Here is a 57,671-nt window from a genome sequence, read left to right on the forward strand (position 1 = left end):
GATCGGCTCTAAGTAATGGAGGTCAATATAGGTAAGTATTTTATGAATGATATTCATATCTTTCGTATAATCTGCTTTTTGCAGAGACAGCAGCGGCATCGCATGTCCTAGAATTACGGATAGGTATGCCTTAATCAAGCGTCTGTCTACTTGTTCATCATATAATTTGCACAGCATAGTGAGGGCGTTCTTTATGACCTCGTTCTTTGAGAGGATCGGACTGTCTGGTATATAGTTAAGTAAATCTCCTGTATAGTCCCCTGGAAAGGCAGCATCGAAAAAGATCAGCAAAATCTGATTGTTTTTCTTCGTCGTATAGCTATGTGGCTGGTTAGGAAAAACGATCGCGATCTCTCCTTCAGACAAACTATAATCTTGCTGATTAATAGTTATATTAATTTCCCCTGATAACACCAAGGTGATTTCGACATTCTTATGCAAATGAAGAGGATACGTATTATTCGTAGAAATAAATAGATGAAAATCGTGATCGCGATGCTGGTATTTGATTTTCACACCTTACTCCTCCCCTATTCGCGTTAGAATTTCCTAACGAACTCTACTTCACTACTAAGAACATAATATATGTATCCTCATTAGTACAAGAACAAACTACAATATTTGGCACAAAATAATAAACTTATGGCATGTAAATACAAAGAGAAAGATTTAAAGTAATAACGTAAGCAACCTATTAATGAGGGGAGGGAGTATAACAGGATTGCAGATCGTCCTAAATGCATTCATGTTATACAAACAATCAGATGAAATGGAAGTTAAGAGGAAGAGGTTCAAGAAAGATGATGACCGTCTTTTTGAGTTTTTCGGTAGCGCTTTCATTCACAGGATTGCAGCCTTTTGGTCTTGATTCTGTACAGGCAGCGGAAGGAAGTCAGTTCAAAGGAGCGCTGATCCCCGCTTTTCCTGGTGCAGAAGGCGGCGGAGCTTACACCAGCGGCGGTCGTGGCGGCGATGTATACATTGTTACGAACCTTGAGGATTATGGTGAAAAAGAAAAGCCCATTGAAGGATCGCTTCGATATGGGATTCAATCTACTCCGAAAGAAGGACGTACGATTGTTTTCAACGTCTCCGGTACCATTGAACTAAAAGGCACCCTTCGTTTTAAAAACATTAAAAACCTGACCATTGCGGGTCAAACAGCACCTGGCAATGGAATTACCATTGCGGGCTGGGATACGAATATCAGCGATTCCGAAAACATTATCATCAGGTATCTCTCCTTCCGACCAGGTGCAACCAATGTCTATAATGGCAGTGATTCAATGGATGCCCTATGGGGAAGAGACAACAACTATTTTATCATTGATCACTCCTCCTTCAGTTGGAACACAGATGAGACCCTGTCTACTTACAGAGGTGAGAACGGAACCATTCAGTGGTCAATTATTTCAGAGAGTCTGACGCTGTCTGGGCACTCGAAAGGTCGGCATGGCTACGGCGGTATTGCCGGCGGAGATAAAACAACCTTCCATCATAATCTGTACGCAAATCACACTTCGCGGAATCCAAGACTCGGCGGAGGTTATGCTGGTGCGGCCAACGCAGATCATGTTGCTGTCGTTCAATTCTCTAACAACGTCATCTATAACTGGGGATTTAATACGACATATGGCGGCGGCTTTACCTATACTAATTTTATGAACAACGTTGAGATTGCAGGCCCAGGCACCAGAGATAATGTAAAAGACCGCGTCCTCGATGCTGGCGAATCTAAAAAAATAGGCGGTTTCTACATCGCAGGCAATCAGATTAATAATAAACCAACGGGAATACTTGACCCTTCTTCAAAACATATCCGAAACTCAGGTGATGTCGAAGGTGATACAAAGACGACATATGCCGTTACACCTTATCTATCCGCAGATAGTACGGGCGTAAATCACGGAATTACGAATCAAGCTTTTGATGATTATGTACAAAATGGTGTGAAAATAGCGAATGGTAAATTACTTGATGCAATCTTACAGCAAGCAGGAGCCACCTATCCTCGGCGTGACGCAATTGATGCAAGAATTGTAGCTGAAGTAGAAAAAGGGTTAGGTAGATATATCAACACAGAACATGAGGTTGGAGGCTATGTCTCTCCTTTTGGCGTGATTGAAGAACAGCATCCTGCAACTTATGACACAAATCAAAACGGGATTGAGGATGATTGGGAAAAGAAAAACAAGATTTGGGATACCGTAGATGCATACAAGACGGTGACAGACCAAGGTTATACCTGGCTTGAACTCTACATCAATAGTCTAGTCGATATGAACCATGTAGCAGAGAATCCTGAAGCCAAACTGACAAAACCAGATAATAATACACAATTGAAAGTAGGAGAAGACCTCTCCGTAAAAATCAAAGCGGACTCCAAATTCGGACATACCATTAGTAAGGTTGCTGTATACAATGGTTCAGAGTATCTTGGCGATGCGGTGAAGAAAGGGAATAACTACGAGTATACAATTAAAGATCTTGCGGATGCTTCGTATTATATCTCGGCAAGAGTTACGGATTCGAAAGGAAATACAGCGCAAACTACCGCTGCTAATATTCATGTAAATGCGCCTTCTCACTCTCTTGCTAGTGAAGGTTTTAAATCTGATGATGTTGGATCTCCTGATCTTAAGGGTACTGCAAGTATGACAGATGGAGTATTCACCGTGAAAGGTAACGGGAAGCTCGGGATGAGTGAAGGCAGCACGAAGCAATCACGTGAGAATGATGCAGATAAAGACGACTTCCATTTCGTATATAAGGAATTATCAGGTGATATGGAGATTACCGCAAAGCTTGCGGAGATTGGTTCTGTAGACAATCATGCTTTTACCGGATTGATGATTCGAGATGATTTGAAAAAGGATAGCGCTACTGCTGCTCTAGGACTGTCTGCTGTAAAATTATCGAAAGATTATAGCTGGTCTGCCTATCTAGCAGGAAGAAACAGTAAGGGTGCGGACTTCGACCGATTAACCGAAACGCTCGACAGCCCATCTGCAGCACAAGAAGCAGGAATTCAGCTCCTTCCTGACATTGCATTTAAACTGAATGGTGTGGAACAAGGATACTGGCTGAAACTTGGACGTAGCGGCGATACCTTCTATGCTTATGGTTCTCCAGACGGCAGCAACTGGACAAAAATCGGCGAGAAAACGATCGCGATGCGAGATTCTGTATTTGTTGGCATGGCTGTAGACAGCAATGATGTAGCGAATGATATTGAACAGTTGAACTATGCGAAGTTCTCCCATGTGAGCGTTAAGGATAGCTTTGATCCATTAGGTGAGTAAACTGCAGTCACATGTGGTGAGTAGAGTTTGAATAGTAAGATTACTATATGGGGGATGGTCAAAATCCCCCATATTTTTGTGTATGGGGGATCAAAATATGCTTGATTACCTGAACATATTTATTCATCCAGCAGGCTATGCTTCTTTTAAAAGTAAGGTTTACCCTTCAACCACATCAGCACGAAGATCTGATGAAATTTCTAGCATTTTAGGAATGACTGCTTCGTTTGCAACGGCTACGTAGATGTCTCCCATGTAAAGTCGGAACGGAATTTCAAGATTCTCATATTTCCACATGAAGAAATCACCTTTAATTGACATGGTGCTCTCTGTGCCTTTTACGGTAAAAACTTCCGTGTAGGTAAAATCGGGTTTGGTTGCAAAGTATTCTTTGCACTCTTCCAACGTAATAGCTTGTTCTGTGATGTTTTCTTGCATCGATCGTGTTATACGAAAACGCTGGTTCATTGATATGCCCCCTATATCGACTCACTAAAAAATCTCTATATTTTTTACATCGAAACCTATTTTCTCATTCCCCAAACTTTCTGTCAAAGAAAGTCCAGCTTATCTTGTCTCATTACATAAGAAAAGCCCTATCCTACTGGATAGAAGCTTTGAATTAATTAATTTAAGATTCCAGGACGTGGTACAACTCCAAATTCCTCTGCAAGCTCGATTAACTCTTTGTTTGTTATTCTTTGCTTAATTTCGTGGTGTGCAATTAACATATAGATCTGAGCTGCTTTTTCAATCGTTTCGATCAGCCCTAACGCATCGTCAATAGAATTGCCAGTACCAAAGATACCATGATGCGGCCATAACACAGCACGGTGTTCTGCCATTTTGAGTGCGGTCTCTCGTCCAATCTCACTAGAACCCGGTACCATCCAAGGGATAATTCCGATCCCGTCAGGAAAAACAACAATACATTCGGTGCACATTTCCCATAGAGTTCTCGTAAACTTATCCTCATCTAATTCATGAATAAAAGTCATCGCTATCACATTTGTCGCATGATTATGTATGACTACACGATGATTAGGATCAATTTTTATCCTTTCGATATGACTCATGAAGTGGGCAGCCAGCTCGCTTGTTGGCTTCGCATCATCTGGTAATCCCCAAAGAAGCTCCAGGGTCTCCCCATCCTCAGATATACGAATCACACCGAGATTAGCTTCTGGATCATCAATAATGTTTTTAAAATATTTCCCGGAACCCGTTACGATAAAGTACTTTCCTGCTAGTTCGTTAACTGGAAAAGCAGGCTTAAATGTACGGATTACTCGTTCAATATCCATATAGGCAGCCACTTCTGATTCATCAAGAAGATAGCTGACATTGCCTCCATTTCGTTCGTCCCAGCCAAATCTCCACATATGCTGTGTTGCTTCCGCCATCACTCTAACAAAGGGTATATCAAGTGCTGGAACATTCCCCTTCATCCATCCATGAGTCGTACTCATCTTCGTCACCACAATCCTTTCTAATATAAGTAAACATTACAATAGATCTTGTGAGACATTAAAAACAATTCGTTGGGTTTGACTCTTAGATTACTGAAATCCATCTTTTTACCATTTATCATATCTGTTATTTTCTTTGAAGTCCACATAAACAAAGATACACCATATGAGATCCATAAGGTGTATCTTTGTTTACAATGGGTGCGCTAAAATGAAAGATATTATTTTATAGTTAAGGTTAGCCGCGATATTGCCTCTGTTTAGTTAAAAGCTGCTAGCTAGAAATCTCCAGTGGTACGAATAAAAATGATGAACCGCTTATATAAGCTTTTAATATGGCTTCCGCATAAGGTTGTTCTTCAATTAACCCATCCCACTCGGCAGAATTCTTCGCGTGAAAACTATATGCTTCAATGAGTGCCATAATGAAGAAAGCTTCCAGCTTCGGTATGTATTCATTTTCCAATTGTCTAATTCTCTCATACCCTTTCATAAAAAGAACTCGTTGCGGAGGGAATAGTCCAAGAATGGACTGAGCTATATCGTATAAGTGATAACCGAACCCGCACCTGCCAAAATCAATTGGATAAGGTTCACCTTCTAAGAACACGATGTTACCATTATGTAAGTCAGCATGAATCATCCCATAGTCATGTTCGTTACTTGTAAGTGTTTTAAGTCGTTCTTTCACTTTCTGAGCAGCCAGTGAATACAACTCTATTGCTTCATCTGATATAAAATGCCTGTGATTGAGTTCTAGATGAGCCCAATCTCTCTCAAAAGTATGGATACCCCAAGAAGGACGTGAAAAGTCAGTGGATGGGCTAAAATCAGTGCTTGCTTCGTGAAGATGTGCCATCAATTCCCCCATCTTTTGTATCGTCTCTTCTGTATGCTCCCCCTTCTCTACACGCTCACCTTCGACCCAAGTTAATAAAGTGGCATAGTACTGCTTTCCGTCATCTGTGTATGCAGTGGTAACTAAAGAGCCCTCCCTATTCCGCATGGCAACAGGCAGAGTTATGCCCTTACTTTTCATCGCTGTAGTCCATTCTAGTTCAGAGCTGATCTCTTTCGGATTTTTGCCTGCCGAATGAATACGGAGTAAAAACGATTCCCCCTGGTCAGCAGCAATTCGAAAAGTGACATGCTCCGATATTTGGATGAAGTGAATTGAATTCCAGTTAATCTCGTATTTTTGTAGTGCATAGAGAGCAGCTTGCTTGGTTTGTTTTAGCGTATCTTTCCGATTGATCTCGGTATCCATCTGAAATCCCTTAGCCATCATCGTGCTCCTTTATCTGAAGATATCTTTAGGTTATTATAATTGGCCCGTACAAAGCTTAGAGAGATAATTAATTTTTTAAGCTGATTTTTACTAAGAATGAACGATTGTTCCTTAATCGAAAAAAGCCGCCAACTGGCGACCTCTTCTATATAAAGGACTTTTAAAACGGTACTTCGCCAATCTCAACGTTAGTAACTTAGTGCTTGAATTTCATTCGAAAGATCGCTTCTTTTGCCTCTTTCCGATCATCAAAGTGTATCGTGTGATCTTTTACAATTTGGTAAGTTTCATGGCCTTTTCCTGCAATCAATATAATATCGCCTGGCCTCACTAAGCTGATTGCTCGCTCAATTGCTAATTTTCGATCCGTGATGAGTTCGTATTGACCTGTGAAGTCACCACAGTCCAGCACCCCTTGTTCAATATCAAGCAGAATCTGATCAGGATCTTCAGAACGTGGATTATCGGATGTCAGGATAACCACGTCGCTATATTTCGCTGCCAGCTTACCCATGATGGGGCGTTTCTTTTTATCCCGGTCTCCACCGCAACCAAATACAGTTATGATCTTGCGATCAGCAAATTCGCGTAATGTGGTAAGGGCATTTTCAAGACCATCCGGTGTATGAGCATAATCAACCAGTACAAGAAAATCTTGACCGGCATGAATAATTTCCATTCGCCCAGCAACACTTTGCAGTGATAATAACCCGCGTTTTATGTTTTCTAGTGATATCCCCTCAACTATTGCCGAGCTGATGGCTGCAAGTGCGTTATATACATTAAATTTTCCAACTAGATTAAGTTCCATAATCTCCGTGCCTATAGATGTTCTGACGGTGAACTTTGTACCTTTTGAAGTAAGCTGAATGTCTTCTGCCATCACATCGGCGTGGCTCTCTATTCCGTACGTAACAACTTGTGCCGGTGTCACTCCTCTAAAATAATGACTCGATTCCTCATCTTCATTCAGTATTGCATATTTCTTCTTTAGAGGGTCTGCTGAAAAAGAGTTCCCCATTCGTGAGAATAACAATCCTTTAGCAGCCATGTATTCTTCCATCGTTCCGTGATAATCCAAGTGATCCTGCGAGACATTGGTAAGTACAGCGGTTCTAAAATCACACCCCAAAACACGTCCCATATGTAAACCTTGTGATGAAACTTCCATGACACAAAAATCGACGGACTGATCTCTCATTTTGCGAAGATTATATTGTAAACGATTCGGTTCCTGCGTGTTTATATCTGTTTCAAACCATTCAGACCCTATTTTTGTTCCGATATTCCCCATCAGTCCTGTTCGGTACCCTGCTTCCGTGAGAATCGATTCCAGCATATAACTCGTTGTCGTTTTTCCGTTGGTTCCTGTAATTCCAATCAATTTCAGCTCCGTACTTGGATAACCGTAAAAATGATTCGCTGTAACCGCCAGAGCATACCTTGCATCGGATACTTGTACCGTTGGAACACTTACTTTCACATCCCGTTCGACAATGACAGCAGCAGCCCCCGCTTCCACCGCTTTATCAATAAACAGATGTCGATCCTCCTGAAGTCCATTTACACCAGGTATACAAACAAAAATGTCCCCTGGCTTCAGAGTTTGCGAATGGATGCTGACCCCTGATACTTCCACATTTGTATCCCCATTTATGTGTTTCACGTGAAGCTGATTGATGAGTTCTTGTAACTTCAAGGTTACTCCCCCTACAATTTAGCTTTTAACTTATTGTACAGATGAATGATGAGCATTAGAATCCAGTCGATCATACTTTGAACTACCACTAGGCTGAAGCCATAGTGGATTCTTAGGTAAAAGACTCTAACGAACCTTAATTTACTAAGCTATCCCCATAGTTCCTATGGTTAGAAGCCTTGTCGCTTCATTTTTCAGATTTTGTCCTGCGTTAATATCTCTATCGTGGTAAGTGCCACAAGAAGGGCATTCCCATATACGAAGATTGAGATTCTTAACGTCTTTGTTTTTATAGCCGCAACACGAACACAATTGAGAACTAGCGAATGTTTTAGACACAACAACTAATTGTTTGCCATACCATTTTGCCTTGTACTCCAACATTGTTCTGAACTGTGACCACGATGCTTCACTAATCGCTTTAGCTAAATTATGATTTTTTAGCATGTTTACCACTTGCAAATCTTCAATACCAATGACATCGTGATTTTTGATGATTTCAGTAGAGACTTTTTGTAAGTAGTCTATTCTCGCTTTCTTTATTTTTTCATGCATAAGTGCTACTTTGCGTTTTTGCTTTTGATAATTTTTTGCTTCATCCACTTTACATTTTCGTTTAAGTGCTAATTCTTGTCGTCTAGAAAGAACTCGTTGTGCATCAGCTAATTTTTTTTCTAGTTTACGAAACCATTTAGGATTACCAAATACTCTTCCAGTTGAAAGGATTGCAAAATCTTTTAATCCAACATCAATCCCAACAGAAGAGCCTGTTTTTTCTAATGGATGCACTTCTATCTCAACAAGGATAGATACAAAATACTTACCACTTGGATTACGTCTAATTGTAGCGTTAAGAATACGTCCTTCAACCTCACGACTTTTGGCAAAGCGAACAAAACCAAGTTTAGGTAATTTGATTTTGTTTTCGACAATGCCAATATTGCCGTTCGTATGCTTAGTTGTATAGGACTGAACTTTATTCTTTTTAGACTTAAATCGAGGTGCTTGATTTTGTTTCTTAAAGAATCGAGTATATGAGTCAGCAAGGCTTTTAAGTGATGATTGCATGGCGATACTGTCAACTTCCCTTATCCAAACCAATTCTTTCTTTAGTTCTGTTAATTGAGAAGAACATGTATTGTAATTTAATCCTTTGCCTGTTTCCCTGTAAGCTTCGTTCCATTTTGCTAAAAAGCGATTGAATACAAAACGTGAACATCCGATTGTTTTTGCAATTAAGATTTCTTGGTTTTTGTTTGGATAGATACGAAATTTGTATGCTTTATTGACCAACATTGTTTCTCACCTCCTCTCCCAAATGGAGCGTCCTCCAAATCGTTAAGTTGCTAAAACAGCTCACAACATATCGAATATGGAAAAAGCATAACAATTATCTTTCTCAGCATTTTTGGAAAGAACGTACATTTTGGAGCGATGGATATTTTGCTTGTAGCATTGGAAATGTTAGCAAGGAAATTATACAAAGGTACATTCAAACACAAGGTAGTTAAAAGGCTTACATCCCTCAACCTAAAGGTATAGGGGTTTTACGCCTTTCATATATAAAAAAAAGTAGCATGGCTAATGAAAAATTAAAAAGGCTTTGATGTGAACTCGCACTAAATATATTCGTGAACTCACTAAATGAGTAGAAAGACAGGAGTACTCACTTAGGCAGGCTCTCCTCTCTAATTGAAACATATGAGTTTCAATACTGAACTGAATTTAGTAGAAAGAAAGTCCCAGCTTGATTAGCGCGTAACCTATTCAATAATTGCACAAGCTTCTCGTACCATCTGATTGACGATTTCACCTGCAGACTGATCAGCTGTTAACATTCTAGTTCCTTGTCCTGCCCATAACGACATATACTCAGGGTTATGAAGACGAGCAGAAGTATTTCTAATATCTCTAGTGAGTGTATTTTGTATAGGATAAGGAAGTGGTTCAACATCGCTAGCCTCAAATTGCTTTATGAATTCATTCTTTATCCCCCTGGCTGGTCTTCCGGAGAATGCTTTGGTAATAACCGTGCTTTCCTCTGTACTTTCAAGCAGCGCATTTTTATAAACAGGATTAGCACCTGACTCAGAAGAGGTTAAGAATCGGGTTCCCATTTGGACTCCTTGGGCTCCTAAAGCTAATGCGGCGACAAGCCCTCTTCCATCCATAATTCCTCCTGCAGCAACGACTGGAATTTGAACTACGTCCACCATCTGTGGTATAAGTGCCATTGTTCCAACATTTGCCCCAGAAGGATGATTATTGAGATGAAACGTCCCGCGGTGTCCTCCTGCTTCACTGCCCTGCGCCACAATTACGTCACTGCCGCTTTGTTCCGCTTGGATCGCTTCTTCTACCGTTGTTACTGTGGTCATTACCTTCATACCTGCTGATTTCACGTGCTGCATTCGGGCTTTAGGAAGAACGGAAAACGTAGTGCTGATGATAGGAACGCTTTCCTCTAATAAAACAGTAAGTTGCTCATCGAAATAATCGGGTGTGTTCATATTTTTAGTAGATGGTATGGGGGCTCCAATACGACCTCGTATTTTGTTAAGCTCAAACTGCACTCTTTCCACATCTTTAGAAGGGTCTGGAACCTCATGTAAGAAAAGATTCACAGAAAAAGGGGCCTGTGTTTGCTGCTTTATTTTCTTAATCGCATTTCTCATTTCTTCAGGAGTCATGTATCCTGCACCAAGGGTCCCAAGCCCGCCTGCATTAGAAACTGCGGATACTAGGTTCGCCATATTCGCTATCCCCGCCATTCCAGCAAGTACGATAGGATAACGAATGTTAAGAATGTTACACAAATTATTATCAAGTTGAATAGCCATAGTCATCGTCCCTCGCTCAGTCTATTGATGTGTCTTTTCTTGACCATATAAAGTCGAACAAACCAAAGAGTAATGCGACCAGTATAGAAATAAATTCATAACTATCTAAAAAGGTAGGAATCAACATAATGATTGCCCCAGCAATGATGTATACCAAAACGCGCATCCAAATACTTACGTTATAATGCTTTAGAATTACAAAAGGGGTTGTAAATGCAACAACGAGAATTGGATACACCGCAAATAACGTAACAAATAGAATAAACGGAGCATATTCGTCCATTGATAACGTAAATGAAAGAGCATCCTCTTGCTTACTATCCATAAAGAATACAGTGAAGGTAGCAAAGAAAGCGAGAAATAATACGCTCAAACATGAGGCCAAAATACGCAAATTTTCTTGTTTAGAAAACACAAATTTCACCTCTTCAGAGATGGACTCCAGCTAACCTCTCAGCCGTCTCTTCTTCATTTTACTGAAAAGATTTCGTTCCACATACGATATGAAAGATCATCATGGCATAAGAATCTGGGTTATGCAGTAAATTATCATGCGCTTTTACTATATTCTGAAAATCTTGATCAGATAAGATGCCTAGTCTATAAAATTGCTCAAATCTATTCGGATTTAATTGCTCCTGGAAACCCTCTAAACCAACTAAATCGCTATGTACAGAAACAGCTTCCATATCAATAGTAGAAAACCCTGCTTGTTTCAGTAATCTGGGAAGACTCCGCCCAATTTCTCGATTACCGCCAGCATTTCGCTGCATCGCTATTAATTTATCAAGAACGGAACGGAAGGATTCTATAGTAGGTTCTACAACTCCAAAAATTCCATCATCTATATCAATAATCGCTACTTTACCACCAGGTTTTAACACTCGAAAGATTTCTAGTGCAGCTTTTAAGGGGTCATACAAATGAAGGAAAAGAAGACGAGCAATCACAAAGTCATAATGATCATCAGGAAGCTTCGTATCGTAGATGGAGGCTTGAATGTACTTCACTTTCGAAGAGTTATGATTCTCCTCCGCTTTTTGCAGTAAAGCAGAATCAAAATCCAGAGCCGTTATTTCACTATTAGGGAAATTCTTGATAAGCTGTTCTGTCACATATCCAGGTCCGCATCCTGCTTCCAGCACGTTCATTCCGTCTGACAAACCATACCACTGCAAATATCTACATTCTTTCTCCCATCCCATTAAAGCTTGAGCTTTCAGGCGGTTCAGCTCTGCTTCCATACCTAGACTTGTTTTACTGAAGTCATATGTCGAATCTGAAGTTTTCATATTCCCATCAACCCCCGTATCTTTATTTGAAAGCGACATAACTTACACAATAAACATATATTACCACATTAAACAATGACTTCTTAATCTACAACTGAAATAATTTCTTAATAAAACAGAAAAAGAGACTCAATGAGCCTCAATTCGATAGCAAAAAACAGTTGCTGTTTATTCGCTGTTTATTTACTGTTTATCACCCATCTTAGCGGTTGGGGGTTCTCTAAAAGAGCCAAACATGCCTGTGATCAGTCCCATGAATCCAATGATAAATCCGTAGATTGAAGAACTTTCAAAAGCGACTACGACAATGATCCCAAACAACGTTAAATGAACACCGAGAAGTTGAATTTGAAGAACACTTGGTCTGATAAAATCCAATAATAACCCTGCGTGAAAGATGACAGTAACAATTAGAATTAACACGGTTAATAGCAGTAACCCAAAATTAATCATTATGACCTCCTCTTAATCGAGACTAAGCATTCAACCATACAAGCTTACCCCAAGATTCTTCTTACATATATTTGTTTGAAATATCTCTTGAGACATTTTTCGTTACTACCTGTCTTTTTTAACGAAAGATTACAAACGCTAAACATGTATATATAACACAGATTAAAAACAACAAAAAATAACGTTTATACTCACCCGATCTTTTACTCCACTTCCAATCTCTAAATCCTATATATCCATAGGTTAAACCCATGAAAATAAAGAACAAGAAAGAATATCTTGAATCATCTATTAACATCATCACTACTATTGAAAGTAACAACAAAATGATAAGCAATGTTATATCCAAAATTTTTCTTTGCGGCACGTTTTCCTCTCTTGCTTCATCCACGACCCTTTGATCTACCGGAAAAAACATTAGATTAACCAATTGAATGATTCCTACCACAATAAAAAACGACATTAGGAAGGGGACCAAAAAAACACCTCCTCCTTTCTATATTCAAATTACAAATCCCATAATCACAATTTGAGCGAATGTTGTTTTTAACTGTTTTTAATTTTGTTAGTTCTTAGTGGAATATCTTCAAATGGTACATATCTATCGGATTCAACTTCTTTATATACGCGTACAAAAATGACATCAAAGGTTGGAAATGGGGCTAATTCGTTAACTGTTAAGCTCTTCATTTCATCTAGTTCCGTTTCGCTCAGACCCCAATAGGTTTGCCCCAAGGTCAAATGGGGATGATATTTATCCATTTCAAAGTAACGATCTAGAAGTTCTTGTGATGGAGAAATTGCCTTTACCAATTTTTTGTGTAGATCGATTATATTGTTTGTTTCCACATTTAGAAAGGTGACAACGCTTCCGAATGTACCCGGATCTGAAAATGTTAATTGAAAATTTGGAATTACAGCGCATGTTTGTCTTACATTTTCTAACCAATGTAGATCTACGGTAAGGCCGCCTTGTGCTTTTACAGTAATGTGAGGCTCCGCTACATCATTAAGACGATTACTGGACCAACGATTACGAAATGCAACTATTTTTTCTTTGTAATCATCTGGAGGGGTAATTCCAATGAAATAGTTCATTTTTATAATTACTCCTTTAAAAAAACTGTTCTGTATGAGATCGGCTAAACTTTATTTGCTATTATTTTTTATTTCTTCTACTCTAACGAATTAATTCAAAATATTAATGAAATATGCGGATGTAAAGGAATAGAGATAAATGTACTTTTATAAGGATGTTTTGTTAAAGGTTGTTTTGTTAAGTATTCTTTCAGTTAGGGGTACGAAGAATATATAATTGCACGAACCAGCGATAAGATAACCAGCGAAGTGGCCGGCTTATCGCTTTTATTGGTCCGTACCAGTTACCGTGATTCCATTATTTAAATCCTGCATTAGCATTGTATACTGGGTGAGGTACATAGAAGTCTTCAAGTAATGCTATTTCTTCACAGGATAACGTAATCGAAAGAGCAGAAACTGCATCTTCCAGATGTGATATTTTCGTAGCACCGATAATGGGAGCTGTAACCGGTTCTTTCTGCAGCAACCAGGCAAGTGCAATTTGAGCACGGGGAACATCATGTTTTTGTGCAATGGCTGCGACTTGATCGATAATTACCCGGTCGACTTCCGCAGTCGCATCGTACTTCACTTTTTGCACTTGATCAGTTTCAGAACGCTGTGTCGTTTCCTGCCAATCACGAGTCAGTCGGCCTGAGGCAAGCGGGCTAAAGGGAATGACACCGATTTTTTCTTCCTTACACAGCGGCATCATCTCCCTTTCCTCTTCTCGGTAGATCAGATTGTAGTGGTTTTGCATCGATACAAATCGGGTCCATCCATTTTTCTCCGCAACATGTAAGGCCTTTTGAAACTGTCAAGCGTGCATTACAGAAGCTCCAATATATCTTGCCTTACCAGCCTTCACCACATCATGTAGCGCTTCCATCGTTTCTTCAATCGGCGTATTGTAATCCCATCGGTGGATTTGGTATAGATCTACATAGTCAGTTCCGAGTCGTTTGAGACTCTTGTCAATTTCACTCATAATCGCCTTTCGAGAAAGACCCGCGCCGTTAGGACCTTCATGCATTCGTGAAAAAACTTTTGTTGCAAGAACAATTTCATCCCGATTTGCGTAATCTTTGAGGGCTCTGCCAACGATTTCCTCGCTTGTTCCCTCTGCATATACGTTGGCTGTATCAAAAAAGTTGATCCCAACCTCCAGCGCTTTCTTGATTATGGGACGACTGTTTTCTTCATTAAGTATCCATTTGTGAGAACCTGACCCTACTTCTCCAAATCCCATACAACCGAGACAAAGCCGAGAAACATCCAATCCGGTATACCCAAGTTTACTATATTCCATATTAATTAACCCCTCTCCTTGTAGACACACGAGTCCATACTTTCATTTCCTGTATGAACAAGCTACTTTAATGTATTGCATGAGAAAAGCATACCAATAATGGAAATGGAATTCTTTGCTGATAAGCTCATTATGCTTGTCCATTCAGCTCATCTTGTGTGAATTGTTTTCGATATTCCGAAGGCGAGAGTCCAAACCGCAGCTTAAACACTTTGGAGAAGTGGGCGATATTTTCAAACCCAATCGTGTAGCATATATCTGTGACGGAAAGCGTCGTTACTAACAACATCTTCTTTGCTTCATCGAGCCTGCGGTTCCGAATCCACTTCAAAGGGGAAGTATGAAACGTTGCCTGAAACTCTCTTTTAAACGTCGACAGACTTCTGCCTGACATATAAGCCAAATCATGAAGTGAAACGGGATTCTTGAAATTCTCCTCCATCATTCTGCCAATATTATCATTTTTATGATGGTTCGATTGTAATAACTGATTTAGAAAACGTTCATTTGAATCGGCGAGATGAAATAACAATTCCATCATTTTCACCTTAACCAGTCCATCACTGACATTCTCAGGCTTTTTAAGATAAGGCTGTAACGAGGCAAAATAGGATTGAGTAAGTTCATTAACAGGCATGATGGATACGGGAGTATAATCGTCTACCGGGGAAATAAGTTTCACATCAGCAAATTGGACAAAATCCTCCAGCAGCTGTTCATTCAGGAAAAACATCATGTAATCGAGCGTGTAATCTAAACCGAATTCCCCCGATTTATCGTACTCAATTAGAGTCGACTTAGGAATAAATATCATCTCATTGCTCCGAACAGTGTATTCCCTTTTATTAAAATGTACCGTATAAATACCTGACTTTACGAACAGCAATAGATGATCCTTTAGAAAGAAGGCACCCTTTTTACCTTGCGTATGCAAGCAGAAAGTAATAACGGTTAACCCGTTCTGATGTAAGCTTCCTTTTTTATCAGGTGCTTTTTCCATTTCTTGTGGTGCTTTAATTGCCTTTCTAACTTTTATAGACATTTGCAGAGTCCCGCCTTTTTTATCTCTTATCTCTTATCTCTTATCTCTTATCTTTTACCTATAGAATACCAAGAATAAGGAATAGATACTTAACTATTAAGCTCAAATTATTTGTTTATTTAGCTCAGCTGTTAACCATGTTCCACATCTGTAAAAAAAGAACTGTTCCTCTGTAGAAAATCTACATGAAGAACAGCCCTCTAATCAGGATCTAATATTCAATAATTCACTTTCAATTATAGTTTGTTGATAGCCATTGTGCCGTTGTCAAGGATAACTTACCTGCTCCTGCACCATCTACAGCCGTTAATCTCGCCTGAAGTCCCGCAGGATCTTCTGCTGTGTAACTGTACGGCAAAACACTAAAACCATTCCAAGAAAAAGGAATGATCGCTGCTGGAACTGGTGAGAGTGGGCTATCAGCATCCTCGCTTCCACCTCTGAAATGAACTTCACTCAGCTCATAGATTGTGTCTAAAGCCGCAATTTTACCTGTATATTTACTTTGAGTCGCACTCACCTGATTGTTACGAATTGGATACTGAACGCCGCGAATAACGGATTTTTCTAGTAACACGGAACCATTTTCAGTTGAGATGGCACCATTACTAGTGATTCCAAAATGGTATCCTTTCGCTGAAATGGCCTTAGCCATATCCGATGTAATGCTGTTCTTAATCGTCCAAGCTTCCGCATTATCCATGACAATGTTATATGCATGCACGTTACCTCCTCGTAGACGAGGCATACGGTCCTGAATATCTTTATAATAATTGTGATGCAAGGTGACTTCTAGATCTGGATTATCTGTAGCAAACTCGTTAGCCCCAATGAGATGCCCTTTCTTCTGACTTGCTGCGACCGCGATAATCTGTTCTTTGCTCATTCCAACAGAACTGCTTCTCAAAAAAGCGTACATCGGATAAGCCGTTTTATTCGCTTCAAGCGCATTGATCTGCTGAGTAACCCAGCTGTTCGAACTCTGATCATCCCCCACAAAAGAGGACCAAGAGATCGTTACACCATGGCTCCCTTTTTTAATATCAACAAGTCCGTCATATGCTTTATGGAAGGTGGTATGATCAATCCAAATATTACTGCTGTTCTCGACGGTAATGTAATCCCAGTCGTTTTTATCATAATCCCCTTTCGAAGCTTCATCCCACTCCCACAACTCATCGAATTCCAAATTACGTATGATGATGTTATTACTTCGTTTAAATGTAAAAGCTGCATGTTTAATCGTTGCTCCACTTTCTGAAAAAATCGTCAATCCATCAAAACTATCGATGTTTACTTTACTAACCCCAGTCTCCTTCAGTACCGGATGGGTCAGTGCTGAGTTATGTGCGCTAAATGGTGATACTTTAGCCGCATCAGGAATCTCATTCCAGCCAAGATTTAGATCATTCATGATCTCTACGACCTTATATTTCGAACCTTTTTTCAAGGCTAGAGCGAGATCCGAAGCATTATATACCTTAATATAACGAGGATCCGTGTCTATAATTTGACCTCCTCCTGTAGTTCCCGTTGCAAAGCCGCTCAGATTGTATTCACTAAGCTCATATGTACCATCTGGCGTCTCCGCTGGCGTGTTTACTGGAGGAACTACTGGTGGATCAACAGGCGTTTCCGTTGGTGGGTCGATTGGTGTGCCAGGAGCAGGCTCTGGTAAAGAAGAGGTTACATTTGAAATCTTCACATTGTCGTACATTGCAGCAGATTTCAAGGTTAAGAGCCCCACTCTTCCCTGCGTTAAATCCGTATCTGTAGCGGAAAGCTCCAAAACATCATTTACATACATATTTATCGTTGAACCGGTCATTTCAAGTTTAATGTGATACCACTCATTTGTCTTAAGTTCAAAATCAACTTTGGTGGCTAATGTCGTTGATGAACCTTTGACTTTTTTACGAATCTCCAATTTCCCGCCAGCACTGTTGAACAGTGAAGCTGCATAATAATTATTAGCATCGGTGTATCGTCCGGCTACATATGTACGGGTAGAACCATTGAAATCAGTGATTTTCACATCTGCTGTGACGGAATAATCTTTCCACTCCAGATCACCCGTAGAAGTTCGGCCTTCACTATTACTTGATTGGTAATACACCGCACTTCCCTGATCACTAACGACGGACCAATTCCCACTTGTGGCTATCCAGTTAGAATCACCTTCCTCAAAGGTATCCTGAAACGGTTCACTGGCTAGAACTGGCTGGACCACACCGAGAGAGAGCATAAGAATGATGCTCAGCGACAGAATCACCATTTTGTTTAATCTTTTCCGTACACGCATAATTTAACTCCTCTCATATTCAATTCATTTTATCGGTTATAAGAACGCTTACAGATATAGGCTGGAAGTATTATTAATTCAATAAAACAGATATTTCCAATTATCTTAAACTCAGTTTATTAATCACTTGAATTTAATATGCAGGTATCCAGGGAATAAAAAAGAAGAAATACAGATATCTGCATTTCTTCCTGATTGTCAAACTTATAAAAGGAGTTCATATATATTAGACTCTTATTAATGTAAGTGAGGATTTTATGGAGTGATTTCATCACGTCAGCGTATAAGTTCTATTTTATTACTATCATTAAAATCATTTATGATTGACTCTGCAACAAGTCTCCCTTCTTGATTAAATCCTTTCACATCTATAGGAGGAACACTAGATGAAGGTATACTCACAAACCAGATCGTCTTTTCCGAATCAACATCTACTAGTTTAGCCTTATGCTCTCCACTTTCTTTCGTCTCAGCCGTTATACTTTTTATAGACGGATCCAAAACATTACCGATGATCATCGGGAAAGGGGTAGGTATTTTATCTAGTCCAGACATACTCATATAAATAAGGGCTGCATTTGATTTTGATGAACCAAACCCTGCACCCCATACCCATTTCCATCCGAGCTTTGCCTTCCTTACAAACTCCACCTGAAGATTCGTTGTATCCTCTTCTTCGGGATGATTCAAGAATACGAGAACTCCCTCGTCAACAGGCTCTTGATAAATGACTCGGTTAGGTGAATCATCCCCTCTAAATTTCTGGACAGCTTCTTCAGGAGTTTTGCCAAGTGGAATCTTAATCGAACTCGTCATGCCTAGAGCCTTGGATGTGCGATAATCTGAAAACCCGCCTGGTCGATCATTGAGAAACAAGATTAAGAAGTAGAGGAGTATGCTAAAAAGAACCAAAGTGATGATCCAAATTAATCGTTTGTATCTTTTAAAAATTTCCATATTACCGCCCCCAACAGCATTATTTCTTACTAACTAAAGGTCAAGGTATCAGGTCAAGCTCATGCTTACTCTTGTTAAAACTGACATATCGTTCCTTTACTCTAACACAAATAAATTCACAAAGTTACACTACAAAGGGTTATATAAATCAAAAAAAAGAAGAAATACAGAAAACTGTATCTCCTCTTCTCATACATAAACAACTATTTATTTTCTTTTGTATAAAGTGTTTCTTGTGCAACTTGTGCTAATTCCTCAGCTTTGTTGCTAATCTCCATAATGGTTGCTGAGAATTCTTGAATCGTAAGAGCCTGTGTATCTGTTAATGCATGGATATCGGAAAAAGCATGATTTAATAACATCAGAAGTTCTTGGATACTCTTCGTAATGCCATTAATCTGATTCACATTCTCTTTGGAACTTGTTGCCAGTTTACGAATTTCGTCGGCTACGACAGAGAAACCTCTTCCTACTTCTCCAGCTCTTGCCGCTTCGATAGCTGCATTAAGACCTAACATGTTACTCTGATCGGATATCTCCTTAACCACACTAGAGATCTTACCAATCTGCTGTGCACTGGAACTAACGTCATCCATTTGGCTTGTTATCCCATTCACCCGATCGTTAAGGTGGGTCACCGATTGACTGATTTCTTCGATAGATGCCGTAGTCTGTTCGACAATAGCGGAGAAACTTTCTGCCATTTCAAACAGCTTATTCGCTCTTTCAAGACTAGTCCCCATTCCTACACCGCCAATAACATTACCCTGTTCATCATGCAGTGGTATCGCACGGGCAGCAAGCGGAAACCCAAATAACTCTTTTGGAACAACATCGGAGAGCTCGGTATTATTTCGAATGGCTTTTGTTACAATATCCCCTTCTACCAAAGGGTCGCCAGGAGTGACATTCAGTGAGAACGTATCGCCTGGAATGTTAATGATCAGCTTTTCGGTATCATAAATACCAATCGTAATGTCATCATTGCTTAGACTTTTCAGCAGAGGCGCGATTTTTACGAAAGCTCTAATCAGTTCATGCTGAGTGTGATCTTCTGATGTATTCATGCTATCTCCTCCACCCATTAATACGGAAAGTTTCTTTGTCCGTAATTGACTGAAATCCATTTCATTGTAGTGAATTCATCCAAGCTCCATTGTCCATTTAGACGGCCCATTCCTGATTGTTTCTCTCCGCCAAATGCTACAATTGGTTCATCATTAATCGTAATATCATTGACATGAATCATGCCTGTGTGAACTTTCTTCGCCATTTCTACTCCGCGCTCAACATTGGATGTATGAATAGCTCCGCTAAGTCCAAACGGTGTATCGTTTGCTATTGCAATGCCTTCTTCTTCGGTCTCAAAAGGAATAATACATACTACCGGACCAAACAACTCTTCTTGAGCTACCGCCATATCCGTCTTCACGTTAACGAGAACGGTCGGCTCTACCATTCTGCCCGTGATTTTGCCTTCTACAAGAAGTTCTGCGCCTTGTTCAATACCTTTTGCGATTAGTTTTTGAAGTGTTTCTGCTTGACGATGATTGATAACCGGACCAATTACCGTCTGCGGATCACTCGGATCACCTGTCGTTAACGAAGTGACTTTCTCTTTGAATTTAGCTACAAACTCATCATATACGGAGTTTTGCACAACAATTCGGTTTGCACACATACAGATTTGACCTTGATGCGTGAATCTGCTGAACGTTGCAGCTTGTACCGCATAATCAAGATCTGCATCTTCCAAAATAATAAAAGCACTGTTTCCGCCCAGTTCAAGCAGCGGTTTTTTATAGTTTTTAACGGCCAGTTGACCAATATAACTTCCGACTTTTGTCGATCCCGTAAATGAAATAATTCTTGGGATTGGATGTTCTACAAATGCATCGCCAATCTCTTTAATATCGGTAACGACTACATTCAGCAGACCTTTTGGTAAACCTGCTTCTTCGAAGATTTTACCAATGAGTGTTCCACCCGTGATCGGGGTATCTTCATGCGGCTTCAATACTACGCCATTACCGGCACCAAGTGCGGGTGCAACGGATTTCATGGACAAGAAGAATGGGAAGTTAAATGGACTAATGACTCCCACCACACCTGCGGGGCTTCTGTACAATCTGTTTTCCTTACCATCTTCTGTAGAAGGTAAAATCTTACCTTCCATACGAAGCGGGAATGTAGCTGCTTCTTTAATCATATTTTTCACTAGACCAATCTCAAACGCTGCTTTCATCCGAGTTCCACCCAGTTCTTGAATGATCAGGGATGTAATCTCTTCTTCATTTGCCTCTATGTAAGTAACTGCTTTTTCTATAATATCTCTTTTCTTGTATGCATTAACCTGATCCCATTCGAGTTTTGCTTGGTGTGCTGCTTGGTAAGCATCATCAATATCAGCGACATTCGCTATATGGAACGTAGTGATAACTTCATCATTATATGGATTGATATCTGGTAACGTTTTCTCACTCTTACCGTCTCTCCATACCCCATTAATAAATTGTTTTCCTAGGTCTGTAAGCTGCATTTTCTTCCTCCTATGTGAACTCTAATATGACAGTATTATTTATATATCGACATTTCTCCCGTAGTTATTAAGCTTTACTTCTAAATTAGTTGAAACTGATAATTGTATTCGTTAACCTTACAGCAGCTATATAAATAGTAAAAAAGCCGCCTAAACGGCGACTTCATCATGACTACTCGTTCTTGGTGAACGGATAGTCTATTCGTGTATGTATTTCTTTTTATATTATTTGATAAGGTAAATTCGCGAATTCGTATTTTTTATCTTTATCTTTTATTTTAACGGTTATCGGAAAGATGGTAGCTTTCTGACTCGTTGGCAGCCAGATCCGGTCTATAACTACTACAATAAATAGTCCATGTTCATCTCCGACAGGCTGAAATATGGTGCGATCACCTTTCCATAAAGGCAGGTTCATGTCTGTTTCTAACGCAGAGACTGCGCTTTCCACATCAGGAACGGGTAATCCCACTTCACTAACACATAGAATATCCGCCATTGTAAATTCATTGGAAGAAATACGGTTACTCTTCATATTATGGCGAGCGATAAATTCAACAATGTTTCCTACCGGATCACAAAAATAGACAGCATGCGCGTTCCAACTTTCAAACTCGAATTCGTCTTGAGACCCGTCTTTCAGCAGAGTAACCCGTTCTGACAAATAAGCCTTAGCAAGTTTGAACTTATCTTCATTAATATTTACTGCAAAGTGATAAAACGGGTTCTCTTTCTCTTGTTCGGTTAGAACAAATGTGAGATTCGTTTCCCCAACAGCAACTGTAAAGGAATTCGTATCTTCTTTTACGAAACCGAACCCTAGGGTATGGACATAAAATGTTTTCAAATCCTTTAACTCGTGAGTATTCAAGATAACCTCTTCAAAAATCAAGATTCATCACACCTTTCTTATGATATTTTACTATTTCTAATTTAACATAATTAGAGTGAGCAAAATGTCCTACTGTCGAACTTTTCTAACGAATAACATTAAGAATATCAGATATGATTTGTCTTCTAGCGAATACGACTACGACTTATTACTCGAAAATCTGGATGATGGTAGCTTTTCCATTTCTTAGCTCAACTTCAGCTATTGCTCCATTCACCAAAGTGATCTGAAGCGGCATATGCCCACAGTCTATATCGTAGACGACAGGGATCCCCAGCTCTATCTCCATTTCTTCATATACATCCATTACATCATAACCTTCTACTGGCTTATTCGCATGGCTTCGTCCAAATAAAACACCGCTGCAATGTGAAAACCAACCTGCCAGTTTCATTTGAATAAGGGAACGACGAAGGTCCGTTGCACTAAGTTCACAATTTTCCAGATACCAGAGAATGGGTTCACCATCTATATAATGACGCTGAAATGTCTCGACATCACCATAAGGAGTCCCTATTAAATGTCGGATTACATCAATACAGCCACCTAGTAAACGACCACGCAGAATCACATCAGACCCTTTAGTCGTCTTCCACTCTGTAGGTTCTGTTAATTCAAAAACACAGGGTGAAGGCTTCTCGTGATTCCATTTCTTCTGATATCGTTCTGAAGAGATTTGCTGAATTGTTTGACCGGGCCGTGTTGCTAGCACCGTTTCCCACATGGCAGTGGTCTCGTCCGAGTATATTCCTCTTATATCCATAAGATTTGTACCATGCGCTGTAGCGATACCCGTCCTAAGCGTAACCGCCAGCAGCAACACACTTATATCGGAATAACCCAAAATCCACTTTGGCTGAATTCGTTCATATTCAATAAGGTCCACGATCTCAATTAATAACTCCCCGCCCCAAGGCGGAAAGATCATCCCCATTTTGTCATTCTGCAAAAAATGATTCAGTTCCTCTGCGCGTAGGCTGGCAGGTGCTGATTTTGCTTTGTGCTGTGACCACACCGTTTGACCGCAAACCACGTGGTATCCTTTCGCCTCTAGACGAAGGACTGCCTGCTCAAGCAGTGGATGTAGTGTATTTACAACTCCTGATGAAGGTGCAGTAACCCCAACGGTCGTTCCCTTTTCTAAGAGTGGATACTGAATCATTGGATTCCTCCTATTTATATGTTCTAGAAAAATTATTAAATTTTTTGATATTATAATCTATCTTCATTTAGAATAATATGGTTTTATTTTTTTCATACTAAATTACAGAGGTAGATATGAGATAAGGTTGGTTATCAATGAAGTAAATAGGAAGAGAGATTAATCTTTTTATTGTGAATTTTTCATATGTTGAAATAATAAGGTTAATGGTAGGTTGGCCAAAAGACAAATAGACAAATAAAAATGGACCTAGTTCAGGTCCACTTTCGGGAAAATTAAGTTAATTTTTCAATTAATAGCGATGCACTAACCGTAGGCGTCCCCCCACCAATCGTGTTCTGAAGCACTTGATTACCCGTATTATCTATCCGATTTAATGTTAATACTCCACCTGCTGTTAGTGCCGCTATGACCTGCCCTTGATAAGGATTATTTCCTGCTCCTGAGCCGTAATTACTGCATGGAACAAGGGATGCCTCAACAGGCCCAGGGCCATCAGGGTCAAAAAACAATCCAAATGCAGAGTTGCCAGCTACGGGGAATACTTCCCAACTAATATGATAAAATCCATTTTCGTTAATTACCACACTCGTCGGAGGTGCAAAAGTTAAGGCTGTCGCACTGATTGTCGAATCGTTAAATGTGACGGCCCCACCTTGACCACCTGGAACCGGAGCGGCTGCTACGTTTTGTTCTTCCGTACTGCATAAAAATGCAAATGACGAGATACCTCCCGCTGGTCCTTGCGGTCCTTGCGGTCCTGCTGGTCCTGGAACTCCTTGCGGTCCTTGTGCTCCTGTTGGTCCGGCAGGCCCTGGTATTCCTTGCGGTCCACGAGGCCCCCGAACCGGCTTTACAATAACTTTCGAAGGAGGACAAGAGATCTTAACAATCTTTTTCTTAATGATTATATTCTTCTTTTTCTTTGGCTTACATACAGTTACCGTTTTTTTCACACATTTTCTTTTATTCTTATTGGATGGACAACTCATTAAAGGACACCTCCCTGTATATTCAAGATAGCTTACGTTCGAATTCTCTTTTTGGGAAAGACTATCACCTACTTTTAAGTAGACTTCTAACTATTATTTAAAAATAGGGCCATTCTATTAAGAAATATGTCTTGCTTTCATGAAACAGATCAATATGATTTACATATATTAGGAGTGGACAACTCATTCCCCTTACTTTTATAGGGGGATTTTTCTATTCCAAAACAAACAAAAAAACGTTAACCGCTGAATACCGGAAAACGTTTGTTAAGTATTGTTTCTTATTCTGTCTACTTGATAGAGTTATGACCAGTGCTACGTCTTCTGTATTAGCCCCTTCTATGCAAGCACTCATCCAAAAATAGTACATCCATCATTGTACCTGGGGAACAGATTATATAGGATACTCCTTTATCGATATGATCTTAGTATAAATAATCTATCAGTCTAATCTCTTATCTCTGTAGAAATATGCAGTTCTCTGTATTTGGCAGGTGTGATCCCTTCCTTTTTTCGAAACGTCGCCACAAAATGACTCACATCGTTAAATCCAGTCTGTGCGGACACTTCTTTGAGTGTTTTATCAGGATTCATAATCATCATCTTTTTAGCTTGGCGAAGACGCAGGTGAATGAGGTAAGAGTATGGACTCATCCCAAATGCATCCCGAAAAAGTTCATTCAAGTACGAAACACTCATATTCGCTTGTTCCACCATCTCAGCCAGCCCCACGTTCGAAGAAAAATGCTCTTCCATCCATCGTACAACGGGACGAAGTTTATCATAATATTGAGATAATGAGGGCTGCTCGTCACGCATACCATAGTTTCTTAGCAGCATAAGAAAACGATAGAGTGCTGTAGATAATTCCATTCCCGAGAGCTCTGTATCCCAGTCCGCTTTATGAATCATCTCTTCCATGAGAGATACGAAAGATGCACCTTCTGAATCGATAGCATAAATAGCAGAAGTATTCATATCAAGCGAGTTTAGTATAGCCTCGGCAGCAGTGCCGCCGAATGTAATGTATACGGTTACCCATCGATCCGATGCAGGGGAATAGGAATGAGGTGTGAATGGGGTGAGCAGTACGCCTTGACCTGGTGTCAGCAGGAAGCGTTCGCCCCTCATTTCCATACTTCCTTCCCCTTCCAAAGTATATAACCAGTGATAATACGGGTATCCGTCCGTTCGTGTAAATATCCGCTCCCAAGCGCTGTATCCCATCGTTTCAACAAATAGCGGAAGCGAGCTTTCTATTGTATTAAATACACATCTTCTGTTCTCATCGCCCCAGTTCACCTGATCCTCCCCCTTAACTAGACTCTTCCATATTCATATGATAACAAAAAAATCCAAGACAAGAGTTCAAAACTCTATCCTTGGATTTTTTCGATTTTCTATTTTAGAAATACATCTAAAGAAGCAAGCGCCTTACCCTCAAAATCGAACAATCCTTGATTGGCCCAGTGATTTCCCATTTCCGAGACATCGTTGCCATATTTCATACCAGCTAGACTTGCCCAGCTTGTCCCTTCAACCGGCAGCCAGGCCGGCTCCCAGTATACGATACCGAGACCCTTACCGTCAGGTACCTTACGGACTGTCTCCATTAAATCTTGAAGAAACTGTCCCTGGCCTTCGACCGTTGGCGGATATCCAGCAATTCTCGACATTTCTTCTGTGAAAATATCTGCTCCAGACAAACTCTCTGTCGTATGTCCATAAGCCGTTTCTACAACAAGCACCTCTTTATTAAAGCGAGCACTGATATCTTCCAAATTAAACTGTAAATCATCGAGACCGCCATGCCAGATCGGATAGTAAGATAACCCGATAATATCATAATCTACATTTCGTTTACTCATCTCATCAAACCATGTGCGGTACAATACATTTTGCCCGCCGGCATCCAGATGCAAAATAATTTTCATTGGTCCTGCTTCTCTTGTTGCCCGCACCCCTGCTTTTAGCAGTGCCGCAAGTGAATCGAACGATTTATCCCACTCTGCTGCTTCTGTTTCTTCAAAACTTTGCTTCTCAGGAACATAATTAGGTGTTTTACCTTCTGGCCAAAGCATGCCGTTCGTTGTCTCATTCCCGATTTGAACCAGATCCGGCATGACATCACACAGTCTGCATACTTCAAGCACTTCCCTGGTGTAGCGATATACTTCCTCTTCCAACCTGTCACCTGTATACGACTGCCAAGCCTTTGGCTTGTCTTGTTTCTTCGGATCTGCCCAAAAATCACTGTAATGAAAATCCAGCATAAACTGCATTCCGTGTGCTTTTGCTCTTTTTGCCAGTTCAATCGTCGTCTCCAGATCATTTGTACCGCCCATATATGGCTTACCTTCTTCATCGTATGGGTTCACCCACAAGCGCAATCGAACCGTGTTGAGTCCTTTTATTTGTAATATTTCAAATAGGTCTTTTTGTTCCTCACCTAGATAATATCTTCCTCCGAATTCTTCAACTTCTTTCAGCATGGAGATGTCTGCACCTTTAACAAACAAATGAGTCATAAAGTTCTTCCCTTCTATGTGTCAGTATACATATTATAAAGCGTTTTCAGTGAGAGTTGATATATAATAAACGATGGGTAAAGGGTATAAGAATATTATGTATATGTAATGTTAAAAAAATGAAAAAGGACGAAATACCAGAGCAGTCCCTGAAATTTCGTCCTTATTTCTTATATTTATGATATTCACGTTATTCAATGATATTCAAAGATTAATCCCAAGCCCTCTTTCAAAGACTTATCCACCGAAAAAGAAGTCAATGATATTTGAAGCCTTCGAGGATCTCTTATTATAAAATTCGGAATACCCGCAGTTTTTGCAGTATACTACAACAAACTGATTATTTTGTATGTCAAACATTTTTGATAATCCAGTACCTGTCATCGCAACTTCTTTGGTGTCCGCTTCCAAACCTCCGCATTTAAAACAGCCTCTTTCACTCATTTAAAATCGCCTCCTATTTATATAGTTATGAATACGAATAGGAAGCATCATAGGTTTCAATCTCTCTAACACCCAATCCTTTTCATTCCTAATAAAGACAATTACTATTGTTATTAAAAACTTAAAAATAGCAGCGCTGATCGGCTGCGGCATTCATCCTTTATTACATCTATAAGATGTAATTCTCATCTTTTGTTAAACTACCATCCTCCTCTTTATTAACTATAAACCTGCTGATCGCTTTAACCTTTCTGCGATCTGAATGAGGTCTTCTGCCGAGATTCCCGGCGCAAATTCTTCAGGCAAATCAGGCAGTTCCGGTACCGGTCCACTATATCCTGGCAGTCCCGCAAATGCCTCAAGTTTCCCGCCGTCTGTTGGATGAACCCCTTTCCAGATCTGGGCAATTTGCTGATAGTCTTTGTCACTGAATGTATAAAGTCTTCGGTGTTCTCCGGCTGCTTCCCACTTTCTTGTCGTATCAAATACTTTATTATCCAGTCTAGGTATAGGGAATAACTTGGTTACATCGACACCTGTAGCCATTTCAAGGGCTTTTGCATAAGCCAGAATATGTACACCGCCGCGCACAAGTAAATATCCGGTCATTTCCCTTGCCGCCGGATGATCTGTCATTTCATATACTCTCATTTTATGTGTGCGCGCTCCGCATTCTAAGAAGAAATTATGCAATAAATCAAATATGAGATTCCCGCTGCTTACCACATATGATCCGTTCCAAGGTCTTCCCATCGAGTCATAAGGAAGAGCCGTCTGTGCAGACTCAATAAAATGAGATGTCATCCGTGCATCTTTACCTATACGCAGCGGTGTTGTATCTGGATCTCCGGGAGATGTCGTACCGCTAAGCATAATGTTAATCGTATTCGCTACAAGCTCAACATGACCAAATTCTTCTGCTGTGATGCTCGCCACGATATCATAGAACGGACGAAGCTTAGATTTTCCTCTAAAGTTGAAGGATTGAAACATATAATTATTCAAAGTCGACATCTCTCCAAAACGTCCACCCATCAGTTCCTGAACGGCACTGGCACCATTGGGATCCGGTCCTGAAGACAGGGGAAGCGGCAGTTCAATTGCCAGACGATCTACTCGTTTAAACATTCCTATTTCCTCCTCAAAATGCTCTTTGTTTCATGTTATGTGAAGGTACTCGCGTGTTATGCATGGACAGGTTTTTTTGTCATTTATTGTTGCTGATTCTGTTGATTATATAAAAACGTAGAACACAAAAAGAGCCCCTCCTCTAACCGAGGCCACTGAAAAAGTCTACTCATAAAAAAAGGTACGGATCCTCAAAAAAGTTGAGGATCCGTACCTTTTTTTCGCTTATAATTAATGCATCATGAAAAGTAGGTGAGCGGATGATTCGACAACAACAAACCTTGGTTCTGAGTCCTTATGCGGCACTGTATGACATTGTTGTACCGAAGGACAATATGCTTCGTCAAATCAATGAATTGGTGGACTTCACTTTTATATACGAAGAGTTGGAAGCAAAATATTGCTTAGACAATGGACGTAACGCCATTGACCCGATTCGCATGTTTAAATATTTATTACTGAAAGCTATATTTGAACTCTCTGACGCAGACATTGTTGAACGCTCTAAGTATGACCTGTCGTTTAAATTTTTTCTTGGCATGGCACCAGAAGACTCGGTAATCGATCCAAGTTCTCTAACGAAATTCCGCAAACTACGTTTAAAAGATATGAACCTACTCGACATGCTTATCGGGCAGACCGTAACCCTTGCGATTGAGCAGGGTATCTTAAAAAGCACCTCTATCATCGTAGATGCCACGCATACGAAAGCTCGCTACAACCAGAAATCACCGCAAGAAATCCTGCAAGACCGTGCGCGGAAGCTGCGCAAAATGGTTTACACGATGGATGAATCGGTCAAAGCCAAAATGCCAGTAAAGAACGTGAACCATGTGCTCGAAGACGAAATTGCGTACTGTCAAAAACTTGTCGCTTTCATCGAAGAAGAATCCGGAATCGCACAGGTGCCAAAAATTGTAGAGCCGCTTAATCTTCTGAAAGAGACGATTGAGGATGATGTAGAGCAACTGCGCCTTGCAGCAGATCCAGACGCGCGCGTAGGACACAAGAGCGCAGATAGCGCCTTTTTCGGTTACAAAACACATCTAGCGATGACCGAGGAACGTCTAATAACGGCAGCTGTCATTACGACGGGCGAGAAAAATGATGGAAAACAATTACTGACACTGATCGAAAAAAGCCAAGCCGCCGGGATGCAGGTCAAAACGGTAATTGGAGATACGGCGTATTCTGAGAAGGATAACCTGATCTACACGAAACAAAACGAGATTGAACTTGTAGCGAAACTTAATCCACTCATTACACAAGGTGCTCGTAAGAAAGAGGACGAGTTTCTGTTCAACAAAGATGCTGGCATGTACGTTTGTCCAGCCGGACACATGGCGATTCGAAAAGCACGACAAGGGAAAACAGGCATCAGTAAAAACCAACAAGACACCTATTTTTTCGATGTGGAACTCTGCAAACGCTGTCCGTATAAGGAAGACTGTTACAGAGAAGGAGCCAAGAGCAAAACGTATTCCGTGACAGTAAAATCCGACGAACACTTGGAACAGAAGGCGTTCCAGGATACAGAATATTTCAAAACAAAATCGAAGGAACGCTACAAAATTGAAGCAAAGAACAGTGAACTCAAACATGGGCACGGGTATGATGTAGCCACATCCTCGGGTCTGCTTGGCATGCAACTGCAAGGTGCGATGGCCATATTCGCTGTAAATCTCAAACGAATACTGAAATTAGCAGACTAAGAACTACTAGTGAATACAGAATTATGAAGACAAAAAGAGGACATTCATCTCCAAAACACGGAGTGAATGTCTTCTTTTTACACTATTTGCACAGCCTCCAAAGAAAAGCGCAAGTTCTTCAGTGGCCTCCTCTAACCAGGGCTCTTTTTCGTTATTAGATCGTGTAGTCAATAGATTGTGTTTAATGTAATACATTATATTCGAAATTAGAAAACTCGGCAGTTCCGCCAATTTTTTCAGTAGAGAATAAAAATAAACCGATGCGGCATCCCATAAAATGATCGAGTTTATACACCATATGATGTGTAATTCCAAGTTTTGTCCAGCTCTCGCCGTCTAAATAGTGGAACATACACTCATCTGTATTATTTATGAAATTCGCCGATGCTTTCAACGTCACTTTGTTTTCTTTTACGGGAATTTTTGCATAGATTTCACCAGGCTTCGTATCCACTAGATTTTCAAAGATCGACTTATCGTCGGTATCCCGAGCGATCATTACCAAGTAATATTGCCCAGCCTCTTTCGTTAGAGCAATCAAACCATAAGTGCCAATTAAGAAACCTAAACCAGCATAATCGCCGTCTTGCAGTTCACTGCCATCTAGTGTAACGACTGCCTCACATGCAGGCCCCATCGCTCGCTGCGTCAACGTGTTCTGAGCAAACGTCAGATTGGGACTGATTTTTCCAGATTGAATACGGTAGGTCCCCGGCTTATCTGTCACAGACCATAGCTTATCATTCGGGATATGATTCCACTGCCAGAAATCTTTCAGCTTCACTTTTCCCTTCTCATCCGTATCATAACTAAAATCATCGCTTCCGATTAAGGGCTTATACTCATAACCCGGTCTCGTACTTGGGATCTCAATATAGGTTGGGGCCTCTTTCGCAAATACTGGGAAATCATCTTCGAAATGCAGTGGAACGATAACCGGGATCCGGCCTACCGCTCCATGATCCTGAAATAACATAGCGTACCAATCACCATCTGGTGTATCGACAATACCTCCCTGAGCTATTCCGGCATTGAAATACCCCATGTCATCATTAAAAACTTCTCCGCCTGTAAATTCACCCTCTAAAGAATCCGCAACATAACATGCCTGCGTTCTGCGGCCTTTGGTAGCAGGTGTGATATGTATAAAGAATGCATAATACTTTCCGTTTATTTTATATAGATGGGCGCCTTCATAACCTAAGAAGTATTCTCCTCGTTCTCTCACAATCATTCGGCTTAGCCCGTCCGGCTTTGGTCCAGATAAGTCTTCTTTTAGTTCAGTAAGATGAATGTTAGCGTTACCATAAATGAGATAAACACGGTCGTCGTCATCAAATAGAAGAGAACAGTCATGATAAAACCCTTCAATATACTGTTTTGTCCACGGCCCGTTTATATCACTTGCTGTATACAAGTAGGTTTTCTGCGTATCGTTTGCTACAAAAACGACATAGAATTTCCCTTTGTGATGACGGATAGAGGCTGCCCACATCCCCTTGCTGTAGATCTGCTGATCTCCCTCGAGCCTTTGAGCAGGCGTATCTTCCAGTATATCGTATACATGAGTAGCTACTTCCCAGTTGATCAAATCATAAGAACGCAGAATAACACACCCTGGCATCATATGCATCGTTGTACTCACCATATAATACGTATCTTCTACTCTAATCACGTCAAGATCCGGGTAATCAGCCCATATAATCGGATTGTTCTTCATGTCTTCTCTCCTATTCTTCATCATGATATTTTCGAAGCATCTATCCGTAAGAGACTATATCGTACGCCACCGATTCTAATGAATAGCGTACTCACTTTGTTGCACAACCTTGAGCCACTCGTTAGTAATAAGCTCGTGTCCCGCAGCGGTCGGATGAATTCCATCCCACATCCAGTATTCAGGAGTAACTTTGTCTGCTGCCTGATCAAATACCTCTTGCAGAGGGACAAATAAGGTATGGTATGTATGTGAGAGTTCCCTGACGATCAAACGATACTCATCGGTCTTTTTACGCAGCTCTGTCCAGTTATTTGCTGTTAATTCTGTCTTAAGGATAAAAGGCTCGCATAATACCAACCCTGTCTCAGGAAGAACCTCTTTTGTTTCGCTCAGCAGCTGGTAATAAATTCGTTCAAAACGATCTGTAGCTCCGCGCGGATCACCAGAAATAAGGCTCGTTGCATCATTAACACCAATAAGAATACTAATCAGGTCTGGTTGTATGCTAATTGTATCTTCATTCCAGCGTGCATACAGATCAGAGACGCGGTTTCCACTAATTCCTCTATTTATAAAATGAGGCTGGCTTGCTGCAAACTCTGCTCCTAACTTACTTGCAAGAAGATATACATAACCATGACCAAGTATATGATTGAGGTCCATATCTCGTCCCCAATTTCCATCGGTAATGGAGTCGCCTTGAAATAAGATGGTCTTTCTTTTTCGCTGCATAAGTCGTGTTCACTCCATTCAGCAGGCATAATTTGAATAATTATCTTTATATTGTACAAAATTCCAGACGCTCTTGACTAGGATAGATTTATTAAAATGCTAAAAAACTCATCGTCTCCCCTTGGAGGCAAGTGAGTTCTATTCTCTTATATCTTCAATCAGATCTATGGATTTAATCTCCCATCTGCCCTTCGTATGAATAAGTGAAAATAACAAACTTCCAGCATATATCTGTTTAAGATCATTATTCGTATCATAAGTGAAAGTTTCAAAATTAACGATCACTTGCGATTGATTTGCAGATCGATTAACCGCTTTTATATTTATTATCGGTTCTGGTAAATTGTTATTTTTATTAAATTCTAAGAATTGATTAACATCGGATGAATTTATTATTTCATGGTTTGAGACATCATCTTGATTTATATAATTTTTCACTACTTTAGAGGGAGAGCCATACAAAGAAAAACTAAAAAAAGCTGCCAAAGCAATAACGATTATAGGTATTATGACTATTAATTTCTTTTGGAAATCCATCGTAATCCCTTCTAGTTTAAAGTGGTATAAATACAAATCATATTCATACCACAGTTATTTTGCAGCGATTGCTTATTCGCCACTAGCACTCTTTAATCAAGAAAGCTCTAGTTACCTAGACGATCGATTGTCTTTCCTAATAAAAACTTCCGCTTTGCGAGATGAAATAACTTCGTTTTAGAAAGTTGCGGTGCAGATCGTATCACCCATTTTTTCGTCCATCTTGGAGCTTTAATAACGGCCTTCGCGATCATTCCCTGCATCCGGTGGACCATCATCACTTCTTTAGCTCGTAAATCGGTTAAAGACTCTACTTTTCTAAAATCGAGATCCTTAGCTTGGATAGACTCTTGAATTAATTCCGCTAAGAGGGCCGCTGTCTCTGCTGCCAAAGAAATTCCGATCGCCCCTACTGGGGACGAGCAATGAGCGGCATCTCCTATGAGTACACAACCTCTTTTATACCACTGATCCACAAAGAATACATCGGCCTTTAAGGTAACAAAAGACTGAAAATCAGTAATCTCACGCAGCGGTTCTTGTAAATCTGGGAATATCCTGATTAGCTCCTCTGACAGAGCATCGATTCCCCTCTGCTTTATTAGCTCCCATTCCCCTTTTCTCACGGTAAACCCGATTTGCAGCTCGTCACTTGAACTGGGTACAACAATGAAACTGCGATCATTAGTTACTCTGAAAAAAATATCTTTTTGCTGGTCTTCCTGAATGGGTAAGGTGAACCATAACATATCAAAATCATGATTCTTATATTTATACGTAAAACCACCCCGTTTTCGAATGGTTGAAAAGCGTCCGTCTGCTCCTACAGTCAAATGGGCTTTTATTCGAACTTCTTCATTCTGAGTAAGGGCAACCACCCCACTTATTCTGTCTTCTTCTGTAATCAATGACTTCACTCTGGCATTAAAAATCATGTGAAAATGATCATACTTTACCGCTTCATCATATAGAGCTTGGAGTAATACAGACTGCTTCATTCGTAAGGAAAAAGGCACTTCCGGCGTGTCCTCAACATAATCAATAGACGATATGAGTTTATCCTCGCTCCAAATTTCTCCCTTGTACAGCTTTATATGTTCATGTTCGTACAGAAGTTGATCCAGTCCTAATTGTTCCATTACTTGAATGAAACGAGGTTGTAACACTTCGCCTCTGAATTTACGTTCAAAATTCGGTTGACTCTCCAGCACCGTCACATGGGTTCCTTGCTTCGCTAACAAGAGACCTAGTAGCAACCCTGAAGGTCCTCCGCCAACGATACATACGGTTGTATCCCTATTTTGTGTCATCACATTTTGCTCCCAACATTACTTGCTTTTGGTATAGATTTATTCACCATCTCTTCATTTTAGCATCTTTTACACATGTTATAGGATGTAAGATAAAAAAGACGAAGAACTTAGAAGTTCTTCGCCTGGATCGCCAAATTAAACGGCCGTTTTTTCTTTTTTCACTAGTGCATGACCTTTACCGGTTGCCATTTTCCCTATCGATGCAATTAACATACATAACACCGAGTATAAGCAAAATCGTAAATAGACCATGGTAAGTGCTAAGAAGCGCTGCCTTCTTGGCATTTATATCTGATATCGTATCGATCTGACTCAGCTGGCCTATCTGTTTTTCATATTGATTTGCATTCAGTCGGTAGAGAAACCACCCAAGAAATGGTGCAAAGACAGCACCTGCATAGTTTCTAATCGTGTGCAGTGAAGCTGATCGACTGGATGCTTGATGTGCATTTCCGGCAAATAAAGTTCCGATTGCCCCTGATATAAAGGTCATACTGATGCCAAACCCTAAACAAGCCATTTGAAGATTTAGCCCAGTGAGCGATGCCTCAGGCTGTATCGAAGACCATTTGATACTTACGATAACGGTGAGTAAGGAACCTGCAATTCCTAGAATACCTGCTCCCCACTTATCGTACAATAGGGCGCATAAAATGGCAGACAGCACAATGCCTATAAAGAAGCAGCAATAAAAATAAGTGAAGTCGATGAACGAGACATTTTTAATCGTTCGCATATATCCATTTACCCCAACGAAGATCACAATAAGTGAAATATGTCCCGCTCCTGCCATCACCGTACCAAACACAGCCTTGGGCTTGGCTAACGCACGAATCGGCACGATAGGAAATTCTTTTCGACTATCATTTTTAATAAGGAACGCCACAAGGATGATAGCCATAACGAGAAAAGGCCAAACATAAACGGAATCAAAGCCTTTTTCCTGTAGATTAAGAATGGGAAATGCGAAAGCGATCGTCAGAAGACCTAATAAGAAAAGTCCCTTTCTGTTGATCACTATTTTTTCTTTTTGTTCTGCTTTTTGTTTAGGTAAGGTAACAAAACCAATGCAGAGACAAAGCAGTGAACAACATATATTAATCATGTACAGCCAGCGCCAAGCATCCGTGCTTAAAGATATCGTACCAAATATCGCTCCAATGGCTGACGCACCAAAGAGTCCCACTACGACCGAGAACATGAAGAACTGACGTAAATGGTTCGGAAAGGAAAGGAATTTAGCAGACAGGATCGTTAAGAACAGCATCCCCGCACTAAGCCCTTGGATCACCCTCCCGATGATTAACGTGGTTATATTATAGGATAATGCATCAATAATGGTCCCGCACAGAAAAACAAACACAAGGCTAAGATAAAAGTTTCGCAGACCGAATTTTTTAGAAAAAATACGACCTAATGGTATACCAATTGCAAAAGCAAGACTGGATAAACTTGAAGGAATAAGCATCTCCTGCGTACTCAGGTGAAGCCCATTCTGAATCACACTTTGTCCAACCGTATAAGAAAGATTAAGAAAATATTGGGGTCCAATCGAAAAGATCGTAAGAATCGACATAATTATGTATTTAGGAATACTTAATTTCTTTGGATTGGTTATCGCTTCATGGTTACTTTGACTCATATATGTCCTCCTCTAGTTGTCTAACGAGCCCGATCCTAACAGAAATGAAAGATGAATTTGTAGATAATTAGAACCCTCCTACATCTAAAATACTCACTTGATCAAATAACTTGTACTATACAAGTTGTATGTTACAAGTTATAGCGAACAAACTATATTATACAACTTCGTATTATTAAATCAATCACTAAATTTTATCGAGTGGTGATGTTGCTATTGTTATGTAGATTATTTATTCCATCTTTTGAAATCTCGATTTAAGCGAGTCAAATTGGCCTCTAAGGTTTTTAGTTCATCAGGAGTCCAATCTTGAAGCACCTTTTCATATACTTCATATCTGGCGCGCTGAACTCTCTGTAAAACTTCTTTGCCTTCCTCCGTAATTTCCAAAAGGCTGATTCGTCCATTATGAGGGTCAGGGAACCGCTGAATGAAATGTTTTGCTTCTAACGTAGCGACTTGTCTGCTTGCCGTGGAAAGACTAAGTTGTAATTTCTCAGCAAGGATATTCATCGCGAGCGGACTATCATTATCTAGTTCGCTAAGCAGAAGATATTCAGAACGATCAAGCGCTCCCAGTCGAGGCTTATAAGCGGTTGTAAGACGTACTAGCAATGCGATCTCGTGCTCAATAGTTTGAAGCGGGTCTTGTTTCATGGTTTATCCCTCTTTTATAAGCATTAGTTGATGAAGATGATATTCTTTCTCTCATCATTCGATATCGTTATTGTGTCATATTCGAACTCAGGGTACAAGATTGGTTTCATTTATTCCCCTCCAAGGTTCACTCCTTTCTCCATGATAACATGAGTCTATTTAAGTTACTGCTTGAAGGGGACAATATACTACCCTGTCATATCTGTATTCAAATTAAACTAATCCATTTCATTCGAATGGCCGCTCATCCTTATTAAACAGCAGATCCAGCACTTTTTCATTCGCCTTTCGGTTCTTTCCTTTATAAGGGTAACAGTGAATATGAATCGCAGGATTAAAGTTAATTTCGATAACGCTGTAATTCGATTCTGTCGCTTGCACATGAACGTCATCAATCATCATATCCACTCCGCAGATGGTTGCACCAGCAGCCTTCGCCGCTTGAATCGCAACCTGCATATAGCTGCCATCTACCTCTTCCGTATAATCAATGCTGTCTCCGCCTGTACTGATATTTGAGTTTTCTCTTAAATAGATGACTTCCCCTTCAGCAGGGATATCGTTCCACCCTTTATTATGATTCTTCAGAAACATCTCTTCTGAATCTCCCAGCTGGATCTTCTCCAAAGGTGTCTTGTATCCTCTTCCTCGAAGCGGGTCTTTATTCTTCTCATGAACCAATTCCTGAATGGTATGAACACCATCCCCCATGACATTGGCAGGAACCCGGTGCAGTACCCCTATAACCTCATCTCCCATCACGAGAAACCGATATTCTTTTCCTGTCATGAATTCTTCCAGCAGAACAGTTCGGTCATGCGTAAAAGCGATCTCGAAAGCTTTATCCATGTCTTCTCTAGCATATTCTTCGTTAAAAATCGTAATACCTAGTCCAAAGTTGGTCGATTTCGGTTTAATGACAATGGGCTTCCCTCGGTACAGATCATACGATTGCTTAGCTTCTTCTAAACTATGGAATACATCTCCAGACGGAACGCGTATGCCATGCTGAGATAATACAGCCTTAGTAACGACCTTATTTTCCATAATCAAGACGGTGCTATACGAATCTAACGACGTCTTTGTCGCTTGCTTCACGTATTCCTTATGATTTCCTTTGGTTAATACAACAAAGTTTTCTTCTCGGTCTAGTATTTCAAATGTTATTCCGCGTTTGACCGCTGCTTTTAGAAGAAGCTGAGTAGATAGCTCCAGATCCTCATATCCCGAAAAGCGATATCCTGTTAACAAGCTTTGCTTGGCATATTCTTTCGCTTTTTCGAGATGGTACGTAAGGTACGAAGATTTTTGAATTTCGGATTTCACAATTGATGCAGCACTGAGTTCTGGGTGCCTAATTTTCCGTTTCGCGCTCTCGAGAATTTGCACGTACATTTCTTTCTTAGGGAACAGAAGAGCCACCATCTCTTCCATTTCTTCGATGCAAGTGAGTGCAGTCTCTTTCATCAACTTTTTGCTGTTTTCTTTGTCGTATAAATGACCGGTTATCCCGTTAGTAATTAACTGATCATGATTCAAATCAGCGATCCTTTGATCCTGCTCGCTAAACGGCTCGTCCTTCTTCAGCAGCATAAAGAGTAAGAACATATGAATAAGCCTCAAGGTATCCATACTGATTCCATTCTTATGCAGCGGGTTTAAATCAATGAAACGCAGTTCCAAATAAGCGACTCCATCTTCTAACAGCTCTTGCAGTGGATCTATGCCTTTTGCGGTTTTTATACGAACCGGGCTATAAAACTCTTTTACACTCAGTAACTCATCTTTCTGAATTAATTCTTTTAGATCATGAACATAATCTTTAGCAGAATCATAGGAAACCCTCACCGGTTTTGGATTACGATAGCCGCATGAACTGTTTCGCAGTGAATTCATATTCGGAAAATAATAGCTTTCGTTATCATCGGAATGTCCTTTTGCTACACAAATATCCATATAAGTTCGATCGAACACAGGGCTTGCTCCTGTTAAATAGATCAGCATCCAGCGGTATCGAAGCATGTTCCGTGCTACTTTAAAATAAACCGCATCTTTGAACAATTTGTATTCTTCACTGCCGCCTTCAATGCGGTGCAGTTTACGAAGAACACGTTCATCAAACGAGAAGTTATAATGAATTCCGCTAAGCAGCTGGCGTTTTCGCCCATATTTATCCGCTAGCTCATGACGATATTCATCCGCAACGGGATCGTTCATTTGTGCGATTGGAATTTCATTTTCTTTTGGCAGCATGGGAGGGTTACTGCTTGGCCATAAGTACTCCCCCTTCTCCATTAATTCATTAGATACGATATCCTGCAGCGCCTCTAGAAAATGATAAGCTTCCTCTATTGATTCAAATGTGGGTGTAATCATTTCCATTTGGCTCTCCGAAAAGTCCGTTTGAATATAAGGATGCTCGAGTTTATTCCCAAACGCTTCTGGATGAGGAGTTAAGGCAAGCTTACCTTCTTGATTTACCCTTACATTTTCTTTTTCCAGTCCAAACTTACCTTGGAGCAGTTCTTCTTCTATTGCATGTTCCTTTAACCGTTCAATGAATTTATGATCTAGTAATCTCATGAATGAACCTTCCTTCTTGTTTTAGATCACCGTTTGTGGAACCGTCATTTTGCGTAAAGATCTTCTAAACCAATAGACGAGAACCAGACCTTTAAACACACTGCTTAGAGCAATTGCCATCCAAATCCCATTCAAACCTAAAGGTTCCGATAAAATAATAGCAAGCGGTATTCTTAGTGCTGTAAATGTGATGCTAAATAGCGGCGGGATATGTGTCTTCCCTATTCCATTAAATGCACCCACTGTCATTAGTTCAAGACACATGAACAACTGAGAATAGCCTAAGATTCGCATATAATCCGTTCCAAGAGCGAGACTCTTCGCATCGGATAAGAATAGAGAAAACAGTTGCTCTGGGAATAGGACAAAAATAAGAGAAATAACAATACCGAATACAGAAGTCAGCGAGAGTGCTTTGGCATAACCCTCATGGATACGATCCATCCGCCGGGCCCCATAATTTTGTCCGAAAAAGGCCGCGATCGCACCTTGCAGACCTCCAATGGTCATATAAGAGATCGATTCAATTTGAATTCCTACTTTTTGAACGGCAATGGCCTCCGCTCCAAAACGTACGATTAATTTGGCAATAATAATGGAGATAATCGTAAAAGTAACGCGCTGAATCGTGATCGGTACCCCCATACGGATCACTTCTTTTAACAGCTTGGTATCCCATGCAAGTGCAATGGTAACCAGTTTAGAGTGCCGAGCCTGGAGGATAAATAACAGGGTCACAACGATATTCGCTGTTAGTGTCGCAATCGCAGCACCTACCACACCCCATCCTTCAAAACTTCCAAAACCAAAGATGAGGAATGGATCCAGGGCAATATTTAAAATAAGTCCTATCGTATAAATTCGAAATGGTTGCCTGCTGTTCCCCATCGCATTCAAGATCGTAGCGTATAACGTATTCAGTATGGAAAATACGGTCCCTAAAATAGAAATGAGTAGAAACTGTTTTGCCATTCGTTCCACTTCATTACTTCCCAGATCAAAGAAACCAATCAGCTGATCCTGAGTTAGAAAGACAAAAATCATATACAGTACACTTAACAAAACAGACATCACAAATCCATTTTTCACATATGCTTTAGCTTTGTCTTCCTGACCGGCTCCCATACAATGAGATACTTTAATCCCCGTACCAATCGTTATCAAAGTAGACAAAGCAATGGCTAAATTGATAAAAAAGCTGGCTGTACCAATGGCCGCAACCGCGCCGCTGCCAAGTCTTCCAACCCAGATCATATCGACAAGTCCATATGTTGTTGAGATGAAATTCGTCGCAACAATGGGAAGTGCTAATTTCATTAAAGTCGGCATAATCGGGCCTTGCGTTAAATCGTTTGTACCTTTCATTCCTATGTATCTCCTTCCTCCCATTATAAAAAACCGATCACAAGGATCGGCATAGCAAAACGATATCAATTCTTCTCGCTGAAGTGAGAGCTACGAAGATCGTTACGTCCTCTCTACGAGCAGCACAGGAGATGAACATATAATTACATGTTTATATTACGATTTGCATTATCAAGAATACTAGAGTAAAGGGCTGGGTAAACCAGCCCCTCCTCATCAAACCGTACGTGAGGTTTTCCCTCATACGGCTTTCCGATGTTCGTCATTCATGTGCATACAGATTACAAGAGCGTTTTGAGTCCACATTGTCTCGCCATGTACCGCACTTCTTGGACCGCACTTTGCCACCGAGAACGTTGCCTTTTCTTTGCATACCATTTTGCCAAACGCAACACAATGTACCAATCTAACTTCGCCATTTTTCGTTGGCTGTAAGACGTGTGGTAGTAATTGCGCCACCCCTGAATCTTCGGGTTCAGCCAACCTACGTGCTCCGCGAGTGACTTATGTCTCTGGCTGGACGGAGCTAAGCGCTCTTTTACCACTTCCCGGATGCGTTCCTCCGCTTTCCGGCACAGCCACTGCTGCGTGGTATAGTACACTTTTCCGTAGGATGTTTCAGCTTTTGTCTTGCGATGATGCATGCCTAGAAAATCAAACCCTTCTTCTCCCGTCCATAATCCTACAATCCGCGTTTTCGTCGGATGCAAGGTCAGTTCCAGACGATCCATAATCGCACGTATGAGTGCATACGCCCGTTCTGCATCTTTCTTCGTTTTGCATACAACAACAAGGTCATCTGCGTATCGCGTAAGTTCCCCGATTCCACTGCCATGTCGTTCCCACAGAATATCAAAATAATTCAAATAGATATTCGCGAGAAGAGGGGATATCACGCCGCCTTGTGGTGTACCCAGATCGGATCGTCTGACCTTGCCTTCTTCCATCACTCCCGTGTTCAGCCACTTCCGTACCAGCTTCAGGACGCGCCTGTCGCTGATTCGCATCTCCACCAGTTTCATTAGTTTCTCTTGGTTGATGTTGTCGAAGTAGCCTTGGATGTCGACGTCGACCACCCAATTCCCTTTCCGGTTGCAGGCTTTTCGGATACGGTCCAGTGCCCCTTTCGCACTTCGTTTTGGACGGAATCCAAATGAAGATTCCTGAAAGTCCGCTTCAAAGATCGGTTCCATGACCAGTTTCGCTGCCATCTGAATGACGCGGTCTCGGACGGTTGGGATACCCAGCGGTCTTTGCTTCCCGTCTTTCTTCGGAATATAATGCCGTCGTACGGGCTGTGGATGGTATTTGTTTTCCTTCAAGCATCGTTGGCATTCGTACAGGAAAAATGCTTCTCCCTTTTCCTCAATATCCGAAAGAGTTTCTCCATCGACGCCAGCCGATCCTTTGTTAGCTCGTACTCTTCGCCAGGCTTCCTCTAATACATCCATTCGGTAGACCTTGTCGTACAATGCGTGGAATCTGCGCTTCTTGTTTTCCTTGGCCGCATGACCTAGTTTCTTTTGGAGTTGTTGAACGTTTTCTTTTGGTGTCGTTAGCCGTTTGGCATTCACTAATTCGTACCTCCTAAAAAAAACATGAACAAAGCAGGGCTCCTTCCCTCCTGCAGGTTGTGTTGTCCTACAGTTCCTCAGTACTATGAGCCCCTCGGACTCCCTTCCTGCAAGTAGATCATTTCGTCTTTTGGACTTATAGACCACTTTGTTACGGGTTAAAAAAAAAAATCCGTGCAGGGGAGGGTCTCCCCAGTTCACTGCATCTTCTTTCATACCATGCCGATCCCCTTACGCCGGAGAATTCTTCACTGCCGCTCCAAGTTCTTAGCAGTTTCCGTGGCCTTCACCCATTAAGCCGGGGTTCGGCTTCCCCTCGTCCCTCTTGCGAGGCCTTTTTGACGACGCGGCAGGATTCACTTGATGTTACGGCCTGGTATGTTGCTCGCTCTGTCTCCAACAGATACTTTTGTCGATACGCTTCTACGCACAGTTTTCACCGTACGTAGGTATCCTAGCTACACAGGGGCTTGGCCCCTCCCGTGACCGGACTTTCACCGGCTAGAAGATGCGTGCTTAGCTGGGCACGCACACAAGAAAAAAGCTTCTTCAATTGAAGAAGCTGACCTGCTAATCAGTCAGATTAGCACCAATCATAATACCCGTATCTCCGGGATCTTGCAAAGATATTTCCGAGATCGCCCAATATTCAGGGTCACCTGCTTTCACAATAGTGAGGACTGCTTTCCCATAATCTATAATTCCATCCGCAGGTACGAGTAGCGGATAGGAAAATGAAATTTGTACTTTATCAGCTGACAAGGTTTTTGTATCCATCTTCGTTACCGTTCCCATATGCGGACTCGATCCGCCTGTAACCCAGGAATTATCTTCAAATTCTTGTTTGGTTTTTTTCTGTAATTCCGAAGTCATCACTGCATACTGAGTTGGACCGCTTCGACGCTGCACTCCGCGAATCCATGTATTTGCAGCTTCTTCCGGTGTTGTTGCAGCAAGCCCGTTCATCAGACCATTTACTTGTCTGGCTAAATGAGTTGCTTCTGGAAGGGTAATATAAATACCGTGGTCTTTATATTCCACTTCTCCTTTAAACAGCTGCACCATGGTGCGTAAAGAAATCATTGCCGTACCTTTTTCGATTTTTAATTTCCCATAGGAATTTGAATATTCTACATTATTAATATAAATCTGTGGCAAGGATGTCATCGCGACGGCAGAACCGGATATCAATACAAAAGCAGAACACGTCACCATCAAGACCTTGAATCGTTTTTTCATGTCGCATCATTCTCCTGGTATAATTTGTAATATATACATAGTAACATAGTCATTTCTATGAAAGTTACATTAAGGTGACATTTCGTTTACATGTCTTACAAGAAAAAAGCCGCCATAATGGCAGCTAGTATAGTAAGCGCTTGTCCCTATTAGAACGTCACTTTTTCCTATAAGAACCTCACTTTTGCTATAAGAACATCATTAATAGAATCTATCCACTCCTGTGATCGCTATTTTGTCTTCTACTTATATCCAATGCCCTCATAGTAGTAACCGAATGACTTCATGGTCTTGGCATCAAGCATATTCCGTCCATCAAAAAGGTTTGGTTGCTTCATTTGCGGATGTATTGATTTCCAGTCCAGCTCTTGAAACATGGTCCATTCGGTACATATGAATACGGCATCTGCCTCTTTAAATACATCTTCAGCCATAGAAGCAACGGTTAGATGGTCATGTGTGAAACTAGCAGGTAATTTTGCGATCGGGTCATATAGATGAACGGTGGCTTGCTGACCGAGTAAGTCCTGAATCAAACGAAGGGACGGAGCTTCACGGATGTCGTCTGTGTCTGGTTTAAATGCCAACCCTAGCACCGCTGCTTTTTTGCCTGCAAAATCTCCTAGTTTCTTCTTCGCTTTATCAAGCATGTATAGATACTGACTTTTATTTACGTTTACTACTTGTTCTAATATCTGAAGTTTCATTCCGTTCTCTTCTGCGGTTTGCTGCAGCGCAGATACATCCTTTGGAAAGCAGGATCCTCCATAGCCAATTCCGGCTTGCAAGAATCTTGACCCAATTCTAAGATCGAGACCCATGCCTTTAGCTACCTCTCTGATATCTACATCTAGTCGATCACTTAATCTGGAAAGTTCATTCATATAAGAAATTTTGGTGGCAAGGAATGCATTGGATGCATATTTAATGAGTTCGGCCGTGCGCGGGGTCGTTTCGATGATTTCACAAGTCATAGAGGAATACAGCTGCTGGAGTAATTTCGCCGCTCGGTCACTTTTTGTTCCAATAATAATACGGTCCGGATGTAATGAATCTTCTAATGCCTTTCCCTCACGTAAAAATTCAGGATTAGACGCGACATCATAAGGGTGTGCATGCCGATTCGATTCTGAGATCCATTCCGTCACTTTTTCCTGTGTCCCTACGGGAACGGTACTTTTATTTACGACAAGTTTATAGCCATTCATATGATAAGCCACATCTTCTGCTACCTGTTTCACATAGGATAGATCTGCACTCCCGTCTGGACGTGAAGGTGTCCCCACACAAATAAATATGACGTCACTTTTTTGGATGGCTTCTTTCTTATTAGAAGTGAATTGAAGTTGACCTGAACTATTATGTTTTATCAGCAGTTCCTTTAAGCCGGGTTCATGAAAATATAAAATACCATTTTGCAGTTGATTTAATTTCTGCTGATCTGTGTCAAGCCCCGTAACCTTCCATCCCATTTCGGCAAATACCAAAGCTGTTGTTGTTCCCACATACCCTGTGCCAATCACAAGTATATTCATCCCTGATCTTCTCCTTTTTGTTCGATCCCGACCCAAGTAGAACCTGAGCCAACCACCATCTTCCGAAGGGGGTGCCCTATTTTCTTTAGATGAACATGGCTGAGGAGGATACTATCCTGTATAGAGCAGCCATTTATTGTCGAACTCTCTCCAATTGATACATAAGGACCAATCACCGCATCTTCTATAACACAGTTCTGTTCAATAGAGACAGGTCCAAATATCGTACTGTTTTTTACAATAACCGAAGGATGAATATTACTCTCATACGGCATTTCTTTCAGCATTTTTCGGTTGGCTGTAATCCATCTTTCTACGGTTCCTACATCAATACTCGATATTTCTGTCTTTTGATAAGCAACGGGATACCCTTCCTGAATCAGCCACTGGATCGCATCCGTGATTTCGTATTCCCCTCTAGCGGAAGGTTTGATCGTTTCGGCTGCCTTAAAGATGGACGATGAAAAAGCATAAGCACCCAGCACAGCAAGATTGGATTTAGGCTTTTGCGGTTTTTCTTCCAGTCTTACAATTTTTGAGCCAGTCACCTCGGCAATTCCATAATCTTGAGGATGATCCACCTCAGCTAACAATAAAGCAGCATCATTCTTCTCAATATCCACTTGATCTTTGAGTATCTCTAGTGAAGTAGAGATTAGATTATCTCCTAGCAGCAATATGAAGGATTCCTCACCAATAAAATCCTTCGCCTGCAAGATTGCATTTGCAATCCCGGCAGGCTTTCGTTGATAGATATACGTAATTCTCATATTTTGTTCGTCTATCTTTTGCACACTCTCTCTAATACTAGATTCCTGAGAAGGATGGATCACGATCCCAATCTCGGTTATGTTTTGATCGATTAATTTATCAATGCATCCGTGAAGCAATGGGACGTTCGCTACAGGAATCAATGTTTTGGGATAAGAAACGGTGAATGGATATAACCGGGTTCCTTTTCCTGCACATAGGATTAGTCCTTTCAAAGGATCGCACACTCCTTTCCATTACTGCATTCTCAATATTCTATGAAAATGAAATAGCTTTGGATTGGATTCTCGTACCTCATAGAAGAAAGAGACATTAGTTAATAGGTTCTATAAAGGCCCATTCCTTCTCTACGCAGTCGGCATAGACTGTGGAGTAGTAAGGCTTAGCTTCGGCTAGTTCAAAGGAGGCAGATTCATTTTGAAGATTGTTCAAGTATCAACAAATTCACTCCCCGTACCGCCTATTGATTACGGGGGTACGCAGCGAGATGTGTATTATCTTACAGAGGAACTTGTTAATCGCGGTCATGAAGTGATCCTCTTTGCCAAAAAAGGCTCAAACACTCGCGCCACGAAAACATTTGAATATCCATCGGATAGTAAAGAAGATCAACTGGCTTTTATTATCAAAAACACGCCTTCTGATGTAGATATCATTCATGACCACTACGGCATTGTAGCCAAGTCTAATCCTCCAATTCCGACGATCCGTAATTCACACTCTAAAAGTGCGGCAGGAAGCCAAATCCCTGTGTTTGTCAGTAAAAAAATAAGAGATATCAATAAAAAAGGCTATTACGTTCATAACGGTATTCGTTTAAGTGACTATCCTTATAAAAAGAAGAAAAAAGGTTACTTACTCTTTATTGGCAGAATGATGAGCGGAAAAGGAGTCCATCTTGCCGTTGAGGTCGCCCAGAAAACAGGCAAAGAGCTTATTATTGCAGGAACCTTTAATAACAACCCAAATTATGTAGCTTACTTTAATGAACAAATTAAACCGCACTTAAATGACAAGATCCGGTTTATCGGTCCTGTTGGCGGTGAACAAAAAATGAAACTGTTATCCGAAGCAAGCTGTGTCCTATTCACTTCGACTTGGAATGAACCCTTTGGTCTAGTTCTTATTGAAGCACTGGCTTGCGGCACCCCCGTGCTTGCGTTCAAAGCGGGAGCCATTCCTGAAGTGCTGCATGGCTTACCACAGCTGCTCTGTAATAATGTGAATGAGATGTCACGCAAAGTGAAAAGCGGTAAATCGTATCCATCACCAAAAGCATGCCGCTTGTATGTTAAAAAATATTATTCAGATAAAGTAATGACAGATAACTTTTTAAAACTCTATAAAAAAGTCATTAAAAAGAAAAAATATAAAGTTACGAAAAATTCCACGTGGAATAAAAGAAAAGCGATTATAGATAAGGAGTTGAACAGATAATATGGCTTCTATCATCGCTTGCACCATGAGACCTGAATTCATGGATAACATTTTCTCAAATTATGAACGGCAGGAGTGGCATAATAAGGAGCTAATCATTATTTTAAATAACGACAGTATGAGTCTGAAAACATGGAAGAGAAAAGCAAAAGATTATGATAATGTGAGAGTTTATAAGCTCCCCGAGCGGTACACATTAGGAAAATGTCTGAATTGGGCAATTAAAAGAGCAAAGGGAACTTTTATCGCCAAATTCGATGATGATGATTACTATGGTCCCCATTATTTAAAGGAGTCTCTCCTCGCCTTGAAGGCAAAAAAAGCACCCATCGTTGGTAAACACTCCACTTATGTGTACTTCGAAGAAAAGAAAGCACTTATGGAATATCGTAAAGGAAAAGAACACATGCTCGGAAGAAGACTGAAAGGCGGTACGTTGTTCTTTCGAAAAAACGTATGGAAAAAAATCAAGTTTCCGGAAGATACGATCGGAGGCTCTGACGCGAAATGGTTGAAAAAGTGCTACAACGCAGGATACAAAATCTATTATGTCTCAAGTAAGAACTACGTCTGTGTTCGCCGAAAAAACATCCAATCTCATACGCAAAAAAGAGATACCAAGCAGTATATGAAATCTTGTGAACTTGTCGCCTATACGGATGATTTTGTAAACTTTGCAACTGCTAATATTCCTGATGATTATGAGGAGCATGCAAAGAATTCTTTTTCATATGAATCCTATTAACTTCTCTTCCGTCATAGAATAAAGCAAACCGCCTAATGGCGAGCAGCGGGCTGTCTGAGAACTCCGTAGAGGGGATGATCTCACAGCCCTTTTCGCCATGATATTTTTAAAAAAGGAACTTCCCTTTTATTTGTATTTTCGTACATTCTCGTGTTCAATATATTTTCTCAGCCAATCAATATCTTGGCTTTTATATCGTTTTAGGAGCGTGTATTTTCTTTTTAATACTCCTTTAGCCAATTTTTGCTTCGAACGTTTAAAAATATAGAGCTTATCCGGTGCGATCTCTTTCACAATCTCATGCAGCGCTTTATGCTGTGAGTGACCGTACTCTCCTCCTTTACTATGGGTGACGATCATATTAATTTCGGGATTCGCTTTAAGCACTCTCTCTATATCTCTCTTTAATGACTTTCGGTTGAAATCTCCTCCCCATTTATCCTTGTAGTCCCACATCTCATAGTCAGCTCCAATGTCTTTCATTACTTTTCTGAACTCTTTGGAACGAATTTTGTTTCTCGCATTTGTTACACAAATGACCTTCCATCCTTTTTCAGCTAAAAGAAAAGCTCCTCCAAAGATAATCTCGTCATCCGGATGAGCGACAATCATAAGTTTGTTTATCATATAGCACACCCCCGGCTTCGTTAGATCATCTTGTGGTATACAGCGAGTAATTTATCTGTGATACCCGATATATGAAACTTATTTTTAACAAACTCTCGCCCTGCGTTTCCCCATACGGCAGATGTTTTTTTCGAACGAAGTGCAATCCCGATTAAACGCTCAATTCTTTTTGTATCGACCGTTTGTTTCGCTCTGTGATCGCCAAAATAATACTTCCAGGCCACATTATAGTTTTCTGGCTTCACAATACCAAAGACCCCTTTGCTGCCGATCGCAATAACGGGACGTTTACAGGACATCGCTTCAAGAGCCACTCTTCCTGTGCCTATTACTACATCACTGATGGAGAATAAAGAGACCGTGTCTAGTCGCTCTCCTAATATGTGAATACGCTGAGCGTGTTTTTTTGCAGCTAGTTTTCTAACACTATTCAGATCAGGACCCCCGCCGACAATCACCACATGTACGTCCGCATCTTTATCCATAAAACGCTGAGCCGCTCGAATAAAATTTTTACAGACATCTCCTTTTTCATCTTCTAATCGACTGACATACAAAAGCACCTTCGATTTTCGCGGTATGCCAAGCTGTTTAAGAAGTTCTCTATTTTTGCTATATATAAATTGTTCTGTATTGATACCATTTGGGATCACAATGGAGGAGATATTTTTTTCTTCTAGCCATTTTTTCACGGGAAAACTGACACTAATTACAGCCTTACGTTCGTCACATTTCTTGAGGACTCGATTAATCAGGGAGCGCGGATAATAGGTTCCGTGAATGGTGAATATAAAAGGGATTTTCAGTTTCTTACTGAGATGGCTTCCAAGTAATCCTGTCGTTTCGTGATGAGCATTAATCATGTTAATCTTATGTTTCAATATCCATCTCTCAAACTTGGCCTGATTACGAATACTCGTAAAAGTAGGACAACCAATGGCTTTAAACTTTGACAGTAGACTCCCTGGTTTACCTGCTACATACACAGCAATCTTTCGTTTTGACATTTCTTCTACGACAGCGGATACATAGGTCTCTGTTCCACCTACCTCGAACTTATCTATAATCATGAGTAAACGTAATGCTTCCATCGTTCTCCCTCCACTGTCTCAAAATCTATTTTATATAATATGGAGGACGGCGAGTTTCCGTTACGGAAATACGTCTATATTCACTAGAATAGTTAATAGACATGATGTTCATCATTTTTTATAGGTAAGGATCGTATAGGTGCTTGCTGCCTGATATTAGTAGAATTCTAGAATGCAAAAAAGCCGTCACATTCGACGACTTCTTGCGGTATAAATTCTATGAACTATTTAACTTCTCATTAAATAATGCTTAAAGTGCGGACCGGTTCAGATTCTCATATTCAGTACTTGCCTGCAAAAATGCTCCCAGTCCCTTTTGATCATTCGTAATGATCGGTTCACTGATATAGTAAGCATAAGTTCCATCTCGGCGGGAACTGCCGCCAAGACCTGCAACCTGACAATTTTTATTCAGGTTTACCCAGCCTTCTTTTGTCTCCAGAATAAATTCAGCAATAAGGCCAGCATATGCTTGATCTAGTACGTCTAACCATTCCGAAGAGAGCAAATTCAGACGAAGTCCTTTCGCTATGGCGTACACAATCATACTCGAAGCGGAAGCTTCCAAGTAGTTTCCTTTGCGTGAGACTTCATTCACGACTTGATACCATACTCCCGTATGTGGATCTTGCACCTTACGAAGAGCAGTTAGTGTATCGTTTAAGATCCGAATAAGCTCCCCCCGATCTTGGTGATTTGCTGGCAAAAGTTCCAGGACATCTACTAAAGCCATCACATACCATCCAAGTGACCTTCCCCAAAAGTTCGGTGACAAACCCGTTACTGGATCTGCCCACGGCTGTTCCCGTTTCTCGTCCCAAGCATGGAATAAGAGTCCCGTCTGCTCGTCTTTGGTATGTCGTTCACAAATAATAAATTGCCGGGTTACATCTTCCATATCCCCATCTGGTTCAAAATTCAGCAAATACTCTAAGTAAAAAGGCGCCCCCATATAAAGCCCATCCAGCCAGATCTGATGTGGGTATACTTGTTTATGCCAAAAAGCGCCTTCCGAAGTGCGCGGATGACTGCGAAGCTGATCGCGAAGAAGACTAGCAGCCTGTTTATATTTTTCCTCACCTGTCTCACTGTATAGTACAAACAGAAGCTTACCATTATTAATATGATCTATATTATATTCTTCCTGGCGGTATCCTCGGATCGTACCATCATCTTGAATAAAGTGGTCCATATTGTCCCGAATATACTGAAAATAAGGAGCCTCACCGGTAATCTTCCAAAGCTTCGCGAACCCTTTTAATATTACACCGTAATCATACGACCATTTTCCATTATAACCTTCACCCGCATACAGCTTAGGTGTTCGTTCCATAATGGAACCAGCCACCTTTGTTGCCCACTTATACTCTGATTGAATCAGGACCATTCTATCCCCGCCTCTCCACCATAATTATCCATAAAAGGTAATAAACTCAGATCATATTATAGCGTTTACAATTGGCAATTGATATACAACTTTCCGTCTTAATCCTATTTATAGTACTCATAATTAATGAGGATAAACATTATCGAACTCTACACCGCAAGGTCCCCCATCCGGATTTATCTCTAGATCAATAACAGAACCGTCTGCACGAAATAGAGGACGATAATGATTACTGATATGAGTGGCGGATGCATTCGCATAGTGACATATAAAAGCGCGGCGGAATTGATCTTTGGTTTTATTTCGGTACGAACCGTGAATGAGATTTCCATTAAAGAACAATACATCTCCGCGATCCATAATTGCGGGTATGGCTGCTGCATCCTTTGGCGGTTTCACATAGTGCGTCGTAAAAGACTCTTTGGAGTCCGCCTCTTCCGGACATACGATGTCATGCTCGCTAGTTTGAGGGACTACAAGCAGTCCACCATTCTCAAGCGTAGCAGGATCAATGGCAGTCCAAGCTGCTATACAGTTGCCAGGCTCTACCTGCAAATAAAAATTGTCTTGATGCAGTGCCTGACCTCGGGAGCCGGGTGGCTTATAATAGAACATACTTTGTGCAGCTAACGCTTCTTCACCATAGAGATCTTCAAGTACATTAAGTACCGGTTTATGTAGCATATAGGATTTGGCCGTTTCATTGAAACGGTGCGGATGCATGACCCTTGGGTAACGTTTTAGAGGATCGCCTGAAGCAGTCACCAAATCAGGTTCGAAATAACCTGGAATAGTTACATTACTGATCTCATCAAAAGTATCATCAATCCGGCACAGATCTTCCTCACTAAACAACCCTTTTACGATGATATACCCTTCCTTTTGAAACAGATTCCACTGATCGGGGGATAGCGTTTTCAACCGTTTGTTCATGATTACTCATCTCCTTTTTAAACATACCTCATCGGTTGACAACAGCTTACATGAATCCATAATAGATAAGAAGTAGGATTCTTGCTATAAACTGCATGGATTCTGCTAACGTCTGGAATTAGGAGGACAGTACATGGCTCCTCAATATCAAACTGTGAATTATACAGCTACAAGTTACGGCGATATTCTGAGCGGACATTTTAATGAAGACGACACATATAGTCACAGTCGTCCCAAGGGAATGGGAGACTGGCTCATGGTATGCACACTCGAAGGGGAAGGATATTTCCATACACCCGAGGGGTGTAAACATATCCATGCAGGAGAACTTGGACTACTACGTGCCGATACTCCTCATGAATATGGTACAGTGAAAGGCAGTCGCTGGAACTTTATCTGGGTTCATTTTCATAAACTGATGGAAATAAGTTATTTGCCTCAAGAAGAGTTTCTTATTGTACCTATCGCGGAGGGATATACACAAAAGCGAGTTATCGATGGATTGGAACATATCCTCTACCATGCAAGAGAACGATCAGATTATTGGTATGCTTTATGTGAAAATACAATTCGGGAGATTATCTTGCTGCTCGCACAGCAATTACATAGAAAGCACGACCCGCGAATTATCCTTACTTTGCAAAACCTGTCTCACTCTATGAATAACGAGATACGAATTCAAGAGTTAGCAGATGCAGCCGGCTTATCTTCTTCAAGACTGTCCCATCTTTTTAAAGAAGAAATAGGTGAAAGTATTATTGAACATGTGAATCGAATGAGAATCAAGCAGGCTGCCATCTATATGGAACATATGGGGAGAACGGCAACCGAAGCAGCACATGATGTAGGATTTAATAACTATAATCATTTTGCCCATCTCTTTCGTAGAATGGTAGGGGTAAGCCCAGCAAAGTTTAGAAAAGATAAAGGATAAGTATTCGGAGATTGCCAAGTTGAGAGCAAAGCGTTTAGCAACGGGGTAAAGGAAGTTGGATTATTAAAAAACGGAAAGTGTGGATTGGATATGAATATAAATATAAATATGGATATAAATACGATTAGCAAAGAAATCCAGGATCTGTCCATTACATCCTTGGAGTCAACGATGAATAAACTTACTAACGCTTATAACACCATGACAGAAAAAGGTTCAAGCACCGCTCTTGTCAAAAAGAGACTAAACGCAGTGAAGATTGGTTTAGAAAGCTTAAAAGGGGTTTGGAATAAGGAGAGTTTTAACTATAACGAAGAGATCATAATGACTTCTAAAGAAGTCCTGCAAGGTATTCTTCCCTCTATTGAAAAACAAATAGCAAAAGCAAAAAAAGGCAGTTCTCAAAAAACCTTAAATGAACGCCGCTTAACTGCACTAATCCTTGCAATTAAATCATTGGAGAACCGCCTTATGTAAGACGGTCTCTTATTTTTTTAGTAAAATCATGAACTACTGTCTAACAGGGTAGAAAGGAGCCTGTTTTCGGTTTAACTTTACCAAAATGGACCGGACTTATAGACAGGATAACGACTTGCTAGATGTTCTCTTTAAGCAGGAAATGTGGTTGTTGCTTGGATGAGTCTGCAAATAGGAATAAACTCAAATGATCTCTTTCCTTTTACCTAAATAAATATATAGAACTATTCCGGTTATCATGCACAAAGCTGCACATAAACCGATAAATCCATACCCGGCTTGGAGTCCGCGATATAGCCCTAGCTGAGTATCTGCTCCGAAAATACCTTTTGTTATTTCGATAACTAACCCGATTAGATAATTACCTATGACACTGCCGACTCCCATAAGCGTTACCGTAAAAGTAATGGCCGTGTCACTCCCATTAGGATATCTCCTAGCAATAAATGCCATTACCGTTGGATAAATCATAGCAATCCCTATTCCAGCAGCGGCAAAGAAAAAAGCTAGTTCTTCCCCGCCAAAAATAGCAATAAACGTACAAACCGCAGAGATCCCCGAAAAAATAGTTAAGGATAATGTAAAACCAATTTTATCTGTTAACGGTCCAAGCAATAGTCTTGCAAGTGAAAAACATAAGAAGAAGGCAGAGAGCATTCCCGATGCGGCAACGGTATCCCAATCGTAAGCTTTTTCTAAAAAGTTAACGAGCCAGCCTCCTACAGCCAACTCGGATACAACACCAAAGGATAGGATAAGCACCATGAGCCATAAAACAGGATCTTTAATTAGCGTTTTAAGAGGAACACGGTCTTCCCTTGAAATATCATCGCCAGGAAAAGAACTAAACAGCGCGAAAACAATAGGAATAATAGATAATAGCAGCATAACAAGATACATTCCACGCCAGTCCAGTGTATAACCGTTAATGGTAACCTTCATTAGACCTGTTGCAATAAGCGGGGCTACCGTTGAACTCAGACCATAGAAACCGTGAGTTAAATTCATCATCGTGCCCGTGTTCTTAACAAAAATACGAGCCCCCAGTATGGCTAGCCCGATCTCCAGCATCCCGTTACCGATATACATTAAGAAATATGAAGCTGAAAACATGGCATAATGCTGCGAGAAAAAAATGAATATTCCCGAGAGAGCCATAGAAGCAAAAGATATAACCGTCACCCGTTTGATTCCCCATATTCTTGTCAGGTAAGCTGTAAATGAACAAGCAAGCAAATAACCTAACGCATTAAGCGATAATAAGGTACCCAGCTGAGACTCATTTAACATAAAATCGAATTGAATTCGTGGAATCGCAGGTCCTTTACTATTTTCTGAGAAACCAAAAATGATAAAACCGATAAATATGGTAGCAAGCTGCATAGCATAAATTTTGTTGATTTTCCCTGTACTTTTTTTCACTGTTATGTACGTCTCCTTATCCCTATATATGAACATATCATTATACTATATCGAGAAAATCACTTTATAAATATAATATTTTAAGTTTGGTATATAAGAATATAGAACTAGCATAGATTGCAAAAGTTAAATTTACGCTCTTCGTGAAGTGAGCTTCATAAAAGAAGGACGCTGCTTCCTATTCAGCTTACAGCTAAATAGTTAACAACGTCCCTTTTACATGATATTAGTTCAAACTTAGTAATTGATGCAAAATCACCGCTGCTTCTGCCCGGATCGCTGTAGCCTTAGGCAGGAATTTGCCATTTGGCATACCGCTGATGATGCCTGCTTGCTTCATCGTTGCTACCGCTTCCTTGGCATAATCCGAAATTGCTGAATGATCTGCAAAAGTTGATCCTTGGTTGTTCGTGTTCCCCGTGAATTCAGTCGCCTTTAATGCTCTAAGCGTCATTACTGCCATATCTTCACGAGTAATTTTATCATGGACGCCAAAGGTTCCATTCTTCTTACCCTGAACGATTCCTGCTTGATATGCCGCTATAATCGCTTCAGAATACCATTGCCCCTTCTCTACGTCACTGAAGTTTACTTCTGTATTCGCAGCTTCCAGGTTAAGTGTACTGATCAGCATTTGTACGAATTCAGCACGTGTAACTTCTTTTCGAGGTAAAAACGATTGATCCGTTGCACCTTTCACGATATTACGAGCTGCTAACGCAGAAATGCTCTCTTTCGCCCACTCCGTTTGATTTAAATCAGTGAAGTTCACATTTACATGTCCCATTGTGAATTTACTGAAGTCATTAACACGAAACTCTACCATAGAGGTAGCTGGATTATAGTGTCCGTTGTTAATGATCTGCAAGCTGTCGTTGCCGTTTATGGAGTACACAACCACTTGTTCCTTTTTCTCATTATCTTTTGAAGTATAAGGAATCAAGATTTGAATCTTTTGGTTTTTGCCTGCATTACTGATTTGCTTTCCGCCAATGGTTAATTGGAAGTCGAGCACAGGATTGTTTCCGACTTTACTGCGAACTGCATCCGTTAATGAATTGTTATCCACTTTTTCGATGCTGAATTCTGCATCGGTCGTATCCGCCGAGTCAGGAATGAAAGTGCTAGGCACAACTAATTTAGCTAGACCCGCATTGATTTCTAATTCCTTGACACCAGATGCCTTAGCTGTCTTAATCTGGTCAACTGGCAGTTTCACATTCACCTTTGTTGTACCGCTTGGTAATGGAATTTCGAACAAGATGCGGCCTGCTTTTACTTTCTTCAACGCTTCAGTGAAAGCTGCATTGCTCACTTTTGCGGTAGCATGACCATTCGCATCCTTGCTCACCTGTATTGAAGCTGACTCATTTGTATTTTGATTGGTGTTTGGTGACGGACTTGGCGCTGGACTCGGTGATGGACTTGGTGTTGGATTTGGTGTTGGATTTGGATTCGGATTTGGAGCTGTCTCCTTATCCTTGAACTGAAGAACACCGAATCTCGATGTATTCGTATAAGATAGACCCGTAGGATCATTCCATATGAATACACTATCCCTGGAACCCCCGTCCTGGTCATCATTTACCTGTAGATCAAAACCAATTACTGTATTCGGAGTCACTTTAATCTTATCCAGTGATATTGCTGCTTCGACAACATATCCTCCTGGAACAATTTTAGTCTGCGAAGTGAAATTATCTTCCGATGCATGCCCAGCGGTCGTTCTCACATTTTTGAAATTAATACGATACTGACCATCATCATCTTGATATGCTGTTGTCTTTCCATTATTCTGATCCACAAAAATTTCAATGGAATCTTGTTCATGAGCACTTTCTTTAATAGCATCGCTTAATACGCTGTCTGTGACCATTGCATATACGTATAAGTTTTCATCATCCCACATCGTGCGGAAATCTGCTTTGGCTGCTCCACTGCCTGTCTGCTCAACTTTCACATCCGTTTTATACACAGGTGCACTCGCCCAAACTGCATCCAGTTCACCATCAATGATAGGTGTGCCTTTGATAGCAGTTCCGATTTTCGTTGCTTCAATATAAGTGAGTACCCCGTATCCTTGTGTATCATACTCCTGCGCATTTCGCGGGTCACTCCATGATACGATCATGCCATTCCCGCCCTGTTCAGAGCCATCGTTAACACCAAGGTCAGTTACTCTTACATCGAATTTGACTTTATCTCCGAGTTTTCCTTCCAGTGGAATTGCTGTTGTTAATACGTATCCACCTTCTACTTCAGTTACTGATGAGTCATCGCGTGTAAATGTCCGTTTATTGTTACCACCCTCATCCGTAAACAGTTCAATCTTATCTGTAGAGTCTTTCGTGTTATCTTTCACTGCCACTCGAACATATAAATGAAGCGCGTCCCACAACAATTTTACATCTGCTTCAAGTGTACCAAGACTTTCCGTTTTCATAGCCGGAATTGTACCCCAGGCAATATCTTGAGGATCCCCTGCTTTTGGTGTACCTTGCGCTGCGGTAGCCGCTTTTC

The 57,671-nt window shown here is 40.7% G+C and carries 48 protein-coding genes and 1 pseudogene (2 of these 49 cut by a window edge); 7 read left to right on the forward strand and 42 right to left on the reverse strand.

Annotated features, from left to right (window positions below; genetic code table 11):
* Nucleotides 1-516, reverse strand: partial view of an AraC family transcriptional regulator gene (locus tag QPK24_RS13410; protein ID WP_285741821.1) — the 5' portion only. Its footprint begins 276 nt before the window's first position; 516 of the gene's 792 nt are visible here — the first part of the coding sequence; its start codon is at nt 514-516; its stop codon lies off the left edge, out of view.
* A gap of 284 nt (nt 517-800) precedes the next feature.
* Here QPK24_RS13410 and QPK24_RS13415 point away from each other — a divergent pair, with 284 nt between their 5' ends.
* Complete coding sequence (locus tag QPK24_RS13415; protein WP_285741823.1) at nt 801-3,302, forward strand: pectate lyase family protein; 2,502 nt, start codon at nt 801-803, stop codon at nt 3,300-3,302.
* 159 nt (nt 3,303-3,461) lie between these two features.
* Here QPK24_RS13415 and QPK24_RS13420 read toward each other — a convergent pair whose 3' ends face one another.
* The 5 genes from QPK24_RS13420 to tnpB all read right to left on the reverse strand — a co-directional run bounded on the left by QPK24_RS13420 (nt 3,462) and on the right by tnpB (nt 9,054).
* Nucleotides 3,462-3,770: a hypothetical protein gene (locus tag QPK24_RS13420; RefSeq protein WP_160031587.1), complete on the reverse strand. Its 309-nt coding sequence runs from the start codon at nt 3,768-3,770 to the stop codon at nt 3,462-3,464.
* 158 nt (nt 3,771-3,928) lie between these two features.
* Entirely contained in the window at nt 3,929-4,771 is an 843-nt protein-coding gene (gene rhaD, locus QPK24_RS13425; RefSeq protein WP_285741827.1) for a rhamnulose-1-phosphate aldolase, read from the reverse strand.
* A gap of 274 nt (nt 4,772-5,045) precedes the next feature.
* Nucleotides 5,046-6,056 (reverse strand): phosphotransferase enzyme family protein, encoded by a 1,011-nt coding sequence (locus tag QPK24_RS13430; RefSeq protein WP_285741829.1) that lies wholly within the window; start codon nt 6,054-6,056, stop codon nt 5,046-5,048.
* A gap of 199 nt (nt 6,057-6,255) precedes the next feature.
* A complete protein-coding gene (locus QPK24_RS13435; RefSeq protein WP_285741831.1) occupies nt 6,256-7,758 on the reverse strand; it encodes a UDP-N-acetylmuramoyl-L-alanyl-D-glutamate--2,6-diaminopimelate ligase in 1,503 nt (500 codons plus the stop codon).
* Nucleotides 7,759-7,902: 144 nt separating this feature from the next.
* The gene (tnpB, locus tag QPK24_RS13440) at nt 7,903-9,054 is read right to left on the reverse strand and encodes an IS200/IS605 family element RNA-guided endonuclease TnpB (RefSeq protein ID WP_285741832.1); all 1,152 of its coding nucleotides are present in this window, start codon (nt 9,052-9,054) and stop codon (nt 7,903-7,905) included.
* Nucleotides 9,055-9,101: 47 nt separating this feature from the next.
* On the opposite strand from tnpB, the gene QPK24_RS13445 reads away from it, so the two are divergent.
* Nucleotides 9,102-9,269, forward strand: coding sequence for a transposase (locus tag QPK24_RS13445; RefSeq protein ID WP_285741834.1), 168 nt, complete (start codon nt 9,102-9,104; stop codon nt 9,267-9,269).
* A 252-nt stretch (nt 9,270-9,521) separates the two neighbouring features.
* Here the strand turns inward: QPK24_RS13445 and QPK24_RS13450 are convergent, their stop codons facing one another.
* From QPK24_RS13450 to QPK24_RS13535, 18 genes and pseudogenes are all read right to left on the reverse strand, one after another.
* Nucleotides 9,522-10,598 (reverse strand): NAD(P)H-dependent flavin oxidoreductase, encoded by a 1,077-nt coding sequence (locus QPK24_RS13450; protein ID WP_285741836.1) that lies wholly within the window; start codon nt 10,596-10,598, stop codon nt 9,522-9,524.
* A 16-nt stretch (nt 10,599-10,614) separates the two neighbouring features.
* Nucleotides 10,615-11,013, reverse strand: coding sequence for a hypothetical protein (locus QPK24_RS13455; RefSeq protein ID WP_285741839.1), 399 nt, complete (start codon nt 11,011-11,013; stop codon nt 10,615-10,617).
* A 58-nt stretch (nt 11,014-11,071) separates the two neighbouring features.
* A complete protein-coding gene (locus QPK24_RS13460; protein ID WP_285741841.1) occupies nt 11,072-11,890 on the reverse strand; it encodes a class I SAM-dependent methyltransferase in 819 nt (272 codons plus the stop codon).
* A 183-nt stretch (nt 11,891-12,073) separates the two neighbouring features.
* On the reverse strand, nt 12,074-12,343 hold the full coding sequence (locus QPK24_RS13465; RefSeq protein WP_285741844.1) for a hypothetical protein: 270 nt from the start codon (nt 12,341-12,343) through the stop codon (nt 12,074-12,076).
* 546 nt (nt 12,344-12,889) lie between these two features.
* The gene (locus QPK24_RS13470) at nt 12,890-13,441 is read right to left on the reverse strand and encodes a 2'-5' RNA ligase family protein (protein WP_285741846.1); all 552 of its coding nucleotides are present in this window, start codon (nt 13,439-13,441) and stop codon (nt 12,890-12,892) included.
* Nucleotides 13,442-13,739: 298 nt separating this feature from the next.
* Nucleotides 13,740-14,732, reverse strand: a pseudogene (locus QPK24_RS13475) (aldo/keto reductase).
* A 130-nt stretch (nt 14,733-14,862) separates the two neighbouring features.
* Complete coding sequence (locus QPK24_RS13480) at nt 14,863-15,774, reverse strand: helix-turn-helix domain-containing protein (RefSeq protein WP_285741848.1); 912 nt, start codon at nt 15,772-15,774, stop codon at nt 14,863-14,865.
* A gap of 232 nt (nt 15,775-16,006) precedes the next feature.
* A complete protein-coding gene (locus QPK24_RS13485) occupies nt 16,007-18,076 on the reverse strand; it encodes a pectate lyase family protein (protein WP_285741850.1) in 2,070 nt (689 codons plus the stop codon).
* Between the two features lie 276 nt (nt 18,077-18,352).
* Nucleotides 18,353-19,033 carry a hypothetical protein gene (locus tag QPK24_RS13490; RefSeq protein ID WP_285741852.1) on the reverse strand — a complete coding sequence of 227 codons (681 nt, stop codon included), beginning with the start codon at nt 19,031-19,033 and terminating at the stop codon, nt 18,353-18,355.
* A 203-nt stretch (nt 19,034-19,236) separates the two neighbouring features.
* Nucleotides 19,237-20,100, reverse strand: a complete 864-nt coding sequence (locus QPK24_RS13495) for a methyl-accepting chemotaxis protein (protein ID WP_285741854.1) — start codon at nt 20,098-20,100, stop codon at nt 19,237-19,239.
* A gap of 17 nt (nt 20,101-20,117) precedes the next feature.
* Nucleotides 20,118-21,572, reverse strand: a complete 1,455-nt coding sequence (locus tag QPK24_RS13500; protein WP_285741856.1) for a benzaldehyde dehydrogenase — start codon at nt 21,570-21,572, stop codon at nt 20,118-20,120.
* 220 nt (nt 21,573-21,792) lie between these two features.
* Nucleotides 21,793-22,464: a VOC family protein gene (locus QPK24_RS13505; RefSeq protein ID WP_285741858.1), complete on the reverse strand. Its 672-nt coding sequence runs from the start codon at nt 22,462-22,464 to the stop codon at nt 21,793-21,795.
* Nucleotides 22,465-22,612: 148 nt separating this feature from the next.
* Nucleotides 22,613-23,626 (reverse strand): S66 family peptidase, encoded by a 1,014-nt coding sequence (locus tag QPK24_RS13510; RefSeq protein ID WP_285741860.1) that lies wholly within the window; start codon nt 23,624-23,626, stop codon nt 22,613-22,615.
* 275 nt (nt 23,627-23,901) lie between these two features.
* Entirely contained in the window at nt 23,902-24,618 is a 717-nt protein-coding gene (locus tag QPK24_RS13515; protein WP_285741862.1) for a collagen-like protein, read from the reverse strand.
* Between the two features lie 447 nt (nt 24,619-25,065).
* A complete protein-coding gene (locus QPK24_RS13520; protein WP_285741865.1) occupies nt 25,066-25,920 on the reverse strand; it encodes an AraC family transcriptional regulator in 855 nt (284 codons plus the stop codon).
* A gap of 98 nt (nt 25,921-26,018) precedes the next feature.
* Nucleotides 26,019-27,146, reverse strand: coding sequence for a glycoside hydrolase family 53 protein (locus tag QPK24_RS13525; RefSeq protein WP_285741867.1), 1,128 nt, complete (start codon nt 27,144-27,146; stop codon nt 26,019-26,021).
* 237 nt (nt 27,147-27,383) lie between these two features.
* Nucleotides 27,384-27,590: a zinc ribbon domain-containing protein gene (locus QPK24_RS13530; RefSeq protein WP_160031605.1), complete on the reverse strand. Its 207-nt coding sequence runs from the start codon at nt 27,588-27,590 to the stop codon at nt 27,384-27,386.
* Between the two features lie 222 nt (nt 27,591-27,812).
* Nucleotides 27,813-28,718, reverse strand: coding sequence for a manganese catalase family protein (locus QPK24_RS13535; RefSeq protein WP_285741871.1), 906 nt, complete (start codon nt 28,716-28,718; stop codon nt 27,813-27,815).
* A gap of 260 nt (nt 28,719-28,978) precedes the next feature.
* Between QPK24_RS13535 and QPK24_RS13540 the strand changes: the two genes are divergently transcribed.
* Complete coding sequence (locus tag QPK24_RS13540; RefSeq protein WP_285741873.1) at nt 28,979-30,430, forward strand: IS1182 family transposase; 1,452 nt, start codon at nt 28,979-28,981, stop codon at nt 30,428-30,430.
* A 181-nt stretch (nt 30,431-30,611) separates the two neighbouring features.
* On the opposite strand, the gene QPK24_RS13545 is transcribed toward QPK24_RS13540, so the two are convergent.
* From QPK24_RS13545 to QPK24_RS13600, 12 genes are all read right to left on the reverse strand, one after another.
* Nucleotides 30,612-32,150: a glycoside hydrolase family 43 protein gene (locus QPK24_RS13545; RefSeq protein ID WP_285741875.1), complete on the reverse strand. Its 1,539-nt coding sequence runs from the start codon at nt 32,148-32,150 to the stop codon at nt 30,612-30,614.
* A 75-nt stretch (nt 32,151-32,225) separates the two neighbouring features.
* The gene (locus QPK24_RS13550; protein WP_285741877.1) at nt 32,226-32,882 is read right to left on the reverse strand and encodes an SGNH/GDSL hydrolase family protein; all 657 of its coding nucleotides are present in this window, start codon (nt 32,880-32,882) and stop codon (nt 32,226-32,228) included.
* 138 nt (nt 32,883-33,020) lie between these two features.
* Complete coding sequence (locus QPK24_RS13555) at nt 33,021-33,419, reverse strand: hypothetical protein (RefSeq protein ID WP_285741879.1); 399 nt, start codon at nt 33,417-33,419, stop codon at nt 33,021-33,023.
* 107 nt (nt 33,420-33,526) lie between these two features.
* A complete protein-coding gene (locus QPK24_RS13560) occupies nt 33,527-34,729 on the reverse strand; it encodes an FAD-dependent monooxygenase (RefSeq protein WP_285741881.1) in 1,203 nt (400 codons plus the stop codon).
* A gap of 178 nt (nt 34,730-34,907) precedes the next feature.
* A complete protein-coding gene (locus QPK24_RS13565) occupies nt 34,908-36,374 on the reverse strand; it encodes an MFS transporter (protein ID WP_285741883.1) in 1,467 nt (488 codons plus the stop codon).
* Nucleotides 36,375-36,602: 228 nt separating this feature from the next.
* Complete coding sequence (locus QPK24_RS13570; protein WP_285741886.1) at nt 36,603-37,031, reverse strand: MarR family winged helix-turn-helix transcriptional regulator; 429 nt, start codon at nt 37,029-37,031, stop codon at nt 36,603-36,605.
* Between the two features lie 228 nt (nt 37,032-37,259).
* Nucleotides 37,260-39,614 carry a bifunctional glutamate--cysteine ligase GshA/glutathione synthetase GshB gene (gene gshAB / locus QPK24_RS13575; protein WP_285741887.1) on the reverse strand — a complete coding sequence of 785 codons (2,355 nt, stop codon included), beginning with the start codon at nt 39,612-39,614 and terminating at the stop codon, nt 37,260-37,262.
* Nucleotides 39,615-39,635: 21 nt separating this feature from the next.
* Nucleotides 39,636-40,979, reverse strand: coding sequence for an MATE family efflux transporter (locus tag QPK24_RS13580; protein WP_285741889.1), 1,344 nt, complete (start codon nt 40,977-40,979; stop codon nt 39,636-39,638).
* A gap of 281 nt (nt 40,980-41,260) precedes the next feature.
* On the reverse strand, nt 41,261-42,553 hold the full coding sequence (ltrA, locus tag QPK24_RS13585; RefSeq protein ID WP_191805290.1) for a group II intron reverse transcriptase/maturase: 1,293 nt from the start codon (nt 42,551-42,553) through the stop codon (nt 41,261-41,263).
* Nucleotides 42,554-43,123: 570 nt separating this feature from the next.
* Nucleotides 43,124-43,792 carry a hypothetical protein gene (locus tag QPK24_RS13590; protein WP_285741895.1) on the reverse strand — a complete coding sequence of 223 codons (669 nt, stop codon included), beginning with the start codon at nt 43,790-43,792 and terminating at the stop codon, nt 43,124-43,126.
* 242 nt (nt 43,793-44,034) lie between these two features.
* Nucleotides 44,035-45,327, reverse strand: a complete 1,293-nt coding sequence (locus QPK24_RS13595; RefSeq protein ID WP_285741897.1) for a UDP-glucose dehydrogenase family protein — start codon at nt 45,325-45,327, stop codon at nt 44,035-44,037.
* Entirely contained in the window at nt 45,324-46,313 is a 990-nt protein-coding gene (locus tag QPK24_RS13600) for a sugar phosphate nucleotidyltransferase (protein ID WP_285741899.1), read from the reverse strand. The genes QPK24_RS13595 and QPK24_RS13600 overlap by 4 nt, the downstream gene beginning before the upstream one ends.
* A 202-nt stretch (nt 46,314-46,515) precedes the next feature.
* Between QPK24_RS13600 and QPK24_RS13605 the strand changes: the two genes are divergently transcribed.
* Both QPK24_RS13605 and QPK24_RS13610 read left to right on the forward strand, forming a co-directional pair.
* Entirely contained in the window at nt 46,516-47,535 is a 1,020-nt protein-coding gene (locus tag QPK24_RS13605) for a glycosyltransferase (RefSeq protein WP_285741901.1), read from the forward strand.
* A 1-nt stretch (nt 47,536) separates the two neighbouring features.
* A complete protein-coding gene (locus QPK24_RS13610) occupies nt 47,537-48,280 on the forward strand; it encodes a glycosyltransferase family 2 protein (RefSeq protein ID WP_285741903.1) in 744 nt (247 codons plus the stop codon).
* Nucleotides 48,281-48,406: 126 nt separating this feature from the next.
* Here QPK24_RS13610 and QPK24_RS13615 read toward each other — a convergent pair whose 3' ends face one another.
* The 4 genes from QPK24_RS13615 to QPK24_RS13630 form a co-directional block, all read right to left on the reverse strand.
* Nucleotides 48,407-48,907 carry a PIG-L family deacetylase gene (locus QPK24_RS13615; RefSeq protein ID WP_285741906.1) on the reverse strand — a complete coding sequence of 167 codons (501 nt, stop codon included), beginning with the start codon at nt 48,905-48,907 and terminating at the stop codon, nt 48,407-48,409.
* Nucleotides 48,908-48,927: 20 nt separating this feature from the next.
* Entirely contained in the window at nt 48,928-49,998 is a 1,071-nt protein-coding gene (locus QPK24_RS13620) for a glycosyltransferase (protein ID WP_285741908.1), read from the reverse strand.
* A gap of 250 nt (nt 49,999-50,248) precedes the next feature.
* Complete coding sequence (locus QPK24_RS13625; RefSeq protein WP_285741910.1) at nt 50,249-51,385, reverse strand: glycoside hydrolase family 88/105 protein; 1,137 nt, start codon at nt 51,383-51,385, stop codon at nt 50,249-50,251.
* Nucleotides 51,386-51,508: 123 nt separating this feature from the next.
* Entirely contained in the window at nt 51,509-52,318 is an 810-nt protein-coding gene (locus QPK24_RS13630; RefSeq protein WP_285741911.1) for a phytanoyl-CoA dioxygenase family protein, read from the reverse strand.
* Nucleotides 52,319-52,451: 133 nt separating this feature from the next.
* On the opposite strand from QPK24_RS13630, the gene QPK24_RS13635 reads away from it, so the two are divergent.
* Nucleotides 52,452-53,252 carry a helix-turn-helix domain-containing protein gene (locus tag QPK24_RS13635; RefSeq protein WP_285741914.1) on the forward strand — a complete coding sequence of 267 codons (801 nt, stop codon included), beginning with the start codon at nt 52,452-52,454 and terminating at the stop codon, nt 53,250-53,252.
* Nucleotides 53,253-53,366: 114 nt separating this feature from the next.
* Complete coding sequence (locus QPK24_RS13640; RefSeq protein ID WP_285749316.1) at nt 53,367-53,729, forward strand: hypothetical protein; 363 nt, start codon at nt 53,367-53,369, stop codon at nt 53,727-53,729.
* A 183-nt stretch (nt 53,730-53,912) separates the two neighbouring features.
* On the opposite strand, the gene QPK24_RS13645 is transcribed toward QPK24_RS13640, so the two are convergent.
* Complete coding sequence (locus tag QPK24_RS13645; protein ID WP_285749318.1) at nt 53,913-55,112, reverse strand: MFS transporter; 1,200 nt, start codon at nt 55,110-55,112, stop codon at nt 53,913-53,915.
* A gap of 265 nt (nt 55,113-55,377) precedes the next feature.
* Nucleotides 55,378-57,671, reverse strand: the 3' portion of a protein-coding gene (locus tag QPK24_RS13650) for an endo-1,4-beta-xylanase (RefSeq protein ID WP_285741916.1). 2,167 nt of this gene lie beyond the right edge of the window; 2,294 of the gene's 4,461 nt are visible here — the last part of the coding sequence; its start codon lies beyond the right edge, outside the window; the stop codon is at nt 55,378-55,380.

Source organism: Paenibacillus polygoni (assembly GCF_030263935.1).
Classification (GTDB): Bacteria; Bacillota; Bacilli; order Paenibacillales; family Paenibacillaceae; genus Paenibacillus; species Paenibacillus polygoni.

Excerpts from the sequence above, each read along its gene's own strand:
- QPK24_RS13465 (WP_285741844.1), bottom strand. The coding sequence starts at position 12,343 with ATGATTAATTTTGGGTTACTGCTATTAACCGTGTTAATTCTAATTGTT.
- QPK24_RS13565 (WP_285741883.1), bottom strand. The coding sequence starts at position 36,374 with ATGAGTCAAAGTAACCATGAAGCGATAACCAATCCAAAGAAATTAAGT.
- QPK24_RS13480 (WP_285741848.1), bottom strand. The coding sequence starts at position 15,774 with ATGTCTATAAAAGTTAGAAAGGCAATTAAAGCACCACAAGAAATGGAA.
- QPK24_RS13570 (WP_285741886.1), bottom strand. The coding sequence starts at position 37,031 with ATGAAACAAGACCCGCTTCAAACTATTGAGCACGAGATCGCATTGCTA.
- QPK24_RS13450 (WP_285741836.1), bottom strand. The coding sequence starts at position 10,598 with ATGGCTATTCAACTTGATAATAATTTGTGTAACATTCTTAACATTCGT.
- QPK24_RS13610 (WP_285741903.1), top strand. The coding sequence starts at position 47,537 with ATGGCTTCTATCATCGCTTGCACCATGAGACCTGAATTCATGGATAAC.
- QPK24_RS13420 (WP_160031587.1), bottom strand. The coding sequence starts at position 3,770 with ATGAACCAGCGTTTTCGTATAACACGATCGATGCAAGAAAACATCACA.
- QPK24_RS13625 (WP_285741910.1), bottom strand. The coding sequence starts at position 51,385 with ATGGTCCTGATTCAATCAGAGTATAAGTGGGCAACAAAGGTGGCTGGT.
- QPK24_RS13470 (WP_285741846.1), bottom strand. The coding sequence starts at position 13,441 with ATGAACTATTTCATTGGAATTACCCCTCCAGATGATTACAAAGAAAAA.
- QPK24_RS13415 (WP_285741823.1), top strand. The coding sequence starts at position 801 with ATGATGACCGTCTTTTTGAGTTTTTCGGTAGCGCTTTCATTCACAGGA.
- QPK24_RS13645 (WP_285749318.1), bottom strand. The coding sequence starts at position 55,112 with ATGCAGCTTGCTACCATATTTATCGGTTTTATCATTTTTGGTTTCTCA.
- QPK24_RS13590 (WP_285741895.1), bottom strand. The coding sequence starts at position 43,792 with ATGAAAAAACGATTCAAGGTCTTGATGGTGACGTGTTCTGCTTTTGTA.
- QPK24_RS13485 (WP_285741850.1), bottom strand. The coding sequence starts at position 18,076 with ATGCGTGTACGGAAAAGATTAAACAAAATGGTGATTCTGTCGCTGAGC.
- QPK24_RS13540 (WP_285741873.1), top strand. The coding sequence starts at position 28,979 with ATGATTCGACAACAACAAACCTTGGTTCTGAGTCCTTATGCGGCACTG.
- QPK24_RS13490 (WP_285741852.1), bottom strand. The coding sequence starts at position 19,033 with ATGGAAATTTTTAAAAGATACAAACGATTAATTTGGATCATCACTTTG.
- QPK24_RS13430 (WP_285741829.1), bottom strand. The coding sequence starts at position 6,056 with ATGGCTAAGGGATTTCAGATGGATACCGAGATCAATCGGAAAGATACG.
- QPK24_RS13615 (WP_285741906.1), bottom strand. The coding sequence starts at position 48,907 with ATGATAAACAAACTTATGATTGTCGCTCATCCGGATGACGAGATTATC.
- tnpB (WP_285741832.1), bottom strand. The coding sequence starts at position 9,054 with ATGTTGGTCAATAAAGCATACAAATTTCGTATCTATCCAAACAAAAAC.
- QPK24_RS13580 (WP_285741889.1), bottom strand. The coding sequence starts at position 40,979 with ATGAAAGGTACAAACGATTTAACGCAAGGCCCGATTATGCCGACTTTA.
- QPK24_RS13550 (WP_285741877.1), bottom strand. The coding sequence starts at position 32,882 with ATGCAGCGAAAAAGAAAGACCATCTTATTTCAAGGCGACTCCATTACC.
- QPK24_RS13510 (WP_285741860.1), bottom strand. The coding sequence starts at position 23,626 with ATGATTCAGTATCCACTCTTAGAAAAGGGAACGACCGTTGGGGTTACT.
- QPK24_RS13495 (WP_285741854.1), bottom strand. The coding sequence starts at position 20,100 with ATGAATACATCAGAAGATCACACTCAGCATGAACTGATTAGAGCTTTC.
- gshAB (WP_285741887.1), bottom strand. The coding sequence starts at position 39,614 with ATGAGATTACTAGATCATAAATTCATTGAACGGTTAAAGGAACATGCA.
- QPK24_RS13630 (WP_285741911.1), bottom strand. The coding sequence starts at position 52,318 with ATGAACAAACGGTTGAAAACGCTATCCCCCGATCAGTGGAATCTGTTT.
- QPK24_RS13635 (WP_285741914.1), top strand. The coding sequence starts at position 52,452 with ATGGCTCCTCAATATCAAACTGTGAATTATACAGCTACAAGTTACGGC.
- QPK24_RS13460 (WP_285741841.1), bottom strand. The coding sequence starts at position 11,890 with ATGAAAACTTCAGATTCGACATATGACTTCAGTAAAACAAGTCTAGGT.
- QPK24_RS13545 (WP_285741875.1), bottom strand. The coding sequence starts at position 32,150 with ATGAAGAACAATCCGATTATATGGGCTGATTACCCGGATCTTGACGTG.
- rhaD (WP_285741827.1), bottom strand. The coding sequence starts at position 4,771 with ATGAGTACGACTCATGGATGGATGAAGGGGAATGTTCCAGCACTTGAT.
- QPK24_RS13620 (WP_285741908.1), bottom strand. The coding sequence starts at position 49,998 with ATGGAAGCATTACGTTTACTCATGATTATAGATAAGTTCGAGGTAGGT.
- QPK24_RS13500 (WP_285741856.1), bottom strand. The coding sequence starts at position 21,572 with ATGCAGCTTACAGACCTAGGAAAACAATTTATTAATGGGGTATGGAGA.
- QPK24_RS13560 (WP_285741881.1), bottom strand. The coding sequence starts at position 34,729 with ATGACACAAAATAGGGATACAACCGTATGTATCGTTGGCGGAGGACCT.
- QPK24_RS13555 (WP_285741879.1), bottom strand. The coding sequence starts at position 33,419 with ATGGATTTCCAAAAGAAATTAATAGTCATAATACCTATAATCGTTATT.
- QPK24_RS13535 (WP_285741871.1), bottom strand. The coding sequence starts at position 28,718 with ATGTTTAAACGAGTAGATCGTCTGGCAATTGAACTGCCGCTTCCCCTG.
- QPK24_RS13515 (WP_285741862.1), bottom strand. The coding sequence starts at position 24,618 with ATGAGTTGTCCATCCAATAAGAATAAAAGAAAATGTGTGAAAAAAACG.
- QPK24_RS13595 (WP_285741897.1), bottom strand. The coding sequence starts at position 45,327 with ATGAATATACTTGTGATTGGCACAGGGTATGTGGGAACAACAACAGCT.
- QPK24_RS13530 (WP_160031605.1), bottom strand. The coding sequence starts at position 27,590 with ATGAGTGAAAGAGGCTGTTTTAAATGCGGAGGTTTGGAAGCGGACACC.
- QPK24_RS13525 (WP_285741867.1), bottom strand. The coding sequence starts at position 27,146 with ATGACTCATTTGTTTGTTAAAGGTGCAGACATCTCCATGCTGAAAGAA.